General features: G+C 69.7%; 52 protein-coding genes (1 of these 52 only partly in view). 25 read left to right on the top strand and 27 right to left on the bottom strand.

From position 1 onward, the window contains the following. Together VGC13_RS14125 and VGC13_RS14120 are read left to right on the top strand one after the other, a co-directional pair. Positions 1-1,434: the 3' portion of an FAD-dependent oxidoreductase gene (locus tag VGC13_RS14125; protein ID WP_331125903.1), read on the top strand. The gene continues 90 nt to the left of window position 1, outside the view; the window shows 1,434 of its 1,524 coding nt (coding positions 91-1,524); its start codon lies beyond the left edge, outside the window; the stop codon is at positions 1,432-1,434. A 211-nt stretch (positions 1,435-1,645) separates the two neighbouring features. After that, positions 1,646-1,843 carry a hypothetical protein gene (locus tag VGC13_RS14120; protein WP_331125902.1) on the top strand — a complete coding sequence of 66 codons (198 nt, stop codon included), beginning with the start codon at positions 1,646-1,648 and terminating at the stop codon, positions 1,841-1,843. A gap of 153 nt (positions 1,844-1,996) precedes the next feature. On the opposite strand, the gene groL is transcribed toward VGC13_RS14120, so the two are convergent. From groL to VGC13_RS14080, 8 genes are all read right to left on the bottom strand, one after another. Next, positions 1,997-3,637 carry a chaperonin GroEL gene (gene groL, locus VGC13_RS14115; RefSeq protein WP_331125901.1) on the bottom strand — a complete coding sequence of 547 codons (1,641 nt, stop codon included), beginning with the start codon at positions 3,635-3,637 and terminating at the stop codon, positions 1,997-1,999. 78 nt (positions 3,638-3,715) lie between these two features. Then, complete coding sequence (gene groES / locus VGC13_RS14110) at positions 3,716-4,018, bottom strand: co-chaperone GroES (protein WP_349264212.1); 303 nt, start codon at positions 4,016-4,018, stop codon at positions 3,716-3,718. A gap of 582 nt (positions 4,019-4,600) precedes the next feature. Beyond that, positions 4,601-5,326, bottom strand: a complete 726-nt coding sequence (locus VGC13_RS14105) for a phosphatase PAP2 family protein (RefSeq protein WP_331125900.1) — start codon at positions 5,324-5,326, stop codon at positions 4,601-4,603. Further along, a complete protein-coding gene (locus tag VGC13_RS14100) occupies positions 5,319-6,452 on the bottom strand; it encodes a glycosyltransferase (RefSeq protein WP_331125899.1) in 1,134 nt (377 codons plus the stop codon). The genes VGC13_RS14105 and VGC13_RS14100 overlap by 8 nt, the downstream gene beginning before the upstream one ends. Next, positions 6,449-7,150: a lysophospholipid acyltransferase family protein gene (locus tag VGC13_RS14095; protein WP_331125898.1), complete on the bottom strand. Its 702-nt coding sequence runs from the start codon at positions 7,148-7,150 to the stop codon at positions 6,449-6,451. The genes VGC13_RS14100 and VGC13_RS14095 overlap by 4 nt, the downstream gene beginning before the upstream one ends. Continuing rightward, the gene (locus tag VGC13_RS14090; RefSeq protein ID WP_331125897.1) at positions 7,143-7,724 is read right to left on the bottom strand and encodes a hypothetical protein; all 582 of its coding nucleotides are present in this window, start codon (positions 7,722-7,724) and stop codon (positions 7,143-7,145) included. Before VGC13_RS14090 ends, VGC13_RS14095 begins: the two co-directional genes overlap by 8 nt. Further along, a complete protein-coding gene (locus tag VGC13_RS14085) occupies positions 7,721-9,637 on the bottom strand; it encodes a squalene/phytoene synthase family protein (protein ID WP_331125896.1) in 1,917 nt (638 codons plus the stop codon). The genes VGC13_RS14090 and VGC13_RS14085 overlap by 4 nt, the downstream gene beginning before the upstream one ends. After that, the gene (locus tag VGC13_RS14080) at positions 9,634-10,494 is read right to left on the bottom strand and encodes a carotenoid biosynthesis protein (protein ID WP_331125895.1); all 861 of its coding nucleotides are present in this window, start codon (positions 10,492-10,494) and stop codon (positions 9,634-9,636) included. Before VGC13_RS14080 ends, VGC13_RS14085 begins: the two co-directional genes overlap by 4 nt. Before the next feature lie 194 nt (positions 10,495-10,688). On the opposite strand from VGC13_RS14080, the gene VGC13_RS14075 reads away from it, so the two are divergent. From VGC13_RS14075 to VGC13_RS14060, 4 genes are all read left to right on the top strand, one after another. Beyond that, positions 10,689-12,206, top strand: coding sequence for a phytoene desaturase (locus VGC13_RS14075; protein WP_331125894.1), 1,518 nt, complete (start codon positions 10,689-10,691; stop codon positions 12,204-12,206). Further along, the gene (locus tag VGC13_RS14070) at positions 12,203-12,946 is read left to right on the top strand and encodes a lycopene cyclase domain-containing protein (protein WP_331125893.1); all 744 of its coding nucleotides are present in this window, start codon (positions 12,203-12,205) and stop codon (positions 12,944-12,946) included. Before VGC13_RS14075 ends, VGC13_RS14070 begins: the two co-directional genes overlap by 4 nt. Continuing rightward, positions 12,943-14,490, top strand: coding sequence for an NAD(P)/FAD-dependent oxidoreductase (locus VGC13_RS14065; protein WP_331125892.1), 1,548 nt, complete (start codon positions 12,943-12,945; stop codon positions 14,488-14,490). The genes VGC13_RS14070 and VGC13_RS14065 overlap by 4 nt, the downstream gene beginning before the upstream one ends. Before the next feature lie 608 nt (positions 14,491-15,098). Continuing rightward, complete coding sequence (locus VGC13_RS14060) at positions 15,099-15,419, top strand: hypothetical protein (RefSeq protein WP_331125891.1); 321 nt, start codon at positions 15,099-15,101, stop codon at positions 15,417-15,419. 704 nt (positions 15,420-16,123) lie between these two features. On the opposite strand, the gene rnz is transcribed toward VGC13_RS14060, so the two are convergent. From rnz to VGC13_RS14030, 6 genes are all read right to left on the bottom strand, one after another. Then, positions 16,124-17,038, bottom strand: a complete 915-nt coding sequence (gene rnz / locus VGC13_RS14055; protein WP_331125890.1) for a ribonuclease Z — start codon at positions 17,036-17,038, stop codon at positions 16,124-16,126. A 136-nt stretch (positions 17,039-17,174) separates the two neighbouring features. After that, positions 17,175-18,548: an acyclic terpene utilization AtuA family protein gene (locus VGC13_RS14050; RefSeq protein ID WP_331125889.1), complete on the bottom strand. Its 1,374-nt coding sequence runs from the start codon at positions 18,546-18,548 to the stop codon at positions 17,175-17,177. A gap of 68 nt (positions 18,549-18,616) precedes the next feature. After that, positions 18,617-19,711: a YcxB family protein gene (locus VGC13_RS14045; protein WP_331125888.1), complete on the bottom strand. Its 1,095-nt coding sequence runs from the start codon at positions 19,709-19,711 to the stop codon at positions 18,617-18,619. A gap of 118 nt (positions 19,712-19,829) precedes the next feature. Further along, complete coding sequence (locus VGC13_RS14040) at positions 19,830-20,438, bottom strand: Uma2 family endonuclease (protein WP_331125887.1); 609 nt, start codon at positions 20,436-20,438, stop codon at positions 19,830-19,832. A 170-nt stretch (positions 20,439-20,608) separates the two neighbouring features. After that, positions 20,609-21,280: a Uma2 family endonuclease gene (locus tag VGC13_RS14035; protein ID WP_331125886.1), complete on the bottom strand. Its 672-nt coding sequence runs from the start codon at positions 21,278-21,280 to the stop codon at positions 20,609-20,611. A gap of 135 nt (positions 21,281-21,415) precedes the next feature. Further along, positions 21,416-23,068, bottom strand: a complete 1,653-nt coding sequence (locus tag VGC13_RS14030; RefSeq protein ID WP_331125885.1) for an acyl-CoA carboxylase subunit beta — start codon at positions 23,066-23,068, stop codon at positions 21,416-21,418. A 326-nt stretch (positions 23,069-23,394) separates the two neighbouring features. On the opposite strand from VGC13_RS14030, the gene VGC13_RS14025 reads away from it, so the two are divergent. Next, positions 23,395-26,415, top strand: a complete 3,021-nt coding sequence (locus tag VGC13_RS14025; RefSeq protein WP_331125884.1) for an SEFIR domain-containing protein — start codon at positions 23,395-23,397, stop codon at positions 26,413-26,415. Between the two features lie 128 nt (positions 26,416-26,543). Here VGC13_RS14025 and VGC13_RS14020 read toward each other — a convergent pair whose 3' ends face one another. The 7 genes from VGC13_RS14020 to VGC13_RS13990 all read right to left on the bottom strand — a co-directional run bounded on the left by VGC13_RS14020 (position 26,544) and on the right by VGC13_RS13990 (position 34,483). Beyond that, positions 26,544-26,972 carry a cobalamin B12-binding domain-containing protein gene (locus VGC13_RS14020; protein ID WP_331125883.1) on the bottom strand — a complete coding sequence of 143 codons (429 nt, stop codon included), beginning with the start codon at positions 26,970-26,972 and terminating at the stop codon, positions 26,544-26,546. Positions 26,973-27,490: 518 nt separating this feature from the next. Beyond that, a complete protein-coding gene (locus VGC13_RS14015) occupies positions 27,491-28,912 on the bottom strand; it encodes an amidohydrolase family protein (protein WP_331125882.1) in 1,422 nt (473 codons plus the stop codon). A 520-nt stretch (positions 28,913-29,432) separates the two neighbouring features. Beyond that, the gene (locus tag VGC13_RS14010; protein ID WP_331125881.1) at positions 29,433-29,801 is read right to left on the bottom strand and encodes a hypothetical protein; all 369 of its coding nucleotides are present in this window, start codon (positions 29,799-29,801) and stop codon (positions 29,433-29,435) included. A 200-nt stretch (positions 29,802-30,001) separates the two neighbouring features. Next, positions 30,002-31,351: an amidohydrolase family protein gene (locus VGC13_RS14005; protein WP_331125880.1), complete on the bottom strand. Its 1,350-nt coding sequence runs from the start codon at positions 31,349-31,351 to the stop codon at positions 30,002-30,004. Between the two features lie 493 nt (positions 31,352-31,844). Then, positions 31,845-32,750, bottom strand: coding sequence for a diacylglycerol/lipid kinase family protein (locus VGC13_RS14000; protein ID WP_331125879.1), 906 nt, complete (start codon positions 32,748-32,750; stop codon positions 31,845-31,847). Positions 32,751-33,053: 303 nt separating this feature from the next. After that, positions 33,054-33,806 carry a class I SAM-dependent methyltransferase gene (locus VGC13_RS13995; protein WP_331125878.1) on the bottom strand — a complete coding sequence of 251 codons (753 nt, stop codon included), beginning with the start codon at positions 33,804-33,806 and terminating at the stop codon, positions 33,054-33,056. Further along, the gene (locus tag VGC13_RS13990) at positions 33,803-34,483 is read right to left on the bottom strand and encodes an HAD-IA family hydrolase (protein WP_331125877.1); all 681 of its coding nucleotides are present in this window, start codon (positions 34,481-34,483) and stop codon (positions 33,803-33,805) included. The genes VGC13_RS13995 and VGC13_RS13990 overlap by 4 nt, the downstream gene beginning before the upstream one ends. 167 nt (positions 34,484-34,650) lie before the next feature. On the opposite strand from VGC13_RS13990, the gene VGC13_RS13985 reads away from it, so the two are divergent. Next, entirely contained in the window at positions 34,651-36,114 is a 1,464-nt protein-coding gene (locus VGC13_RS13985) for an erythromycin esterase family protein (RefSeq protein ID WP_331125876.1), read from the top strand. Here the strand turns inward: VGC13_RS13985 and VGC13_RS13980 are convergent. Beyond that, positions 36,053-36,715 (bottom strand): hypothetical protein, encoded by a 663-nt coding sequence (locus VGC13_RS13980; RefSeq protein ID WP_331125875.1) that lies wholly within the window; start codon positions 36,713-36,715, stop codon positions 36,053-36,055. The two genes, VGC13_RS13985 and VGC13_RS13980, sit on opposite strands and share 62 nt — an antisense overlap. Positions 36,716-36,970: 255 nt before the next feature. On the opposite strand from VGC13_RS13980, the gene VGC13_RS13975 reads away from it, so the two are divergent. From VGC13_RS13975 to VGC13_RS13915, 14 genes are all read left to right on the top strand, one after another. Continuing rightward, entirely contained in the window at positions 36,971-37,489 is a 519-nt protein-coding gene (locus VGC13_RS13975; RefSeq protein WP_331125874.1) for a (2Fe-2S)-binding protein, read from the top strand. Between the two features lie 229 nt (positions 37,490-37,718). Beyond that, on the top strand, positions 37,719-40,112 hold the full coding sequence (locus tag VGC13_RS13970) for a xanthine dehydrogenase family protein molybdopterin-binding subunit (protein WP_331125873.1): 2,394 nt from the start codon (positions 37,719-37,721) through the stop codon (positions 40,110-40,112). Positions 40,113-40,456: 344 nt separating this feature from the next. Then, positions 40,457-40,918 (top strand): carbon monoxide dehydrogenase subunit G, encoded by a 462-nt coding sequence (locus VGC13_RS13965; RefSeq protein ID WP_331125872.1) that lies wholly within the window; start codon positions 40,457-40,459, stop codon positions 40,916-40,918. Between the two features lie 14 nt (positions 40,919-40,932). Then, entirely contained in the window at positions 40,933-41,181 is a 249-nt protein-coding gene (locus tag VGC13_RS13960) for a hypothetical protein (protein WP_331125871.1), read from the top strand. After that, the gene (locus VGC13_RS13955) at positions 41,178-42,056 is read left to right on the top strand and encodes a xanthine dehydrogenase family protein subunit M (RefSeq protein ID WP_331125870.1); all 879 of its coding nucleotides are present in this window, start codon (positions 41,178-41,180) and stop codon (positions 42,054-42,056) included. The genes VGC13_RS13960 and VGC13_RS13955 overlap by 4 nt, the downstream gene beginning before the upstream one ends. 365 nt (positions 42,057-42,421) lie before the next feature. After that, positions 42,422-43,330, top strand: coding sequence for a tetratricopeptide repeat protein (locus VGC13_RS13950; RefSeq protein WP_331125869.1), 909 nt, complete (start codon positions 42,422-42,424; stop codon positions 43,328-43,330). 92 nt (positions 43,331-43,422) lie between these two features. Beyond that, entirely contained in the window at positions 43,423-44,226 is an 804-nt protein-coding gene (locus VGC13_RS13945) for a cyclase family protein (RefSeq protein ID WP_331125868.1), read from the top strand. Positions 44,227-44,259: 33 nt separating this feature from the next. Further along, complete coding sequence (locus VGC13_RS13940; protein WP_331125867.1) at positions 44,260-44,670, top strand: hypothetical protein; 411 nt, start codon at positions 44,260-44,262, stop codon at positions 44,668-44,670. A gap of 111 nt (positions 44,671-44,781) precedes the next feature. Then, the gene (locus VGC13_RS13935; RefSeq protein ID WP_331125866.1) at positions 44,782-45,231 is read left to right on the top strand and encodes a hypothetical protein; all 450 of its coding nucleotides are present in this window, start codon (positions 44,782-44,784) and stop codon (positions 45,229-45,231) included. A 111-nt stretch (positions 45,232-45,342) separates the two neighbouring features. Beyond that, the gene (locus tag VGC13_RS33650; protein WP_414682995.1) at positions 45,343-45,597 is read left to right on the top strand and encodes a DUF4241 domain-containing protein; all 255 of its coding nucleotides are present in this window, start codon (positions 45,343-45,345) and stop codon (positions 45,595-45,597) included. Positions 45,598-45,687: 90 nt separating this feature from the next. Beyond that, a complete protein-coding gene (locus VGC13_RS13930; RefSeq protein WP_331125865.1) occupies positions 45,688-45,882 on the top strand; it encodes a hypothetical protein in 195 nt (64 codons plus the stop codon). 33 nt (positions 45,883-45,915) lie between these two features. After that, the gene (locus VGC13_RS13925; RefSeq protein ID WP_331125864.1) at positions 45,916-46,236 is read left to right on the top strand and encodes a hypothetical protein; all 321 of its coding nucleotides are present in this window, start codon (positions 45,916-45,918) and stop codon (positions 46,234-46,236) included. A 211-nt stretch (positions 46,237-46,447) separates the two neighbouring features. Beyond that, positions 46,448-47,650 carry an ABC transporter substrate-binding protein gene (locus VGC13_RS13920; protein ID WP_331125863.1) on the top strand — a complete coding sequence of 401 codons (1,203 nt, stop codon included), beginning with the start codon at positions 46,448-46,450 and terminating at the stop codon, positions 47,648-47,650. A 137-nt stretch (positions 47,651-47,787) separates the two neighbouring features. Next, complete coding sequence (locus VGC13_RS13915) at positions 47,788-48,672, top strand: hypothetical protein (RefSeq protein ID WP_331125862.1); 885 nt, start codon at positions 47,788-47,790, stop codon at positions 48,670-48,672. A gap of 265 nt (positions 48,673-48,937) precedes the next feature. Here the strand turns inward: VGC13_RS13915 and VGC13_RS13910 are convergent, their stop codons facing one another. Beyond that, positions 48,938-50,359: an amidohydrolase family protein gene (locus tag VGC13_RS13910; RefSeq protein ID WP_331125861.1), complete on the bottom strand. Its 1,422-nt coding sequence runs from the start codon at positions 50,357-50,359 to the stop codon at positions 48,938-48,940. Positions 50,360-50,364: 5 nt separating this feature from the next. On the opposite strand from VGC13_RS13910, the gene VGC13_RS33645 reads away from it, so the two are divergent. Then, a complete protein-coding gene (locus tag VGC13_RS33645) occupies positions 50,365-50,844 on the top strand; it encodes a GNAT family N-acetyltransferase (RefSeq protein ID WP_414682994.1) in 480 nt (159 codons plus the stop codon). Positions 50,845-50,924: 80 nt separating this feature from the next. Here the strand turns inward: VGC13_RS33645 and VGC13_RS13905 are convergent, their stop codons facing one another. The 4 genes from VGC13_RS13905 to VGC13_RS13890 all read right to left on the bottom strand — a co-directional run bounded on the left by VGC13_RS13905 (position 50,925) and on the right by VGC13_RS13890 (position 53,675). Continuing rightward, positions 50,925-51,587, bottom strand: a complete 663-nt coding sequence (locus tag VGC13_RS13905) for a DsbA family protein (RefSeq protein WP_331125860.1) — start codon at positions 51,585-51,587, stop codon at positions 50,925-50,927. A gap of 9 nt (positions 51,588-51,596) precedes the next feature. Continuing rightward, positions 51,597-52,118: a hypothetical protein gene (locus tag VGC13_RS13900; RefSeq protein ID WP_331125859.1), complete on the bottom strand. Its 522-nt coding sequence runs from the start codon at positions 52,116-52,118 to the stop codon at positions 51,597-51,599. Positions 52,119-52,824: 706 nt separating this feature from the next. After that, on the bottom strand, positions 52,825-53,022 hold the full coding sequence (locus VGC13_RS13895) for a hypothetical protein (RefSeq protein WP_331125858.1): 198 nt from the start codon (positions 53,020-53,022) through the stop codon (positions 52,825-52,827). Between the two features lie 341 nt (positions 53,023-53,363). Next, positions 53,364-53,675: a hypothetical protein gene (locus tag VGC13_RS13890; RefSeq protein WP_331125857.1), complete on the bottom strand. Its 312-nt coding sequence runs from the start codon at positions 53,673-53,675 to the stop codon at positions 53,364-53,366. Positions 53,676-53,910: 235 nt separating this feature from the next. Here VGC13_RS13890 and VGC13_RS13885 point away from each other — a divergent pair, with 235 nt between their 5' ends. Together VGC13_RS13885 and VGC13_RS13880 are read left to right on the top strand one after the other, a co-directional pair. Beyond that, entirely contained in the window at positions 53,911-54,945 is a 1,035-nt protein-coding gene (locus tag VGC13_RS13885) for a sensor domain-containing diguanylate cyclase (RefSeq protein ID WP_331125856.1), read from the top strand. Positions 54,946-55,372: 427 nt separating this feature from the next. Further along, positions 55,373-56,626, top strand: a complete 1,254-nt coding sequence (locus VGC13_RS13880) for a GAF domain-containing sensor histidine kinase (protein ID WP_331125855.1) — start codon at positions 55,373-55,375, stop codon at positions 56,624-56,626. Positions 56,627-56,973 lie beyond the last annotated feature (347 nt).

Below are 56,973 nucleotides of genomic sequence, written 5' to 3'. Positions count from 1 at the left end.
GAGTCGGCACCGGAGATCCTGCAGGGCTCACCCCGCGCCAGCTTCGTCAACCACGGCGACGGCTTTGAGTACTACAAGCCGGGACACAGGCGCACCGGGGAGCATTGCATCGACGGCACGTTCACCAAGGGCCTCATCTATCCGCTGGAGGCGTTCCGGACTCCCGTGTGCGACCAGGCACACCCGATCCGGTTCCTGGTGGCGAAAGGCTCGGTGGGCCACAACGGGCTGACGCTGGAGGCCTTCGCCCAGAACGCCGAGCACATGCGTGCCCATTTTACCCGGCAGTTCGAAACGGTGCGCGCAGCGACCGGCTGGACCGAGGAGGAGACGGAGCGGCGCTTCCTCAGAGGTCCGGCTTCGTTTGGACGAAGGCTGGAGGCGAGGGAACTGACTGACGTGCCGCATGTGGCGGGGGGATATGCCGGCTCGAGCTTCGGCATCAACATGCCGCATTATCACGCCTTCCTGAAAGCGGCCCTGCGCCGGACCGGGGTCCCGTGCCACCTTGCCTCGGACGTAGAAGGCATCGAGCGGGACGGCAGCCGGTACCGGCTGATCGTGGCTGGGCGGGAGATCCGGGCTCGGCACGTGCTCCTTACGTCGGGACACCACGTCCCGCGGCTTTCAGCCGGGCTCCGGGGCGCCGCGGTGACCCCGCCCCAGGCGGGTACGTACTTCCTGAACAGCATTACCTTTCTGCGGCTGCCGGCGTCAGGCGACGAGGAGCGGCTGCGCGCGGCGCGGCGCATCAACTTTACGCTCCAGCAGGACCACGGCTCGATGTTCGCCTGCGTGGTGCCGCCCACGTCCACGGAGGACGGGTTCGCCGCCACCTACTATCCTTCCGCCGGGGGGAGCCAGCTGTACTCGCACGCGTACGACCCCGACCGGCCGGTGCCACCGCCCCCCGAGTGGGACCAGATGATCGCGGAAGGCCTCCCCCCCGACCATCCGAACGTGCGCGGCACCGTAGCGCAGGCCTTTCGGCTCTACCCGTTCCTCCGCGGATACGCGGAGGTCCAGCGGACCGTCTGTGACTCAGTTTTCAACGCGTCGACCCCCACCAGCAACCAGGGTGGCGACCGGCGCGTCCGCGAGATCCCCGCGGGGAGCATCGTGAGCGACGATGGCCAGGTCACCGCCTGGACCTCACCCAAGTGGACCAACGCGGAACTCGTAGCCCTGATGGCGGCGGACCACGTCTGCGCCCAGCTACGCGGGCACGGACTGGCAAAAGATCGGGGGACGCGTTTCGGCCCTACGGCACTGGACGTGGCCGAGATCGCGCGTGATCTCCACTTTTTCGACGTCCAGATGCGGGTTGAAGACGCGATCGACTACGCGCGGCGGCAGGGCGTCCCCGAAAAAATCGTCGATCACTCGCTCCCGTACTTTGAGGGCCACGGCACCGTCGGAATGAGGCGTTCATAGCTCTTGCGCGATGGACGACAACTATGAAGAAGACCGGCGGAGAGCGCGAAGCCCTCCGCCGGTTCTTTCATCCACCGAACCGAAGGAATTGGCGTTCTGCTCAATCATCTCTCATCTCTCTGCTCACCTGTCTCGTACGAGGCACACGGCACGGGACTGGCTTCAGGATTCCGCCGTCCAATCTCTTGTTCACCCCTGCCGGAAACCCACGATGAAGAAGCTTCGGCTGAATGTCGAGCAGTTGACGGTGGACTCGTTCTCCACGAACGGCGACACGGGCGACCGTGGTACCATAGCCGCGCACGAGGCGACCCCAGGTTGCACCATCGAGTTTTCCTGCTGGAACTGCAGCCTCGGGGACACGGCCTGTGATCTGACCATGCACTGCTCGAACGTTCCGGTCTGCTGACGGCGAGCGGGGCTCGAAAACGCGGTACGGACCGCGGAACTTTCATGCACCCGCGCCCGTGCTTGCAGAGCGAAAAAGGACCGGCGGAGAGCCTGAGGCCCTCCGCCGGTTCCGTTCATCCACCAAATCCGTTCAGCCTTGCGGCCGACGGGCTCAGTACATGTCGCCCATGCCGCCGCCGCCGCCGGGCATGGCGGGGGCGTTGCCCTTGGGCTCCGGCTTCTCCGTGACCACCGCCTCGGTGGTCAGCAGCAGGCCGGCGATGGAGCTGGCGTTCTGCAGCGCGGTGCGCGTGACCTTGGTGGGGTCGATGACGCCGGCGGCAACCAGGTCCTCGTACTCGTCGGTGCGCGCGTTGTAGCCGTAGTTCTTGTCGTTGGACTCGCGCACCTTCTGCACGACGATCGAACCCTCGACACCCGCGTTGATGCTGATCTGGCGGATGGGCTCCTCCAGGGCGCGCTCGATGATGCGGACGCCGATCTGCTCGTCCGAATCGTCCAGCGTAAGGCCCTTGAGGGCCTGCTGGGCGCGCAGCAGCGCCACGCCGCCGCCGGGAACGATGCCCTCTTCCACCGCCGCGCGGGTGGCGTGCAGGGCGTCCTCCACACGGGCCTTCTTCTCCTTCATGGCCGTCTCGGTGGCGGCGCCCACGTGGATCACGGCCACGCCGCCGGCCAGCTTGGCCAGCCGCTCCTGCAGCTTCTCGCGGTCGTAGTCGCTGGTGGTCTTGTCGATGGCGGCGCGGATCTCCTTGATGCGCCCCTCGATGCCGGTATGCTCGCCGGCGCCGTCCACGATCGTCGTGTTGTCCTTGTCGATGACGATGCGCTTGGCGCGGCCCAGGTCGCTGACCACGGCGTTCTCGAGCTTGAAGCCGATCTCCTCGGAGATCACCTTGCCGCCGGTGAGCACCGCGATGTCCTCGAGCATGGCCTTGCGGCGGTCACCGAAGCCGGGGGCCTTGACGGCCGACACCCGCAGGGTGCCGCGCAGCTTGTTCACCACCAGCGTGGCCAGGGCCTCGCCCTCCACGTCCTCGGCGATGATCAGCAGCGGACGGCCCATCTGCGCCACCTTCTCCAGGATGGGCAGAAGGTCCTTCATGGTGCTGATCTTCTTGTCGTGGATCAGGATCAGCGCGTCGTCGAGGACCGCTTCCATGCGGTCCGGATCGGTAACGAAGTACGGCGAGCTGTAGCCGCGGTCGAACTGCATGCCCTCGACCGTCTCGAGCGTGGTCTCGAGGCCCTTGGCCTCCTCGACCGTGATCACGCCGTCCTTGCCCACCTTCTCCATGGCCTCGGCGATGAGGTTGCCGATCTCCTCGTCGCTGTTGGCGGAGATGGTGCCCACCTGGGCGATCTCCTTCTTGCCGGCCGTCGGCACCGAGAGGCCCTTGAGCTCCTCGATCACCCGCTCCACGGCCTTGTCGATGCCGCGCTTGAGCGCCATGGGGTTGGCGCCGGCGGTCACGTTCTTCAGGCCCTCGCGGAAGATGGCCTGCGCCAGCACGGTCGCGGTGGTGGTGCCGTCACCGGCCAGGTCGCTCGTCTTGGTCGCGACCTCCTTGACCATCTGCGCGCCCATGTTCTCGATCGCGTCCTCCAGCTCGACTTCCTTGGCCACCGTCACACCGTCCTTGGTGATCAGGGGCGAGCCGAACTTGCGGTCGATCACGACGTTGCGGCCCTTGGGGCCCAGCGTCACCTTCACGGCCTCGGCCAGCTTGTCCACGCCCTTCTTGAGCGCGGCGCGGGCGTCGGTGTTGAACGTCAGCTCCTTGGCAGCCATCGTTCGATGCCTCCGTCTATCTCAGGGTTTCAGAATATCAGCGGTCCGGACCGGCGTGCTACGGACGGATCGGCTTTCTCAGCCGACCACGGCCAGCACGTCGGACTCGCGCAGGATCAGGTACTGCTCGTTCTCGACGGTGACTTCGGTGCCGCTGTACTTTCCGTACAGCACCTTGTCACCCACCTTCAGCTCCATGTCGACCCGCTTGCCGTCCTCGATGCGGCCCGGTCCCACGGCCATCACCTCGCCCTGCTGGGGCTTTTCCTTGGCGGTGTCCGGGATGTAAAGGCCGCCCCGCATCTGCTCGCTCTCCTCGAGCGCCTTGACGACGACGCGGTCCGCGAGCGGCTTGACCTTGATATCGGTCGCGGTGGGCATCTGGTGACCTCCCTGCGTAATGGGTTGTGATGGGGTTGAAAACCGTACGTCAACCTCCCCTGCTTGTTAGCACTCGCTGCCGAGGAGTGCTAACGCTCCGACAACATAACCGCCGGAGCCTCGCTGTCAAGCAGAGGCGGGGGGAGGCTGTCTGCCGCGCGGGAATGCAGGGGGCGTACCTTACCGGCCGTGCCGGAGTGGCGCAGCAGCTTGCCAGGATGGCGCAGCGCAGGCCGGATTTGCAGAGGGGGATGGGGGGTGGTGGATGCTTCGACGGAGAACGAACTGCGTCCGAGAGGCGCCCCCTCTCCCGGCCTCTCTCCCAAACTGCGGGGGAGAGGTGACGCGCTTCGACAGGCATCGGTCTGCGCCGGCCGGGTGCCCCTCCCCCGGCCCCTCCCCGTTCGTTCCTCACGGAGAGGGGAGAATTCGATCGCGCTTCCGAGAGATATCCGAAGGGCACCCACTCGTCCCACACCACCCCTCCCCCGCAGTTTGGGGGAGGGGTCGACGGCCGTTGCGAGGAACGAGCAAAAAGGCCCGTCGGGGGAGAGGGCGCGTCACCAGACGCAGGGTCGGCACTCAGCCGGATTCCGCGCGGCGGAGGGCAATCAACAGAACCGCCAGCCAGGCGGCGCCCAGCACGGCGCCCGCGGCGATGTCGGTGGGCCAGTGCGCGCCCAGGCGCAGGCGCGCGACCACAACGGCCGCCACGCCGGCGGCGGCGATGAGCCAGGCGAGCAGCGCCTCAGAGCGTTTTGGCGTGGTGCTGGACCACAGGTAGGCCAGGATGCCGAACGCCACCACGGCCTGCACCACGTGGCCGGATGGAAAGCTGTGCAGCCCGCCCGGCGTGGCGATCCCCCGCTCCACCTCCACCGGCCGGTCGCGGGCCCACAGCACCCAGCCGGTCACGAACGGCACGTACGCGGCGGTGAACCCCACCAGCAGCGTCAGCGCGCGGAGCGCGAGCCCCTGCCACGCCGCCAGCGCGGCAAAGACCAGCACCGCCAGCCACAGCACCAGCCCGTTGCCACCGGCGTCCATCCAGATGGCGGTGTTGAACGAAAGCGGCGCCGCGTCCACGAAGGCCCGCAGGGCGCCCCGCTCCCAGTCCAGCGTGCCCGCCGCCTGCAGCCGCTGTCCGACGACGATGAACGCCAGCGTCAGCGCCAGCACCCCCGCCATGCCGATGGCGAGCGTCCGCCACCACCGGCGCAGCACGGGCGCGGGAAGCGCGCGGTAGCCGCGGTTCAACCGCCGGATGCACTCGCGCAGCAGCCGGACCGACACCCACCCTTCAGCCATCCGCCCCCGGCGCCGGGACCCGGGTGGGCACCGCCCGCCCCCGCCACGTCACCCGCCCCCGCTGGTGCCCGATCCACGACTCCATCGCGAGCCCCGCCGCCAGCAGCGCACCCACGGGGTGCAGCAGCACGGCGCGCGCATCCTGCCGGACGAGCAGCGCCGCGGCGACCCGCAGCGCCGCCAGCAGCGCCAGCGGCACCATCGCCGCCACCGTCCCCCGCAGGGCGCCGGCGAAGGGGTAGATCCAGGCGAGCGCGAGCAGCACCATCCCCAGCGCGAACGGGGCGCGGCGGCCGCCCAGCAGGGGGTACAGGTTCTTCCGGAAGCCCTCGCGCATCCCCGCCGCGCTGTCGTACATCCGCACCGCCAGCAGCGACACGGCAATGCAGACGACCAGGCAGTGGCCGCGCGCCTTGACCAATCGTCCCAGCGCGACGTCTTCCAGCACCTCGCCGCGGACGGCCGCGTGCCCGCCGACGGCGTCGTACGCGGCGCGGGTAATGGCCAGCCACTGGCCGTTCGCCATCGACAGCGAGGGCGAGCGGGTGATGGGGATCAGCCGGATCGGCAGCATCGCCAGCACGGGAAGCTGCACGATGATCGGCACCACCGCCGCCTGCATCCAGCTTTCCAGCCGCTGGCGCGGGAGCGCGGTCACCGCCCCGGCGTCGTGCCGCTGCAGCGCGGCGACGGTGCGGCGAACGGCGGCGGGGCCGGCGTCCACGTCCGCGTCGCAGAACAGCAGCACGTCGCCCGCGGCGGACCAGGCGAGCTGCTGGCACGCCCAGTTCTTTCCCACCCAGCCGGGCGGCGGCTCCGTCCCCCGCAGCACGCGCAGCGGCGCGCCCACGTAGCGCGTGATCGACTCCGCCACCTCCGCCGTGCCGTCCACCGAGCGGTCGTCCAGCAGCAGCACTTCGATGCGCGGATAGTCCGTGCGCAGCAGGTGCGGCAGCGTGCGGCGCAGGTTCTCCGCCTCGTCCCGCGCGGGGACCAGGATGCTGACCAGGGGAAGCGCCGAGGGCTCGCCCGCGTTCTCCAGCCGGGGCGCGGTGGCGAGGTTGTAGAGCGCCACCGCCAGCATGGCGGCCAGGATGGCGGTGCTCAGCAGGTCGAGCGCGGTCATCGCGCCTCCGCCATCGGCGCGGCGGCGGGGAGCGTGCCCCGCGGGCCGGGCCAGTGCCGGGGCGCGTCTTCTCCGTGGCGGGCAAGGAAGGCGTGGATGGCGTCCACCTCCCGCTCCACCGCCGTTTCCAGCTCCGCGGGATCGAGCGAGGCATCCACGCGGATCGGGGGGCCGGCGGAGGCGAACACGGTGGAGCGCGTGGCGTTCAGCGGCTCCACGTGCAGGCCGATGGGAAGCACGACCAGCGGCGCCAGCGCCCGGGCGAACAGGTGGATGCCGGGGCGAAAGGCCAGCGGGCGCTTGAAGGAGGGCCAGATGCGGCCCTGCGGAAAGAAGCAGATGGTGGCGTCCGGCCGCTCGTCCAGCAGGCGCCGCAGCTGGCGGATGCACCCGCGCAGCGACGCCGGCGAGGCGGGATCCAGCCCCACCACGCCCAGCCGGCGAAAGAAGGGCCGGCGCGCCAGCTCCGACTCCAGCATCACCGTGTGAAAGGGCGCGGCGGGACGGAGCGCGCGCTGCACCTCGCGCAGGGTGAACGGGTCCCACCAGCTCACGTGGTTGGCGGCCAGCAGCAGCGGGACGGAGCGCGGCGGCTGCACGGGAAACCCGGCGACCAGCGTCCGCACGCGCGCGTCGCGCCACGGGCGAAAGAACGCCTCGAAGCCGCGCACCGCCAGCGGCGACCAGCGGCTATCCACCGGCCCGCGCGGCCTGCAGCGACGCCTCCAGCGCGCCGCGCTGCTCCGGCGAGGGACGCCCCTTCTCGAGCACGAAGCGGGTGATGGCCGCGTACAGCTCCGCCGGATACCGCGTGCGGACGATGGGGAGCAGCCCCGCCAGCGCGGCGAAGTCGTCGCGGACGGACCAGGTGCGGCCGAAGAGGCCCGGCAGGTAGTAGCAGCTCATCAGCCGCAGGTAGCGCGCTTCCGCGTCGCCCGGGTGCGCGGCGATGACGGAGTCCATCACCGCCAGGCCGGCCCGCGTGTGGCGCAGCCGGTCCGGCGGCCAGATGCCGTGCTTGGCGCGCAGCGTGGTGAACGCGCCGGAATACGCCGTGAGCGTGGCGTCCAGGCCGGCGTCGCGGGTGGCGGCACGCATGCGCTCCACCTCCGCCAGCCCGCGGGCGATGGCGCGCTCGGACCGAACCGCCTCCAGGTACAGCTGCCGCACCTGCTCCAGCCCGGAGCGGGGCGCCGCGGCAAGCGGCTGGGCGTCGGCGGGGGTCGCGAAGAGCAGGGCCAGCATGGTGATCGCAATCCGTACGCGGATCATGCGCCCGCGAGCCGCACCGGTGCGGCCTCGCGCGGCTCGCCGTCCGGAGTGAAGGCGGCGGCGGGGGCGCGCTGCAGCATCCACAGGTCCCACAGCGCGCGCGTGGCCAGCAGGGCCTTGGCGCTTCCCGACGTGACCGCGCGGCGGCGCAGGTTGTCGTAGCCGGCGCGGCGCAGGGGCGCGTGGATGCCGCGGTACACGTACGCCGCCACCGCCACCGGCCGCCGGAACGCCGCCGGCAGGTCGCGGATGCCGGCGAAGGCGCCGTGGTACGAGGCCTCGGCGCTGCGCAGAAGCTCCTCCACCATACAGCGGTAGACGGGGTCCGTCGCGCCACCCCGGCACATGCGGCCGAGCGAATCCTCCGTCACCCCGTGGCGCGCCATCACGTCCGCCGGCAGGTACAGCCGCCCCGCGCGCCAGTCCTCGCCCACGTCGCGCAGGATGTTGGTGAGCTGCATGGCGTGCCCCATCTCCCCCGCCTTCGCCAGCACGCGCGGCGCGTGCACGCCGGCCAGCTCCGTGATCCACATCCCCACCACGGACGCGACCCGGTGCGTGTAGACGCGCAGCTCCGCCATCGACGCGTAGCGCTGCATCCGCAGGTCCATCCGCATCCCCTCCGCCAGCTCCGCCGCGTAGGTGAAGGGCACCCCGGCCGCGGCCATCTCCCCCATCGCGCGGTCCAGCAGCTCCAGGCCGGTGGACGTGCCCCCGTACGCGCGGCGGGAGAGATCGACCCACTCGTCCAGCATCTCCTCCGCGTCCGCCTCCGCGCCGGGCCGGTCCACCAGGTCGTCCGTCACCCGGCAGAAGGCGTAGACGCGCGCCACCCGCTCCCACTCGCCCGGCGGAAAGAAGCGCGAGGCGAAGCGGAACGAGCGGCTGTTGGCGGCAAAGTAGCTGCCCCAGTCCGCCGCCGCGGGAACGCGCGCACGCAGGGCGGCGGACGCGGGGCGCGCCGGCACGACCACGGGCCGCCGCGCCGCCTCCTCGCGCGCCACCGTCTGCCGCGCGGAGTCGATCCACTGCTCCACCAGCGCGGGAAGGATGCCGTCCCCCGGCAGCGTGGCGCGCAGCTCGGTGCAGAGGGCCTCCGCCTCCGCCTCCAGCCGCGCCAGGCACCGGCGCAGCGGCGTATCCCCGTCGTCCGCGGCCGCGTGCAGCCGCGCGGCGAAGGCGGCCGGCTCCGCGCCGAAGGCGGCGTCCGGCAGCTCGTCCAGCAGCCAGGTCCAGCGGCCCTGCGCGTAGTCGCCCAGCGCGGGCTTGCCGGTTTCGGCGGCGGGGCAGTAGTCCAGCACGTCGTCCAGCATCTGGTACAGCAGCCCCATCCGCCGGCCCAGCTCGAAGCAGCGCCCCACCTCCGCGCCCCCCCGCAGCGCCGCGGGAAGCGCGACGGCGCACCCCATCAGCTCCCCCGCCTTGCCCAGCGCGATCTCGCGGTACTCCTCCCACGTAAGCCGCCGCCCCGCCGCGCGCCCCTGCGCCATCTCGCCGGCGACCGTCCGCTCGACCGCGCGCGCGAAGAGGGAGGCGAACTCCAGGCTCCCCGTGAACGCGGCCAGGCGGTAGGCGGAGGTCAGCAGGTGGTCGCCCAGCACCAGCGCCGGGCCGATCCCCCGCTCCGCCGCCACCGTGGGCACGCCGCGGCGGGTGGAGGCCTGGTCCACGATGTCGTCGTGCACCAGCGACGCCTCGTGCGCCATCTGCACGGCCAGCGCGCCGCACCAGAACCCATCGTCCACCGTGCCGCCGGAGGCGCGCGCGGCGCCGTACGCCAGCAGCGGGCGCAGCAGCTGCCCGTCGCACTTCGGCCGGGGCATTCCCGCCACGGCGGCGCGCTCCGCCGCGGCCAGCAGCCCCGCGCGCACCTCGCCCAGCGCGTCGGCCGGCACCGTCCGCGCCCCGCTCACGCGCGCACCTCCACCAGCCGGGCGCCGCGGACGCGCCCCGCCAGCAGGCGCGCCACGCCGTACGCCGCCGCCAGCGCCGCGACGGTGGCCGCCACGGCGCCCCACAGGCCGGCGGCGGCGCTCATCCCCAGCGGCAGCGCCAGGTTGGCCAGGTAGAACGCGCCCAGCCAGCGGTGCGGCAGGTCGCGGATCCACGACTCCGCCCGCAGCGCCGCCAGCGCGCCCATCAGCAGCAGGCCCGTGACGTACCAGCCCAGCAGGTTCAGCAGCGGCATCCCGTAGTACGGCCCCGCCTCGCCCCACACCCAGTATTTCGTCGCGTGGCTCATCGCCGGGTCCAGCGCCAGGTCCCAGCTGGCCAGCAGCAGCGACGCCAGCAGCACCCGCCGCCCCGCCGCGTCCGGCCCGGGAAGCGCCCGCAGCGCCAGCGCGTACGACGGCAGCGCCATGAAGAACCAGCTGAGCGGAATCACCAGCGGCACCAGGCCGAACCACTTGATCCCCAGGAGCGGCGTGTAGGCGTACTCGCCGAAGGGAATGCCCAGGCTGGTGCCCAGCAGCTCCGACGTCAGGCTGATGCCGTAGAGCGCCGCGAACGCCGCCAGCCAGCGGGCGCCGGCGTGGCGCACCAGGAACAGCGCCAGCACGGCGCCGGCGATCAGCACGTGCCCCACGGCAAAGAAGCGGAAGGCGATGCCGTACAGCCCGGCCACCTGGGGAACGCGCGCCAGCAGCTGCGGATGCAGGCCAAAGCTGGCGTATCCGGCGATCGTAAAGGCGGTAAAGGCGCACAGCACCCAGAGCGCGGCGCGCGTCCAGCGGTCCGGTGTGGCGGTGGATGGAGACGAACGTGGCATCGTGTCCTGCGGCTGAAAAAAGGCCTGAGCACCGCGCGGCGGGATTCGTGCGGCACACGTTCCCCGGAAGCACCGCAATTAGAATACCTGTTTGCACAACGCTTGCACAAGGTTTGCACATGCGGTACGATCACGTCCGCAATCTCGTGGCCGTGGCGGGAACAGAGTTGAACAGAGTTATCGTGGAGATCCGGGTGAAGGCACCTCGCGCGGTGGTGATCGGAAGCGGGTTCGGCGGGCTGGCGGCCGCCGTGCGGCTGCGGGTGATGGGGTACGAGGTGCAGGTGCTGGAGGCGCTGGACCAGCCCGGCGGCCGCGCACGCGTCTTTCGCCGCGACGGCTACACCTTCGACGCGGGGCCCACCGTCATCACCGCCCCCTATCTATTGGAAGAATTGTTCGGGCTGGCCGGGCGGCGGATGGACGACTACGTGCGGCTGGTGCCGGTGGATCCGTTCTACCGCATCCTCTATCCCGACGGAAGCAGCTTCGACTACGTGCAGGACGAGGAGCGGCTGCTGGCCCAGATCGCCGCCATCAGCCCGCGCGACGTGGAGGGATACCGAAAGCTGGCCGCGCACTCCGAGCGCATCTTCGAGGTGGGGTACACGCAGCTGGCCGACCAGCCGTTCGACCGCGCGACCACGATGATGCGCGTGATCCCGCAGATGCTGCGGCTGGAGAGCCACCGCACCGTCTACGGCCTGGTGGCCAAGTACATCAAGGACGAAAAGCTGCGGCAGGCCTTCACCTTCGAGCCCCTGCTCGTCGGCGGCAACCCGTTCACCACCACCTCCATCTACCTGCTGATCCACTGGCTGGAGCGCAAGTGGGGCGTCCACTTTGCCATGGGCGGCACGGGGCAGATCGTCCGCGGCCTGGTCGCCCTGCTGGAGGAGATGGGGGTGGAGGTGCGGCTGAACACGCCCGTGGAGGAGATCGAGGTCACCAGTGGCCGCGCCTCCGGCGTGCGGACGGCGGACGGCACGCGCATCCGCGCCGACGTGGTGGTGAGCAACGCGGACCCGTCGTACGTCTACACGCGGATGATCGCGCCGGCGCACCGCAGGCGGAACACGGACCGCGCGGTGGCCCGCAAGCGCCAGTCGATGAGCCTGTTCGTGGCCTACTTCGGCAGCACGAAGCAGTTTCCGCAGGTCGCCCACCACACCATCGTGCTGGGCAACCGCTACCGCGGGCTGCTGGACGACATCTTTCGCCGCAAGCGGCTGGCGGACGACTTCTCGCTCTACCTGCACGCGCCCACGCGCACGGACGCCTCGCTGGCGCCGCCGGGGCACGAGGCGCTGTACGTGCTCTCGCCCGTGCCCAACAACCGCAGCGGCATCGACTGGAAGCGGCAGGCGGAGCCGTACTTCGACCGCGTGCTCGCGGAGCTGGACCGGCGGATCCTTCCCGGCATCAGCCAGACCGTCACCACGCCGTCGTTCCTTACGCCGGACGAGTTCCAGCACGACCTGCGCTCCGTGGACGGCGCCGCGTTCGGCCCGGAGCCGCGGCTGACGCAGTCGGCGTACTTCCGCTATCACAACCGCTCGGACGACGTACCGGGGCTGTACTTCGTGGGCGCGGGAACGCACCCGGGCGGCGGCGTGCCGGGCGTGCTCAGCTCCGCGAAGGTGCTGGAGCGCATCGTCCCCCGCCCCGCGCACGGGGCGCCGCTCCCCAGCATGGCGGGCGCGGGCCGATGACGTACCTGCAGTTTCACCTGGTCTTCATCCTGCCGCCGCTGATCCTTCTGGCGCTTGCGTCGCGCGGCCACCTGCGCCGGCTGGGCTCGCGGGCGCTGCTGGCGCTGCCGGGCGTCATCCTGCTGGCGCTGGTCTACACCACGCCGTGGGACAGCGAGCTCATCCGCCGCGGCGTGTGGAGCTACGGCCCGGAGCGCGTGGTGGGGACCATCGGGCTGATCCCCATCGAAGAGTACATGTTCTTCATCCTGCAGCCGCTGCTCACCGGCTTCTGGTTCTATCGCCTGGCGCCGCCGGTCTCGGAGGATGTACCCCCCGCGACGGCCGGATTTCGCTGGGGCGGCACGGCCGTGTACGGGGCGCTGACGCTGCTGGGCGTGTGGCTGCTGGGACGGCAGGAGGGGACGTACCTGGGGATGATCCTGGCGTGGGCGGCGCCGGTGCTGGCCGCGCAGTGGGCGCTGGGCGCCGGGCGCATCGCCGCGGCGCCCCGGGCGTACCTGCTGGGGATCGGCATGCCGACGCTGTACCTGTGGGTGGCGGACGCCATCGCCATCCACCTGGGCATCTGGCGCATCTCCGAAGCGCACACGCTGGGGATCAAGTTCGGCTCGCTGCCGCTGGAGGAGGCGACGTTCTTCCTGGCGACCAACGTCATGGTGGTGCAGGGGCTTACGCTCTTCCTCTACCCCTTTCGCAAGCCGGCCGCGCAGCCGTCGCCCGTGGCGTCCGCGCAATGAGGCGCGGCACGGACTGCGACGTCGCCATCGTGGGCGCGGGGCACAACGCGCTGATCTCCGCCGCCTATCTGGCTCAGGCCGGCTACCGCGTGCGCGTCTTCGAGCGGCGGCACATCGCCGGCGGCGCGGTGTCGACGGAGGAGATCGTCCCCGGCTACCAGTTCGACCTGGGCGGCAGCGCGCACATCCTCATCCGCCTGACCCCCGTGCTGCGGGAGCTGGAGCTGGAGAAGTTCGGGCTGGAGTACCTGGAGCTAGATCCGCTCTTCTTTGCGCCGTACCAGGACGGGACCGCGCTGTTCATCCACCGCGACGAAGACCGCACCATCCACGGCCTGGAGACGCTTTTCCCCGGCGAGGGCGAGGCGTACCGGCGCTTCCTGGCGGACTGGCGGCCGTTCGCCCGGGCGGTGAAGGAGGCGTTCCTGAGCGTGCCCAGCCCGTGGGAGCTGGGCAAGAAGTTCGTGGGCGGCAAGGCGGTGCAGGGGGACTGGAAGCGGGCGCTGCGCACCATCCTGACCCCGTACGGCGAGGTGGTGGACCGTTACTTCAAGGAGGAAAAGGTCAAGGCGCCGCTGGTGTGGATGGCCGCGCAGAGCGGCCCGCCGCCGCACGAGCCGCTGACCGCGCCGTTTCTGCTCTGGCAGCCGCTCTACCACGAGGGCGGCATCGCGCGGCCGCGCGGCGGAAGCGGAATGCTGACGCAGGCGCTGGCGCGGCACGTCCAGGCGCACGGCGGGCAGGTGCACCTGGGCGCGCCGGTGGAGCGCATCGTGGTGGAAAACGGCCGCGCGATCGGCGTGGAAACGCGGGAGGGGGCGTGCACGGCGCGGGCGGTGCTGAGCGGCGCGCACGTGCTGGAGACGCTGGGCCGGCTGCTGCCCCCGGCGCACCGCCCGCCGGGGACGGACGCCATCCGCGTGGGCAACGGCTTTGGCGCGGTGCTGCGGCTGGCGCTGCGCGAGCCCGTGTCGTACGCCGCGTCGCCCGGCCGCGAGGCGCGCGTGGGGCTGCAGTTGCTCTGCCGCGACCGCCAGCAGATCGCGGACGCGTACGCCGACTTCCTGCGCGGCGAACCCGCGAAGGACCCGCCGATCGTGGCGATGACCTTCAGCGCGGTGGACGACTCGCTGGCGCCGCCGGGCGGCGAGGTGCTGTGGCTGTGGGCGCAGTACTATCCGTACGAGCTCTCCGGCGGCCGCAGCTGGGACGACATCGGCGACGCGGTGGCCGACAACATCCTCGACACCTTCGAGAAGTACGCGCCGGGGACGCGCGACAAGGTGGTCGGCCGCCTCTTTCAGCATCCGCTTGCGCTGGAGCGCGACCTGGGGCTGCCGCGCGGCAACGTGATGCACATCGAGATGAGCCTGGACCAGATGTTCGGGCTGCGGCCGATGGCGGGGATGGCCGGCTACCGGTCGCACCTGAAGGGCCTGTACCTTACCGGCGCCAGCACGCACCCCGGCGGCGGCATCATGGGCGCCTCGGGCCGAAACGCGGCGCGGGTGCTGCTGCGGGATCTGGAGAAGCGAAGGGTGTAGGGGGGGAGCCCGGTGAGGATGAGCGGATGAATCCGCTGCTGGGAAAGCGACAAGCCCCGTCTCGGCTCGCTACGCTCGCCGAACGGGGCTTCACCTGCTCGATGCGGAAGGGCCGGCCCGCCGGGAAGCCCGGGCGCGCACCGCATCGTCCGTCTTCTCCAGATCCGACAGCCCGCGAAGGCGGACTTCGTGTGGTTGTTGCAGCGAATTCATTCGCCCTTGCGGCCTCGGCATCCTCGGAACCCGCACGAACGAGCCACCACAGATGAGCGGATGAATCCGCTGCTGGGAAAGCGATAAGCCCCGTCTCGGCTCGCTGCGCTCGCCGAACGGGGCTTCACCTGCTCGGGTGCGGAAGGGCCGGCCCGCCCGGAAGCCCGGGCGCGCACCGCACCGTCCGTGTTCTCCAGATCCGACAGCCCGCGAAGGCGGACTTCGTGTGGTTGTTGCAGCGAATTCATTCGCCCGTGCAGCCTGGCATCCGCAGAAAACCCACGGGAACGCGCCTCTACGGCGCCTTGCGTATTCCGCCAGAATGCGCTTCCTTTCCCGTCCCCACCATCGCTGGCCGGCGAACGGCCCACCTACGTGCACCGGACGAGAAGACCATGAACAAGCTGCGCCTGGAGCTGGACGATCTCCGCGTCGACACCTTCTCCACCTCCGAAGCCGCGAGCGGCGAGAGCGGAACGGTGCGCGCCCATGGCGGCGGCGGCGTGGGCCCCAGCTACGACCAGCCCTGCGAGCCCATCGACACCGACTACACGATGGCGTGCCCCGTGTACACCGACGTCGGCTCGACCTGCGCCGGCAGCTGCTACGGATCGTGCTATGCCAGCTGCTACGGAAGCTGCGCGAACACGTGCTATACGTGCTGGCAGCAGACCTGCGCGAACGCATCGTGCGATCCCTGCTACCCCATCGAGTAGCGCGAACCCCCGGCTCCACGAAACGCAGCGTCCGCGGAGATTCTCCGCGGACGCTGTTTTCTTTCTCGGAGTGTGTTTAAGAATCCCTGCGCTCGCGCGGGTCTGTCATTTCGAAGGAGGCGCCACACCGCACCATCGGCTCGCACGAAATCCGGCGCGCCGACTGAGAAATCTACTGTCTGCTGCTGGTGGCCCGCCGCACCGCTCCGGCACTGGCCCTGTCCGCCCGTGTCGTAGCCGCGAAGCAGGCACGGGCTACCGCGTCTGCCCTCCAGCAATCCGACAGTAGATTCCTCGGCCCTGCAGCCTCTGGTGTGAAAGCAGGCTACGGCGTGGCCGGGCCTCGGAATGACAGCGCTAATAGATCTGCCTGGATGCGCAGCGTCGGATTCTTAAACACGCTCTCAGGAGTTCCTGACGCTAGCGCCTGACTTCCTGAGGGAGCGCACACGAAGGAACCGGAAGGAACACAATCGATTCCGCGCGACCGAAGGATCTACGCTCGGACACAACGGGGCCAGATCCCGAGTTGCGATCCAGCCCATTCGTACTGCCGGCCAGATCCTTCGGTCGGCGCCAAGCTGTTTCGTGGCAGCGGGTCAGGCGCGGGCGCCTCCCTCAGGAAGTCAAAGCGACTCCGCTGTTCGTAAAGCACTTTCAGGGGTTCGATCCTCACCACGCGTCACCCGGCACCACTCCGGCTCTCAGCCGTCGCGGTACGGCACCTCGATCACCAGCCCGTCGTGCGCGGTGATGGCGTCGGGATACACCGCGCGGGCCTCGCGCTCCAGCAGGCGCGGGTCGTCGGCGTAGCGCGGAGAAAAGTGCGTGAGCGCCAGCCGAAGCACCCCCGCCTCGCGCGCCACCTCGGCGGCCTCGCGGGCGGTGGAGTGGCCGGTCTGCTGGGCGCGGTCGGCCTCGTCCTGCGCAAAGGTGGCCTCGTGGATCAGCAGGTCCGCCGCGCGGGAATGCTCGATCGTCGCCTTCGAGGGCCGCGTATCGCCCGTGTACACCACGCGCCGCCCCGGCCGCTCCGGCCCCACCAGGTCCTCCGCGCGAAAGACGCGGCCGTCCACCTCCACCGCCTCGCCGTGGTGCAGCCTGCCCCACAGCGGCCCCTCGGGAATCCCCATCTCGCGCGCCTTGGACGCGTCGAAGCGCCCCAGCCGCGGGTGCTCCACCACCGCGTAGCCCAGGGAAAGCCCACCGCGGTGCTGCGTGCGGAACGCCACCACGTCGTACAGGCCGCGCTTTACCGCGTCGCCCGGCGCCAGCTCGCGGATGCGCACCTCGAAGGGGACGCGCTCCACCCCCAGCTCCACCGCCTGCCGCAGCGTGTCGGTGGTGCCGCGCGGCGTCCACAGGTCGATGGGCTCTTCGCGCGCCTGCAGCCCCAGCGTGCGCAGCAGCCCGATGACGCCCAGGAAGTGGTCGGCGTGCAGGTGCGTAAAGAAGATGTCGCTGAACGAGAACCCCGTCCCGTAGCGCATCATCTGCCGCTGCGTCCCCTCGCCGCAGTCGAACATCATCACGTCGCCTTCGCGCTGGATGATGAGCGACGAGACGTTGCGGCCCACCGTGGGGCGCGCGGCGGCGGTGCCGAGGAAGGTTATGCGCATCCGGCAGCCTCCCTGGCAGAGAAGTGCGTGAGTGCGTGAGTGCGCGAGTGCGGTAGAGACCACTCTCGCACGTTCGCACTCTCGCACTTTCGCACTTCACTCCCGCACTGACGCACTACCGCACTCACGCACTCCCTCATGCAGTCGTGACCTCGACCCTCAGCCCCGGCTCGATCTCGGTCTTGGGGATCAGCGCCGGCCAGTACGCCATGATCTCCTGCACCGCCGGGCGCCCGCCCGCAAAGCCGGTCACCGACGGGGGGCCGGCCAGCACCAGCGGCGCAATCTCCTTGGTAAAGCGCTCCACGGCGGCGCGGTCCTGCCCGCGCACGCCCCAGCGCACCGTCACCTCGGGCAGGTCCGGCGGCGGCGGGCCGGCCAGGGGGCCGTGCGTGGCGTTCCACCCCACGTACTCCGTCAGCACCTCGTCGAACTTCAGCCCCATGCGGTCCATCCGCTCGCGCAGCACCCGGTCGGCCATCTGTGCCTTCTCCACCGCGTCGGGCCAGCTGTACACCAGCGTTCCCGTGGCCTTGTAGCCGTCGGAGTAGGCGATGCTCACCTTGAGCAGCGGCGTGGCCGGGCCGCCGCGCACGCCGTGCACGCGCACCCGGTCGGCGCCCGCCTCGGCCAGCCGGATGCTGGTGAAGTCGGCCACCACGTCGGGCGTGATGTAGCTGTGCGGATCGCCCATCTCGTACACCAGCTGCTCCTTGACGCTGGCCAGGCTCACCCGGCCGCCCGTGCCGTCGTGCTTGGTGACGATGAACGAGCCGTCCGGCGACGCCTCGATGATGGGATAGCCCACGTCCGCCAGCCCCGGGATGTTGCGCCAGTCCACCAGGTGGTTGCCGCCGGAGGCCTGCGCGCCGCACTCGTTGATGTGCCCCGCCACCACGCCCGCCGCGATGCGGTCGTGGTCGTCCACGCTCCAGCCGAACTCGTGGATCATGGGCGCGTACGTCAGCGCCGTGTCCGTCGACCGGCCGGTGATCACCACGTGCGCGTCCTGCCGAAGCGCCTCCACGATGGGCCGCGCGCCGATGTACGCGTTGGCGCTCTGTACGCGGTCGAGCACCGTGGACAGCGGCTCGCCCGTCTCCATGTTCCTGAGCTCCACCCCGCGCGCCAGCAGGTCGGGAAGGCGCTCCAGGATGTCGTCGCCGCTGATCATCGCCACCCGCGCGCGGCCGCCGAGCCCGACTTTGCGCGCCTCTTCCAGCACCGCGTCGCGGCAGCCGGCCGGGTTCACGCCGCCCGCGTTGGCGATCACGCGGATTCCGCGCTCCACCACGGCGGGGAGGATGTCGCCCATCAGCGGCACGAAGTCGCGCGCGTACCCCGCCTGCGGGTTGCGGCTGCGCTGCTTCTGCATGATCGACATGGTGACCTCGGCCAGGTAGTCGAGCATCAGGTAGTCGATGGGGCCGCCCTCCACCTGCTGCTTCGGGGCGTCCAGCTGGTCTCCCCAGAAGCCCTGGCCACTGGCGATGCGGATGGTCTGTTTCATCGGGTCGATGAGGGTCGATTTTGAAGCGCGCCGCGTGGGCGCGTGGATGTTTGTGCCGAGAAATTCCGTCAGCCCAGCGCCGCGCGGTCGCCCGCGTGCCGGCGGATGACGCGGCGTGCCTCGTCCGCCGCGCCACCCAGCAGGCGCAGCGGCAGATAGTGCGCCGTGTTCCGGTCGATCCAGAACAGCAGCACGCCGCCCGCCCGCTGCACCCTGCGGATCGCGGGCCACGCCGTGGTGACGCTGTTTCCGCCGCCCGCCAGCGTGAGCCCCGCGTCGTCCACCGTCATCCGCACGGGGACCACGCGGCCGTGGGTCAGCCCCCGCCGCAGCAGCGTCATGATCACGCCCAGCGCGGGGATCACCACCAGCGCCGCCGTCGCGCCGCCGATAGGCAGGTACAGGTTGTCGCGCACACCCTGAGGCCCCAGCGACCAGCGGAAAAGCGCCAGCAGCACCAGCGGCGCGCCGATGAAGTAGCCGGTGAGCTGCCTCCCCTGCCGCGACCGGAACCACACCTGCTGCTGGGCGGCCAATTCTTCCCACAGCGTCGGCGCGACGTCGACGGTGACCGCCGGTCCGCCCGGCGCCTCCCTCGGGGAAGCCGGCGGCGCGCCCGCCTGCGCCGCATCAGGCTTCGCCGCGGCCCCGCGGCCGCGGGCGATCAGCGCGCGCGCTTCGTCCAGCACGCCCGTTTCGCGCAGCACCCGCAGCGGCACGAAGAAGCCGCCCGCGTCGTCCAGGTCGAAGACGATGAACTCGTCCGTCTCCGTCGCCGCGCGCACCGCCGCCCAGGCGACGGTGTTGGCGCCGCGCGCGTCCGACGTGCGCACCCCGTGCTCCGACAGCGTCACCCGGGCCGGTCCGCCCGCCGCGCGGCGCATCCGCCGCACGTGCAGGATGTTGGGCAGCGGAGACAGGAACAGCGCGACGACGATGCCCAGCAGCACCCAGTCCGCAACGCCGAGCGAACCGTCGTCCGTGTACAGAAGCACCAGCCCCAGCGCAAGGCCGATGACCGCGCCCACGCGCTGCTGCGTGCGGACCTGGCGCCCGCGCCCGTGCCCCTGCGCCGCCCGCTGCGCCCGCAGGTGCTCCGCGAACGTGGGGTTCAGCTCGAAGCTCAGCTCCCGCGGCGGCGCGGGCGACAGGGGCATGGTCATCGACGGCGGGGTGTGCGCGAGCCGGATCATCGTCCCAAAAACAATCCGGAGGCCGCCCATGCAGCCTCCGGAGAGTCATATATCACCCGCCCCGCCGCGGCGGCAACCCGGGAAGGGATCAGGCTGGCCCCAGCACCTCTTCCACGCGTACTTCGCGCCCGCGCAGCGCGGGCGAATGGAAGGCCGCACCGCGGGGGTACTCGGCCACATTGCGGTAGTCGCCCGAGCCAGGCTCCAGGTGAACCACGACCACCTGCTTGGGCAAGTCGAGCACCCAGTATTCGGCGATCCCGGCCTGCGCATAATCCAGGCGCTTGTTCTTGCGATCGAAGTCGACCGTAGAATCCCCCACTTCCACGACCAGCAGGCACGCGGATGGTGACGGAAGCTCGCCGCTGCGCCGGGCATTGTGGGGGAACAGCGTAAGATCCGGATGGGGTTGGGATGCGGGAAGCTGAACCGGCATCTGGATGGATATCCGCACCTCGGGTCCTACGATCGGGCGCAGATAATCTTCGAGGGCGAAAACCGCTTCCATGTGACGAGGACCAATTGGAGTCATCTGGATGATCTCTCCGTCGATCAACTCCACCCGTTCGTCGGGTGCGATGATGCCGGCCTCGCCCATCCGCTGGAACTCCTCGACCGTGAAGCGCCGCTTCTGCGGCTCCGCTTCTGTCGTGAGATCCATCTCGATCTCGTTCTCCATCTCGATCGCGGTGCTCATCTGCGGCTCCTTGCTACCTCGCGACTACACGATCGACATGCAACGATAGGGCCCGACAAAGCGAACGGAGTGAACCCTAATCGCGCGGACCGGACACGTCAAGACTGTATCTTTTGGCGCCACCTGCGTGCACCTGCAAGGGACAAAGCGGGTCCGGACCGGGCGTATTCTCACCGCGGTTTCAGCACGTCATCCACAGCCACTTCCAGGCCGCCCAGTCCAGGCGAAGCCCACGACTCCCCGAAGCCGTATACGCGCACGTCCACGTACTGACCGGCGACGGGGCTCTGATGGACGGAAACCGTGTCGCGCGTCAGGTCCACCAGCCAGTACTCCGGAATGCCGGCGTGCGCGTAACGGCCGGCCTTTACGTGCCGGTCATACCGGAGCGAAGTGTCCGAGACTTCGATTACCACGAGTGCATCCTCATGCGTCGGATGCGCGTGCTCGTACTCGTCCTCACTGAGACGAAGGATCATCAGGTCCGGCATGGGCCGGTACTCGTCAGGAAGAAAGAGAGAGCCGTGGGAAAGCACGCTCGCGCCACGGACGCGTGGGTACAACAGACGCATCAGGCGAGCGACGCACGCGAAGTGCCGGGTCCCCTCCGGGGTCATTTCGATGATTTCCCCATCGATGAGTTCGACCCGCTCGTTCTCGGCAAGGACACCGATCTTACCAAGGCGATAGTAGTCGTCGCTCGAGAACCGGAAGGGAGCACCGGCCCGGAACGGAACGCCTTCGATCAGATTGGTCTCCGCCCGCGGGATGATGCCGGCGTCGGCCATGCGAGCCAGCTGCTGCTCGGTGAACCGGTACGGCTGGGCGAATTGAACGGCCATGCGTCCCTTCCTTCGATCGTGACCACGGAATGTTCGACAACAACGCATCTGGACGAAGAAGCGGACGGCATCAACTCTAATGCCGTCCGCTCCCCGCCGTCAATCTTGTCCAGTTCACGCCACCGGACGGATGCTTTACACGTGCGGCGGCAGGACGAAGGCGCCCAGGTGCGGGCCGGGGTTGTTGAGCGAGGTGCGCAGCGCCAGCGCCAGCGCGGCGCGCGTCTCGTCCGGCTGCACGATGGCGTCCACGAAACCGCGCGCGGCGGCGTAGCGGGCATCCAGCTGCTTGTCGTAGTCGGCGCGCACGGCCGCCATCTTGGCCTTCATCTCCTCGTCCGGCTGCTTGCCTTCCTTCTTGAGCGCCTCCAGCTGAGGGCCGAACAGGGCCGCCACGGCGCTGTCGCCCTCCATCACCCCCATGCGCCCCGTGGGCCAGGTGAAGATGAAGTCGGGGTCGAAGCCCTGGCCCGCCATGGCGTAGTACCCCGCGCCCGATGCGTGGTTGATCGTCAGCACGATCTTGGGCACGCCGGCCGTCGCCATGGCCTCCACGAAGCGGGCGCCGGCGCGGATGATCCCCGAGTGCTCGGCCTGCGACCCCACCATGAAGCCGCTGACGTCCTGCACGAACAGGATGGGCGTGCCGTGGCGGCTCAGCGTCTCGATGAAGAACGCCACCTTGTCCGCCGAATCGGCGTAGATGATGCCGCCGAACTTGGGCGCGCCGCCGTGCGGGTCCTTCAGCATTCCCCGCGCGTTGGCGATCACGCCCACGGGCACGCCCTGGATGCGCGCGTGGCCGCAGATCATCTCCGGCGCGTAGTCGGCCTGGAACTCGTCCAGCACGCCACCGTCCAGAATGCACCCCAGCACCTGGCGCATGTCGTACGGCTGCTTGTGGTCTTCGGGGAGCAGGTCGAACAGGTCCGCCTCGGGCCGCGCGCCCGGCCTCGTCTCGCCGATGGGCAGCGCGGACGCGGCCTCGCGGGGAAGCTGCTTCACCAGCTCGCGGATGCGCGAGATGCAGGTGCGGTCGTCCGGCGTGCGGTAGTGCGCCACGCCGCTGATGGCGTTGTGCGTCAGCGCGCCGCCGAGCGTCTCGCCGTCCACCGTCTGCCCCGTGGCGCCTTTTACCAGATTCGGCCCGCCCAGCCCCATGAACGACGTGCCCTCCACCATCAAAATCACGTCGCTCAGCGCGGGGAGGTACGCCCCGCCGGCGATGCACGGCCCCATGACGGCGGCGATCTGCGGCACCTTGAGGTAGCGCCGCATGATGCTGTTGTAATAGAAGATGCGCGACGCGCCGTACTGCCCGGGAAACACGCCGCCCTGGTACGGCAGGTTCACGCCGGCGCTGTCGACCAGGTAGATGATGGGGACACGGCAGCGCATGGCGATCTCCTGCGCGCGCAGCATCTTGGTGATGGTCTCGGGCCACCACGACCCCGCCTTGACGGTGGCGTCGTTGGCGATGACCACCACCTCGCGCCCGCACACGGTGCCGAAGCCCGTCACCACGCCGGCGCCCGGCGCCTGCCCCTCGTACTGGTCGTAGGCGACCAGCAGGCCCACTTCCTGGAAGCGGGTGCGCGGGTCCATCAGCAGGGCGATGCGCTCGCGCGCGGTCAGCTTGCCGTCGTCGTGCTGCTTCTGGATGCGCTTGGCCCCCCCGCCCTGCCGCAGCCGCGCCTCCAGTTCGCGCACCTCGCGGGCAAGCGTGCGGGCGCGCCCCTTCGCGGGCGGCGCCTCGGCTTCGGGAGTATCGATGCCGGCAGGGGTCATCCGGCCCTCGCCGGGACGGGACGGGGCATGCTCCACCGGAGCCGTTCGTTCGCTTGGGGCATTCTCTTGCGGTCGATCTCGCGGGGGCCCGAAAGCCGACCCGCCGGTTGCGTGGGAACGGCTCAACTTAGGCCGCGTCTGGGCCATGCGGCAAGCGCCCGGCGGGACAGACGGGGAGAACATGGGTGGCGCAGAGGGCGTTCATGTGAGGTCCAATTCACGCTCTCCGCAGAAAATGGTCTTTCGCGAGTACTCCAACTATCTTCCAGACGCGTACCTCCGCTGCCTGTCTCCACGCTTCATCGCACGCCATCCGACCAGCGTCCATGAGCGATAAGATTCGGATTTTCATCAGCTACAGCCATGACTCGCCGGAGCACGAGCAGCGGGTGCTCGCGCTCTCGGAACGGCTTCGCCAGGACGGCATCGACGCCCAGGTGGATCAGTACGTCAACGGTACGCCGCCCGGGGGATGGGCCCGGTGGATGCTCGATGAACTGGATGCAGCGGAGTTCGTCCTGCTGGTCTGCACCGAGACCTACCACCGTCGCTTCCGCGGACACGAGCAGCCCGGAAAGGGCAAAGGTGCGGATTGGGAAGGCGCGCTCATCACGCAGGAAGCCTACGACGCCCGCAGCCATACGCTGAAGTTCGTCCCCATCCTCTTCGATTACGCCGACGAACGCTACATCCCTGAGCCGTTGCGCTCAGTCACGCACTACACGCTGGATTCAGAGGCTGCCTACGAGCGGCTCTACGAATTCCTGCTTGGCGAGGCAGGGGTAGAGCCGCGGACCCTCGGCGACGTGCGGCGGAAGGGGCGTAGGCGCGGGGAGCCACTCTCGTTTGCCGCAGAACCCGCCGCCGGTACCCCAGACATCTCCAAAACGAAGGCGCAGCTCTTTGCGCCCTCCTCGCCACAGAAGATCGCGCCGACGCGGCTGCGGCATTCAGCGGAGAAGCTAATTGGGCGAGATGAGGAGTTGGCGCGACTAGATGCAGCGTGGGCCGATCCCGCGACACGCGTCCTCACCATTGTGGCTTTCGGTGGCGTGGGCAAGACGTCGCTGGTCGCGCACTGGGCTGCGGCGCTGGCGCAACGCGGCTACGACGGCGCCTCGTACTTCGACTGGTCGTTCTACAGCCAGGGAACGCGAGAACAGGGCGGCGCCTCGGCAGACCAGTTCATCAATCGCGCGCTGGAGTTTTTTGGCGACGCGGAGATGGCCGCCGGCGCCGTCTCGCCGTGGGACAAGGGCGCCCGGCTGGCGCAGCTTGTGGCGGAGCGGCGGGCGCTACTGGTGCTAGACGGACTGGAGCCGCTGCAGTACCCGCCCGGCCCGCTAGCCGGTGAACTGCGCGATCCCGCTGTCGCGTCTCTGCTGAAGGGGCTCGCTCAACGCAACTCCAGTTTGTGCGTGGTAACGACGCGTGAGCGCGTGAGCGACCTTGCCTCATTCCGCGCATCCACCGCGCCTGAACTGTGGCTAGAACGCCTGTCCACACTTGCCGGTATCGATCTTCTTCGCACCTTGGGCGTCAAGGGAAGCGAGAAAGAACTGAAGGCACTGGTGGATGAGGTGGAGGGACACGCGCTCACGCTGGACCTACTGGGCCGCTACCTCGTCCGTGCCCACGAGGGCGACGTCCGCCGGCGAGACCGGGTGCGATTCGAAAAGGCGGACAAGAGTATCCAGGGTGGTCACGCCTTCAAGGCAATGGCGGCGTACGAGCGATGGCTGACGGATGGAGGCGAGGAGGGCGCGCGCCAACTCGCAATCCTCCGCCTGATGGGACTGTTCGACCGTCCGTCCGACGCCGCATGCCTGGACGCGCTACGCCAACCGCCGGTCATTGCGGGACTAACGGAACCCATTGTGGACCTTACGGAGGAGGAGTGGAACTTGGCCGTGGCTGCGTTGAGCGACTGCGGCTTGGTATCGGCGTCGGACTCAGGAGATTCGGGAGCGCTCGATGCCCACCCGCTGATCCGCGAGTACTTCGCGAAGCGGCTCCGCGACCACACCCCCGCAGCGTGGCGGAAGGGACACTCACGCCTCTACGAACATCTCCGCGATAGCGTGGAGCACCGGCCGGACACACTCGATGGACTCCAGCCGCTGTACCAGGCTGTGGCGCACGGCTGCCACGCGCAACGACATCAGGAAGCGTGTGACAGGGTCTACTGGGAACGGATTCTGCGCGGCCAAGCCTATAGCATCAAGCACCTTGGAGCTTTCGCCGCTGACCTGAGCGCCGTGGCCTGCTTCTTCGATCAGCCGTGGGCCAAGATTTCTCCGCTTATAAGACGAAAATCCCGGTCTTGGCTTCTTTACGAAACCGCATTCCGCCTACGAGCGCTCGGCCGTCTCTCCGAAGCTCTCCAGCCCATGCGAGCCGCCCTGACAATGGCGGTTGAGGAGAAGCAGTGGGCGAATGGAGCGATCGGCGCCGGCAACTTGGCCGAGTTGGAACTGACCGTGGGTGACATAGGGCGAGCGGTGGTGGTTGCAGAGGAGGCTGTGCGCCACGCCGACCGCAGCGGCGACGCATTTCACCGTATGGCTCGTCGTACAGACCTTGCCAACGCTCTGCATCAGGCGGACCGCCGTGACAAGGCATGGGTGCTCTTTCACGAAGCGGAGGAAATGCAGGCGGAACGGCAGCCGCAATACCCTCTCCTGTACTCGCTGCAAGGATTCCGGTATTGCGATCTGCGTCTGAGCGAGCCGGAGCGAATTGCCTGGCGGTGTGTGCTCGGCTTGCGAGAGCCCGCCGCAGGCCAAGGTGGGGTTGAGATCGACGAGGTTGCCACCTGCCGCGATGTGGAGTACCGAGCTGTTCGGACACTGAGGGAGAACAGAACCTCAATCCTCACTATCGCGCAGGACCACCTGACCTTGGGACGCGCGTCGTTGTACCAATGCATCGTGCAATCTCGTGAGTCGGCACGCCAAGCAGTTCTGGGTACCGCGCCGCTGATTGATCCGGCCGCTGCTCAGAACCACCTGGACGCCGCCGTCGGTGGTCACCGCCGCGCAGGCCAGATCGACTATCTTTCACGGGGTCTGCTAAGTCGCGCGTGGCTGCGGTACTGGACAGGCGACTTCAATGGCGCGCGCACAGACTTGGATGAAGCGTGGGAGATCGCCGAGCGCGGGCCCATGCGGCTGCACATGGCGGACATCCACCTTTACCGGGCGCGGCTGTTCCACGCGGTAACGCCGTATCCGTGGGACAGCCCGCACGCGGACCTCGCCGCCGCGCGCAAGCTCATTGAGGAGTGCGGCTACTGGCGGCGCAAGGAAGAGTTGGAAGACGCCGAGACTGCGGCGGAAAACTGGTAGGCGGAGACGCGGAAGCAGCTAAACGAGCCGGAGCACACCGGCGCGCATCGACGAAGTGACGATGCGCGCCGATTGCTATCGCGGCGTGCTCCGGCGCTGAGATCGGGGCGGAGGGACCGCCCTGACGGTCACGATGCCACGGCCTCGCGGTCGCGGCCGTGCTCGGCGAACCAGCCGCGGATGTAGTCGACCGCCTGCACGGTGGTGGTGCCCGGGCCGAACAGCTTGCCGATGCCGCGGCTTTCCAGCGCGCGCATGTCCTCTTCGGGGATGATGCCGCCGCCGGTGATGAGGATGTGGTCGGCGCTTTCGGCCTTCAACGCCTCGTGCACCGCCGGGAACAGCGTCATGTGCGCGCCGGACAGGATGGAGAGCGCCACCACGTCCACGTCTTCCTGGATGGCGGCGTTGACGATCATCTCCGGCGTCTGGTGCAGGCCGGTGTAAATGACCTCCATGCCGGCGTCGCGCAGCGCGGCGGCAACCACCTTGGCGCCGCGGTCGTGGCCGTCCAGCCCCGGCTTGGCCACCAGCACCCGGATCTTCCGTTCAGGCATATGATGAATCTGGCGTGCGTTCGTGTGCGGGTTCCCGCCTGCCACCCGAACCGGGCGCAGACCGCGCAACATAAGGCGGGTTGCGAGCCTGCGGCAAGCAAGCGTTGCAGCCCGCGTGCCGCTTCGGCGCGTAGTCTCCAGGTTCGTGCCGCACGGCACGCGGGAGCGAGTGAGCTCGCCGCAACAACGGCGGAAAGCCCCGCAAACGGCGCGGGGCTTCACGTTGGGATGCTTTGCTGCCGTCTCGGCGGGCGGAAGCGGCGGCCACCGTCCGCGGGAGCGGACTTCGTGAATTCCCAGGTCGCGGTTTATGCCCATTGCGGATCTGACTTCGGTGGTCGCCGTGTTGCGGACGCGCAGGTGCTTGGGACGCCGCAGAGGCCAGGCCGCCGAGTCCGCGAAGGCGGACTTCGCGACTTTCCAGCGGCGAATTCATTCGCTCCAGCGGGCGGACGGCTCGTTACCGGATTGGAATCGCAACGAGCATCAACCGCCACGACTCGGGCTCGCCCGGCGCATCACGGCAGCGAGGCACGGATGCGAGCGGCGGATTCGTCGATCATCCGCGCCAGCTCGGGGGCGGGGTGCCAGCGGCCGGCGCGCATCACGCCGGCGATGCGTTGCGTGTTGCGGATGTCGGCCAGCGGATCGGCATCCAGCAGCACCAGGTCGGCGCGCTTGCCGGGCTCGACCGTGCCGCTTTCCGCAAGCGTGCCCAGCCACTCGGCGGGGTTGCGCGTGGCGGCCTCCAGCGCGGCGTACGGCGGCAGGCCGGCCTCGACCAGGCTCTGCAGCTCGCGGTGCAGGCTCCAGCCGTACACCAGGAACAGCTCGGGCGAGTCGCTGCCGGCCAGGATGCGGCCGCCGGCCTGGTGAATGGCGCGCACGATCCGGTTGCGCGCCTCCACGTACCGCGCCCGCCGCGCCGCCGACGGCGGGTTGCGCCAGTAGTAGTCGCGCCCCGCCACCATCTGCCGGCGCAGCGAGTCCGGGAGCACCGCGTAGTCCAGCCGCGCCTGGATCACCGAATCCGGCTGCCCCGTGCCGAACGCCAGCTTGAAGAACGTCAGCGTGGGCGTACTCCACACCCCCGCGGCGGCGGTGGCGCGGCCCAGCGAGTCCAGCTTCGCGTCATCCAGCCAGTCCACGCTCTCCCAGTTGGCCGCGCGATAGATGAAGTAGTCGCTCACGGAGCCCGTCATCGGCGCGCCGTCGCGCAGGGCGGCTTCGAAGTACATCGCCAGGTGCTCGATCTGCTGCCCGGCGGCCAATGCGCGCGCCAGTCCCACCTGCGGGTCCACGTGCCCGATCACCTTGATGCCGCGCCGCGCCGCCTCGTCCACGATGGCCTCGTAGACGGGAAGCGAGATGAACAGCGTGAGCTTGATGAAGTCGTACCCCTGGTCCGCCACCTGGCGCACCGCGGCGCGCGCCTCCTCCGGCGTGGCCACCACCACGCCGTTGAAGTGCGGCTCACCGTACCGCCGCCCGGCGAACTGCGGGCTGGCGAGAAAGAGTGTCGGCCCGGGGATCTCGCCGCTGGCGACGCGCGCCCGCAGCGGGAGCTGCTCCGGCGTGCCGATCATCAGCCGCGCCGTGGTGACACCGTTGGCCAGCATGATCCGCAGCTCGTCCGCCGCCACCGAGTCCGGCACCGGGCCGTCGCTGAACAGGTGCGCGTGCATGTCGGTCAGCCCGGGAATCAGCCACTTCCCCGCCCCGTCCACCCGCCGCGCATCCGCCGGCACCGGCACGCTCGCCGCCGGCCCCACCGCCACGATGCGCCCGCCGCGCACCAGCACCGTCTGGTCCGCCAGCACGCGTTCGCGGTCCATGGGGATCACGGACACGTTGGTGATCGCCACCGCCTCCTGCGCCGCGGCCGGCGTGCGAGCCAGGGTGAGAAGGGCGCCGATCAGGATCCCGGTGGCGAATCGCATTCGCGTTTCCTGCGGATGGAGAGACGGGTCGCGCCATCGGTCCGACGGCGCGTGGATGCGGAAACGCTACCGCGGGGTGTGGATCCGCGGAACGCGTACGGTGTGGATTCCGGGATGATGGGACGAGGCGTGCAGGCGCGTGACGAATGGCGTGGGGCCGGGAGCGCGGTGCTAAGGGATTCGCACGCAGCAACGGAAAAGCGGCGCGCAGTTCGTGCGCGCCGCCCATCATCCGTCAGAGGGTGTTCAAGATCAGCCTGGCCGCGTTGACTTCCCGAGGGAGGCGCCGCGCCTGACCCGCAGCTACGAAGAAGCCTGGCGCCGACCGAAGGATCTAGCCGGCAGTACGAATGGGCTGGATCGCAACTCGGAATCTGGCCCCGTCGTGCCCGAGAGTAGATCCTTCGGTCGCGCGCAACCGATCGTGTACCTTCCGGGCTTTCCGTGTGCGCTCCCTCAGGAAGTCAGGCGCTTGCGTCCGGAACTCGGAACTTGAACACACTCTCATCACCGCGGCGAATCAGTCCGCCGCGCTGCGGCAGATGTGCGTCCCCGTCCCCGTCGCGGTCGCCGACTGGCTGTCCGTGACCGTGGCGGTGACCTGCAGGGTCCAGCCGACGGTGCAGTTGCCCGAGACGTAGGGACCCGAGCCGCTGGCGGTGAACGGGCCGTACCAGTAGCCCAGCCGGTGCTGCGTCCAGCTGAGCGCATAGCTCACGTAGGTGCCGCTTCCGCCGCTTACGTCCACGTAGCACCCGAACGTGCCTCCGCCGTTGTTGTTGCAGTACACCCCGTTGACAGTGAGCGTCGTCTCCGCCCGGGTCGCGCGGCCAAAGCCCGCCAGCGCGAGAACGGCGGCAACGGGAAAAAGATACCGGGTGCGGCGCATCGTAGCCTCCAACGAAACAGGTGAGTCGTGTGGGAGGATGACGATACAACGCCCGCGTTTATCCGTCAAATAACGTCGGGAAAGATACAAAAACCTGCACGCATCCACTCCGGCGTCGCGCCGCGTGAAGAGCGGGGCGGCATCCGCGATGCCGCCCCGCACTCACGCACTCACGCACTTACGCACTTACGCACCCGCCGTCACCGTGGATTCCGCGCGGCGATGGCCTCCAGGCGCGTCCGGATCTCGTCCGCCGGAATCCAGCGGCCGCGCGCCATCACGCCGGCGATGCGCTGCAGGTTGGCGACGTCGGCCAGGGGGTCGGCATCCAGCAGCAGCAGGTCGGCGCGGCGGCCCACGGCGATGGTGCCGAACGCGTCGTTGCGCTGAAAGTACTCGCCCACGTTGCGCGTGCCGGTGGCCAGGATGTCGTACGGCGTCATTCCCGCGGCGCGCATGCGGGGAAACTCGCGGTGAAGCGAAAAGCCGGGAACGCTGAACTGCTGCGGCGCGTCCGTGCCCATCAGGATGCGCGCGCCGCCGCGGTGCAGCGCCGCCAGCGCCTGCTGGCGTGCCTCGATCAGCCGCCGGTTCGCAGCGGGATCACTGAACTCGGCGGAGGCGCGGCGCTGGTTATATGCGTTCACCCACGACTGCACGGACTGCCGCGACACGTAGCGAAGCTCGGGATACGCCAGCAGCGAGTCCAGCGGCAGGGTGGTGAACAGCACCTCCCACAGCGCCATGGTGGGCACCACCGCCGCGCCCGCCGCGCGCGTGGCCCGCACCGCCGAGTCCAGCTTCGCCGGGTCGATGCGGCCCTGCGCGTCGGCCGCGTACTCCACGTAGCCGTCCACGTGGTCAAAGGTCTCCTGCCCCATGGCGATGGCGTGCATCAGCCCCACGTCCTCGGGCACGTGGCCGCCAAAGCGCAGGCCTTCCTGCGCGGCCGTGCGCGCCATGGCGTCGAACTCCGCGCGGTTCAGGCCGGGGTGCACCTTCAGCAGGTCCCACCCCTGCGCGCGCTGCTCGCGCACCATCCGCACGGCGTCGTCCGGGCTGTTGACGGAGTTGCCGTTGAAGCTGGGGCCGGCCAGGTACAGCGTGGGCCCCAGCAGCTCGCCGCGGCTGGTGCGGCGGCGTAGCTCCAGCTGCCCCTCGGCGCCCAGCATTCCCCGCACGGTGGTGATGCCGCTGGCCAGGTACAGGAACAGCACGTCCTCGGTCTGCTGCGCCGGCGCGCTGGGTGGGGGTACGTGGCCGTGCATCTCGGCCAGCCCGGGCGTAAGGTACTTGCCGCGTGCGTCGATGCGCCGCGCTCCGTTGGGGACGGCCACGGACCCGCTGGGCCCCACCGCCACGATGCGGTCGCCCCGCACCACCACGGTGTGGCCGGGGAGCGCGCGCTCGTCGGTCATGGGGATGACGGTCACGTTCTCGAACGCCGTCACCTCGTCCGCGCCGATCTGCGCGCATGCGGTGGAGGGGACGGCGGCGCCCAGCAGCAGCGCGGCGGCGAAGACGATGCGGGAGAGCGGGGCGAGCTTCATCGGCGAACCCTGGGGACAGGTGGATGCTTGGAGATGGGTGGAAGCGAAAAATTTAGCAGCCATACTGCATCGGATCGGGCCGATGCGCCAGAGACGTGGGACGAGACGTGTGGGATCGGGAATGGATTGGTGATGGCAGGGATCGGCCTGCGCCGGCGGGAGCCCTCACCCGCTCGCGCCCTCTCGCGCCAGCGAAGAGGATATAGACTTCGAACGATCCAGCGACGCCCACGCCACCCTGCCGAATCTCTCAACCCGGACAATCCGCGAAGGCGGATTTCGTGTGGTTGTTGCAGCGAATTCATTCGCCATTGCAAGCCTGGCGAGCTGCGACGGGGATCTGTCTGCGCCGGCAAGGGCCCTCACCCGCTCGCTCAGGCTCGCACCCTCTCCCGCAAGCGGGAGAGGGTATGAACGTCGCGACATCCACCGGGGCGTTTCCACGGGTAAACGCTCCGGACATGCAGCCGGGGCGGCGGATCGAGACGTCGGATCAGCCTGGTTTCGGTGCGAGGATCTGGACGGTGCCCCAGGGCTCCACGTCGAGCGGGGTGGAATCAACCACGTCGCCGTTGACGTGGGTGGGCTCGGCGCGGCCGTCCGCGGCGGCGACGGAAAAGCGGCGCGCGCGCAGCGTCTGCACGCCCGGGACGCGCAGTTGGGCGGTTCCGGGCAGCTCCACGCCCACCCAGAACGCGGCCAGGCGCGCCCGCGACGCGCCGCGGAACAGCACCAGGTCGATGAACGCGTCCGCGGGATCGGCATCGGCCACCAGCACGTGCTGCCCGGCAAAGTGCCGCGGCACCGTCGCCAGCACCTGCGTGGCGTCCAGGCTGATGGCGCGGCCGTGCTCGTCCTCCCCCCTCACGCGCAGCGTGGGAAAGTCGTAGGCGGCCCACTCCCGCACACCCCGCGCGCCGATGGCGATCATCCCCAGCGCGTCCTTGGCGCCCGCGCTCACCCGCCCCATCGCCCGCGCGTCGAAGCCCACGCCCACCCCCAGCAGCACCGCACGTCCGCCCGCGCGCCACGTGCGGAACGTCCGCCGCTGCGCCGCATCCGCGACGGTCGCGACCGCCCGGCGCCAGTTCGACGGGATGCCGCACTCCCGCGCGATCACGTTCACCGTGCCGACGGGGATGATGCCCAGCGGCACCGGAGAGTCCACCAGCGCGGCGGCGCACTGCCCCAGCGTCCCGTCTCCGCCGGCGGACCAGACGGCCTGGTGGTGCGGCGCCAGGTGCGTGCGCACCAGTTCGGTGGCGTGGTCCTGTCCGCGCGTCAGGTGCAGGTCCGCGCTCCACCCGTTGCGCGCAAGCTCGCGCACCACGTCCTGCGGCGCGGGGCGGCGCCAGCGCTGGCCGGCGGCGGGATTGTAGATGAGAAGCGATGGGCGCATGGGGGCTGGGCCCTCGCAAAGGGCTGGCCGGAGGGGAGAGGGGATAGGTTACAGGGGACAGGTTACAGGGGACAGCCTGCAGGGGATCGTTCGAAGCGCCGGGATTGTCGGGCGCACTCCGCCACGGGCTTTGTCGGGCAGCCGGGCGGCCGCCAGGATCGAGCGGAGCTGCCGCGTCAGCCTTCCAGGCGGCCGAGAGTAGATTCTTCGGCCCTGCGGCGTGAGGATCGAACAGAAGGTCCGGTGTGGCTGGGCCTCAGAATGACAGATTCCGGGACGGGCCACCCCGTTCACCCGTTCACCTCAATCCCGCCGCTCGCAGACGACGATCAAATCCTCGCTGCTGTGGATGAAGGGCGCGAACTGCCAGTCGCCCCACCAGTCGATGGGCACCAGGCCGGCCTGGCGCAGCAGGGCGTTCCACTCGGTGGCGGTGCGGATGCGCAGCTCGTGGTACTTCTCGCCCTTCTTGTCGCGCTTGCTCCAGCGCGTCCACTCGCGGCTCACCCCCTCCACCACGTCGAACTCGCGCTCCACCCACACCGTGGCGCCGCCGGCCGTCTCCCACCAGTCGCGCTCGGTAAAGCCGCCCACGATGTGGTCGCGGTGCATGGTTTCCATCACGAACACCCCGCCGGGCTTCAGCGCGTCGCGGGCGCCGCGCAGCACGCGCAGGTCCTCCTCGTCCGAAAGGAAATAGCCGAGTGACGAGTACAGCGAGAGCACGGCGTCGAAGCGCCCCGTCCACGGGATCTCGCGCATGTCGGCCCGGACGAAGTCGACCGCCACCTTCGCGGCCTCCGCCCGCTTCTGTGCGCGGGCCAGCAGCGTCTCGGACCAGTCCAGGCCGGTGACCTTGAGGCCGCTGCGGGCCAGCTCCACCGAGTGCCGGCCCCAGCCGCAGGCCAGGTCCAGCACCTCGGCGTCCGGCGGCAGCGGCACCATCTCGCGCAGCCCCTGGATCTCGCGCTCGGTGCGCTCCGGCGTCAGGAAGTCGCGGTAGATGTCGACGAACGTCTCGTCGAAGTAGCCGTCCCACCAGCCGCGGTTGGTCACGGCAGCACGTCCAGCAGGTCGTGGATGCCGCGGATGCGCTCGCAGTCCTTGTCGTCCCACTTCCACAGCGGGTCGATGAGGATGGGGCGCATCCCGGCCTGGCGGGCGCCCACCACGTCGATCTCGTAGATGTCGCCCACGTACACGGCCTCCGCCGGCGCGACGCCCATCCGCTCCAGCGCCAGGTGAAAGATACGCGGATCGGGCTTCTCCACGCCCACCACGCCCGAGTCGACGACGAGCTCGAAGTGCGGACGCAGCCCCACCATCTCCAGCAGCCCCTCCACCCGCCCGTCCGCGTTGCTGATGACGCCCAGCCGGTAGCCGCGGCGGCGCAGCTCGTCCAGCGTCTCGGCGGTGCGGTCGCGGACGGCGCTCCACAGGTTGCTCTCGGCGTGGCGCGCGAACAGGCGCTGCGACAGCGGGGCGAACGCGTCCCGCGCCACGCCCACCCGCGTGAAGATCTCGGCGAAGAAGATGCGGGCGCGGGACGCGTCGTCGCCGCCGTTGCCGCCGCGCACCAGCTCGTCCATCAGCAGCTTGGCGCCGTACTCGGCCTCCATCAGCTGCTCCATGCTGGTCTCCACCCCGTGCTCGCGCAGCAGCTGCACGATGAACGGGTGGTCCAGCCACACCAGCGTGTTTCCGGCGTCGAAGAGAACCGCCTTCGGCGTCATGCGTGCGTCCTGTCCACTGAAGAAGCCGCCCGCGGGCGCGCGTCGCCCGGGCGAACACACAACGTACGCGGGCGCGGCGCCCCGCGCACCGGTGCCGCGTCACAAGCGCACGGGAACACGCGTTGTGCAGCATCGCCGCGTCTCCTCCCTCGCCGGAAAGGCATCCCATGCACCGCGCCGTTTGCCCCTTGCTGGCCGCCTGCGTGCTCCTGGCCGCGTGCGACTCCCCCGCCGGGAGCCGCCCCGTCCCCACGACGCCGCTGGAGTGGGTGGAGCAGAACGCGCACCTCGTGCGCTCCATCTCCGTGGCCGACCAGAACTTCCGCGACCTGGAGCCGCTGCGCGACGCCATCAGCGACGCGCGGGTGGTGATGCTGGGCGAGCAGTCGCACGGCGACGGCGCCACCTTTCTGGCCAAGGCGCGGCTGATCGCGTTTCTGCACCGGGAGATGGGGTTCGACGTGCTGGCCTGGGAGAGCGGCATCTACGACATGGACCGCAGCTGGGCGCAGACCGTGGCCGGCGCGGACGTGCACGCGGCCGGCCGGCGCGGCCTGTACGGCGTGTGGGGCGGAAGCACGGAGGTGCGCCCCACGCTGGCCTATGCGGCCGGCACGCTGGGCACCGGGCGCCCGCTGGAGATCGCCGGCTTCGACGTGCCCCTTACCGGGGCCGTCGCGCGCGACTCGCTGGCCGTGCACCTGGCCCAGCTCGCCCGCGGCATCGGCTCGCCGGTGGTGAACGACCCCGCGTGGGCGCCGGCGATGGCGACGCTGCGCGACGTGGCCACCGGGCGCGGCAGGATCGACAAGCCGTCCACGCAGGAGCAGGAGACGCTGCTGCGCATCCTCTCCACGCTGCGGACGCACGCCTCCGCGGCCGGCGACCGGCGGTCGCTGTGGTGGGCGCAGGTCCTGGAGAACCTGGGCGCCGCCGCGCGGATGGCCTGGACGGGGCCGGAGGAGGGCGGGGCCTCGCTGCCGGTCGACATCATCCGCGAGGACCAGATGTCGCGGAACCTGCTGTGGCTGGCGAACGAGCACTACCGCGGGCGCAAGGTCATCGTCTGGGCCGCCACCACCCACATCGCCCGCAACCTGCCGGCGCTGGCCTCCCTGGACGGCCGGGTGCAGGGGAGCCCCGGGCTGCGGCGCCTGGGCGAGCAGGTGCATGCCGCGATCGGCGACGACATGTACGCCCTGGGCTTTACGGCCGCGCGGGGAAGCTGGGGACGCCACGCTGCCGCAGCCGCTGGCCGCGCCGGTGCCGGAATCGCTGGAGGCGCACCTGGACCAGCTGGGGATGGAGTACGCCTTCATGGACTTCCGCGACGCCGGCCCGGGCGGGGAGTGGCTGCGCGACGCGGTGGCGCGGCCGTTCCACTACACCTACCTGCGCGGCGACTGGCCCCGGGTGCTGGACGGGATGTTCTACACCCGCGAGATGACCCCCAACACCCTGACCGACCGATAGCCGCCGGCCGCTCCGCGCGGCGGCGGGCCGGGACCGGAAAAGACGAGGCCGGAGGACGCACGTCCTCCGGCCTCGCCCGTGTTCCGTCCGCGGCGTCTACGGAAGCGGCCGCCAGATATCCGGCGAGGGCTCGGTGCCGTTGGAGTACCGCAGGATGAACATCAGGAACTCGTCCTCCGTCATCCCCGAATCCGGGTCCGGCGCAAACTCCGCGCTTGCGGCCTGGAGCATGGGCACCATGTCCCAGCGCCAGGCGCCGTCCTCGCGAAGAAAATGGATGTCTTCTCCCGCCAGCCGCAGGATGGCCAGGTCGCCTTCGCCATAGATCTCGCCCTGCGACGCCACGTCGTCGCCCAGGTCGCCCGACACCCAGCCGCTGTCGATGGTGTAGGCGAACGCCGAGTCGGCGACCATCGCGCGCAGCTCGTCCGCCGGTACGCGATGGCGGTACATCAGCACCATCACGCGATCCATCAGCGGCATGGCGCGCACCGCCCCCTCCGGCGCATAGACGGCCAGGTCGCGCATACGGGCGTAGTAGCCGCGCGTGTCGCGGGTTACCAGCCGCGAGGTGGCGGCCCCGTCCCGCCGGCTGGCGGCCTGCTGGTACTCGCGCACGACGGCGCGGATGGCCTCGGCGTCCGCGCCCGCGAGCGGCGGATACGGCGGGTCCTGGCCGGGTTGCGCGGCGGCGGGCGCGCCGTGCGCCAGGCACAGCACGGCGGCGGCGGAAAGCAGGAAGCGGAAGGTGAATGCCATCGATGGACCTGCGGGAGCGGGGGATCGAGGCGGCGGACGCCGCAGCCCCAACATGCCGCCCCCGCCACGCCCGCGCAACGAAAATTTCGGGACGCGCGTCCGCATCCCCCGCACGCGCGCACTTGCGAGCCCGCCGCGCGCATCCTATCTGTTTGTTTGCAGGCCTCATCTCCCCATGAACGGCGCCGCACCCGCCTCACCGCGGCGGCCGCGGGGGATTCTTATCGCAACTCACCCCGGCGGGAGCGGCACCCCTTGGCGCAGCCCGTGGACGTTTCCCTTTCCGTAAACGGCGCCCCGCACCGGCGCGCGGTGGAGCCGCGCCTGCTGCTGAGCGACTTTCTTCGCGGCGAGCTGGGCCTCACGGGCACGCACGTGGGGTGCGAGCACGGCGTCTGCGGCGCGTGCACCGTGCTGATGGACGGCGAGGCGGTGCGCTCGTGCCTGGTGTTCGCCGTGCAGGCGGACGGCGCCGCGCTGGTCACGGTCGAGGGGCTGGACTCCGCGGGCACGCTGCATCCGCTGCAGGAGGCGTTCAGGGATGCGCACGGCCTGCAGTGCGGCTTCTGCACGCCGGGGATCCTGATGTCGATGATCCCCTTTCTCCGCGACAACCCGCGCCCCGACGAGCCGCAGATCCGCGAGGCGCTGTCCGGAAACCTGTGCCGCTGCACCGGCTACCAGAACATCGTCGAGGCCGTCGCGCTGGCGGCGGAGAGGATGGGGGGCGTGGACGCGGGCGATGCGACGGGGGCCGCCAACGCCACGGGCTAAAGCCCGCGGCTGGAAGGGCCACAAGCCCCGCCCTGGGCTCGCGGAGCTCGCCCGGCGGGGCTTCAACCCCATGGGCGCTCCGCGCACGGACGAACGCTCCAGGCCCGTCCGCGAAGGCGGACATCGCGTTTTCCAGCCGCGATCTCAATCGCCATGACACGGGCCCCGGCCACGACGCACTAACGCACTAACGCACTAACGCACTAACGCACTTTCGCACTCCCATCCCGTGAGCAAGTCGTACGTCGGCACATCGCCCGTCAGGAACGAGGACAAGCGGCTGCTCACCGGGCAGGCGCTGTTCGTGGACGACGTGCAGCTTCCGGGAATGCTGCACGCGGCGTTCGTGCGCAGCGACCACGCGCACGCCCTTATCCGCGGCATCGACGTCTCCGCGGCGCTGGCGCGCGAGGGCGTCGTCGCGGTCATCACCGCCGAGGACCTGGGCGACTACTGGCAGCCGGGGCCGCTGCTGGTCCCGCCGCCGCCCATCGACGGCATCGTCTTCAACCAGGCGTCGCAGGTGCCGCTGGCAAAGGACCGCGTGCGCCACGTGGGCGAGCCGGTGGTGATGGTGGTCGCCGAAAGCCGCTACGTCGCCGAGGACGCGCTGACGGACGTGGTGGTCGACTACGAGCCGCTGGACCCGGTCGTCGATCTCGAGCGCGCGCTGGCGGACGACGCACCCGTCATCCACCCCCAGCTGGGCACCAACCTGGCCGCGCACGTCGTCCAGCGGCACGGCGACTACGACGCGGCGAAGACGGATGCGCACCTGGTCATCAACCGGCGCTTTCACTACGACCGCGGCGCGGCGGCCGCCATGGAGAACCGCTGCGTGGCCGCCCGCTGGGACCCGCGCGCCGAAGAGCTGACCATCTGGGACACCACGCAGGCCCCCATCCCCATCCGCAACGGACTGGCGCGGATGCTGGGGCTGCTGGAGTCGCGCGTTCGCGTGGTGGCGCCGTTCGTGGGCGGCGGGTTCGGGCCCAAGATCATGATGTTCTACCCGGAAGAAGTGCTGATCCCCTGGATCACCCTGCGGCTGGGGCGGCCCGTAAAGTGGACGGAGGACCGGCAGGAGAACTTCTTCGCCACCACGCAGGAGCGCTCGCAGATCCACGACGCCGAGATCGCCTTCGCGGCGGACGGAAAGATCCTGGGCATCCGCGACTTCTTCTTTCACGACACGGGCGCGTACGATCCGTACGGCCTTACCGTGCCCATCAACAGCCAGTGCACGCTGCTGGGCCCGTACGACGTGCCCGCGTACCACAGCGAGTTCCGCGCGGTCTTCACCAACCGCACGACGGTGACGCCGGTGCGGGGCGCGGGGCGGCAGCACGGGGTGTTCGTGATGGAGCGGCTGCTGGACATCGCCGCGCGCGAGCTGGGGCTGGACCCGTCCGAGATCCGCCGCCGCAACTACCTGCGCAAGGACGAGTTTCCGCACACCTTCCAGATCCTGTTCCAGGACTTCGCCCCGCTCTACTACGACAGCGGCAACTACGCCCCCGCGCTCGAGGCGGCGCTGGACATCGTGGGCCGCGACACCTTTCGCGCCGAGCAGGCGCAGGCGCGCGCGGAGGGCCGGCACATCGGCCTGGGCGTCGTCAGCTACGTGGAGGGGACGGGGATCGGGCCGTACGAGGGCGCGCGCGTCACCATCGAGCCCAGCGGCCAGGTGCGCGTGGCGACCGGGCTGGGAACGCAGGGCCAGGGGCACTACACCGCGTTCGCGCAGATCGTGGCCGACGTGCTGGACGTGGATGTGGAGCGGGTGCACGTGGTGACGGGCGACACGCGCGAGTTTGGCTGGGGAACGGGGACGTTCGCCAGCCGCGGCGCGGTGGTGGCGGGAAGCGCGTGCCACGAGGCGGCGCAGGCGGTGCGCAAGAAGGTGATCGAGACCGGCGCGCGCGTCCTGGGCGCCCAGCCCGACCAGGTGGAGCTGGCGGACGGCGCCGTGCGCGTGCGGGACGAACCGTCGCGGATGATGGGGCTGGGGGAGCTGGCGGGGCACGCCAACCCCATGCGCGGCGCGGTGGTGCCGGGAACGGAGCCGGGGCTGGAGGCCACCGCCTACTTTGGCCCGGACCACGGCAGCACGGCCAGCGGCGTGCACGCGATGGTGGTCGAGGTGGATGCCGAGACGGCGATGGTGAAGATCCTTCGCTACATCGTGGTGCACGACTGCGGCAAGCTGATCAACCCGGTGATCGTGGCGGGCCAGGTGCAGGGCGGCGTGGCGCACGGCATCGGCAACGCCTTTTACGAGCAGCTGATCTACGACGAGAGCGGGCAGCTGCAGAACGCCAGCTTCATGGACTACCTGCTCCCCACGGCGATGGACGTGCCCAGGGTGGAGATGGCGCACCGCGAGACCGCCGCGCCGCTGAACCCGCTGGGCCTCAAGGGCGTGGGCGAGGCCGGCTGCATTCCCACGGGCGCCTGCTTCGCGCAGGCCGTGGAGGACGCGCTGCCGCACCTGGCGCTGGAGATCCGCGAGATCCCCCTGAGCCCCAGCCGCCTGTGGGAGCTTCTGCGCGACGCCGAGCCGGCCACGCGCGCCCCCCACGCGGACCTGGGCGGCCGCGCGGAGGCGGTGGCGGCGGATTGAGGAGCGGACCGCAGGGGCTGGAGGGGCGAATGAATTCGCTGCAACAACTACACGAAATCCGCCTTCGCGGATTGGCTGAATCCAGAGGTTCGGCGGAGTGTGGGGGGCGTCGCCGGGATCGACATCCAACCTCCCCCAGCCGTTTTAGGGGAGGTGGGCGAGTCATGCGAGCCCGGAGGGGGCGCCAGCGGACGCAGCCCGGACCGTCCGGAGCGCGATCGAATTCTCCCCTCTCCGTGCGGAACGAACGGAGAGGGGCCGGGGGAGGGGCACCCCGCCGACGCAAACCGATGCCGTTCGCCTTCGCACTCACGCACTCACGCACTCACGCACTCCAGGCACCCATGATCGTCGACGGCGAGCACACGTTTCCCGGCCCGCGCCAGGCCGTGTGGGACCTGCTGCAGGACCCCGAGGTGCTGGCCAAGGCCATGCCCGGTGCGCGCAAGCTGCACCTGACCGGCGACGGCACCTACGAGGGCGTCATCCGCATCGGCGTAGGGCCCGTCACGGCGGCGGAGTGGTCGCTGAACGTGGCAATCAAGGACCCGGTGCCGCCCCAGAGCTACACCATGCAGGTGGACAGCAAGGGCGCCCTGGGCTTTACCCGAGGCAACGCGACGGTGAACCTGGACGAGGTGGAGGGCGGTACGCGGATGCGCTACCACGCGGACCTTTCCATCGGCGGCAAGGTGGCCGGCGTGGGCCAGCGGCTGCTGGACCAGGTGGCCAAGATGCTCACCAAGCAGGGGCTGGACGCGCTCAACAAGGAGCTGGAAGCGCGGCTGGCGGCGGGCCCTTCCTGAACCGGCGGATCCACATGCGAACTGCTCTCGGGCTGATCTTTTTCCTCGGTGCCCTCGTCCTGCTGGTCGTGGAGCTCATCGTGCTGGCCGATCCCGGGGGGCTGACGCCCTCGAGCGGTGTGGGATCGTTCGCTGCGCCCTGGTATGTGCACGCCGGCTGGTTCATGGTGATCGGCGCGATGGGCTGGATGGCGATGCGACTGCTGCGCGACGGGCTGGGCCGGCTGGTGCGGGGGCGCGGCTTTACGCCCGCGGCCCGATGAAGCCCGCCCCGTTCGAGTACCACCGTCCGGACAGCGTCGAAGAGGCGCTGGCGCTGCTGGCGGAGCACGGCTACGATGCCAAGCTGCTGGCCGGCGGCCAGAGCCTGGTGCCGGCGATGAACTTTCGCATGGCCACGCCGGCCGTGCTCATCGACCTCAACCGCATCCCCGGGCTGGACGACATCGCGCGGGCGGACGACGGGCTGCGCATCGGCGCGATGGCGCGGCAGCGGGCGGCGGAGCGCAGCGACCTGGTGGCCGCGCACGCGCCGCTGCTGGCCGAGACGCTGCCGTACGTGGCCCACGCGCAGATCCGCAATCGCGGCACCATCGGCGGCAGCATTGCGCACGCGGACCCGGCGGCCGAGATGCCCGCGGTGATGCTGGCGCTGGACGCGCGCTTTCACCTGCGCGGGCCCGGCGGCACGCGCGTGGTGGCGGCGGGCGACTTCTTTACCGGCCTGTTCGGCACGGCGCTGGATGCGGAGGAGATGCTGGTGGAGGTGGAGATCCCCTCCGCCGCGCCGCGCACCGGCTGGGCCTTCGACGAGGTGTCGCGGCGCCACGGCGACTACGCGCTGGCCGGCCTGGCCGCCGTGGTGCAGGTGGATGAAGCCGGCCGCTGCACCGCCGCGCGCATCTCGCTGCTGAGCGTGGGCGACGGCCCGGTGCTCGCCGCCCAAGCCGCCGCCGCGCTCGTGGGCCAAGCGCCGACGGAGGATGCCATCCGCGCCGCCGCCGAGGCCGCCGCCCAGCGCGACGTGGATCCGCCCGGCGACATCCACGCCACCCCCGCCTACCGCCGCCAGCTGGTGGAGGTGCTGGTTCGCCGCGTGCTCCCGCGCGCGTTTGCGCGGGCCGTGGCCGCGGCGTAGGCGGAAGGCGCGCCGCGCCCCCTCCCGGTCACGCACCACGCGCCACCCTCCCCCGACCCCGGGAGAGGGTTGAGGTGAGGGCTGGCACCCGGGCGGCAAGGAAGTGCCGCACGAGCGGCGGGCGCCCCCCTCCCCTGCCCTCCCCCGCAAACTGCGCGGGGGAGGGTGACGCGGGCCTCAGGCTGCCGGAGCGAGATCGAATTCTCCCCTCTCCGCGAGGAACGAGCGGGGAGGGGTCGGGGGAGGGGCACCCCGGCGGACGCAGCTCGATGCCTGCCGAAGCGAGTTGCGGGCTCTAATGGTGGGATTGATGGCGTCCGGCCTGCGATTCCGCGGGCTTGAACCGGTCAACGCAGGTAAAATCAATGAGCTCGAATTTGGATGGAGCGCCGGACGAAGTGCTGGAGCGCCTGTACACGGGGGCGATGACCGCCGCGGAGGGCGGACGGCTGGAAGAAGCGGTGGAGATGCTGGATCAGGTGATGGAGCTCAATCCCAACTTCCCCGACGCCTGGTGGAATCTGGGAACGTTACGCGCCATGTTGAACCAGCACAGTCCTGCGCTTTCGGCGTGGGACCTCTACCGCTGCATGGTGCCGGACGACTGGCGCGCCCGGCCCAAGATCATCCAGTCGTGCCAGGCGCTGGGCGACACGGCCCGGCGCGACCGGGAGCGGAATGAGCTGCTGGCGCTGCGGCGGGCCGGCGCCGATCCGGAGCTGGCGGCAGAGCCGCACTACTGCCGCGAGCAGTTCCGCGTGGGCGACCAACCTGTGGTGGCGTACGAGGTATTCGAGCCCGCGGGCCCGCAGCGCGTCTTCTACACCTTCCTGGTGGGGCAGCCGGACGGGATGATGAGCGGGCACTACTCGCTGGGCAGCTACGACTTCACGACGAACTTTGCGCGACATCGAGGGAGGCTCGGCCCGGACGAACGGTACTACCACCTGGACTGGTACTCCGGGCCTCTGCATGCCACCTACGGCTTCTACACCTTTCTCCCAAGCTACGAACAGGTGCGCGCCCACGTGGTCGCCGCCCTAACCGGCGCCACTCGGCCGGCGAGCTACAGCGTATGGCCGGACACGGGAGACCGGCCGGACACCGGGCACTCCGAACCCTCTTCCCCCGCCCCGCCCGCGCCTCCGCCCCCCTCCGCGTCGGCCGACGAGCGCGCGGCCCGGGATCCCGGCGGCGCGCCCGCGGGCGCGGTGGAACGCCTCTCCTCGTGGGCGTCGCGCCTGCTGGGCCGGCGCGACGACCGCGCGAACTGAAACTTGCGGTACGCACGGACCTGCTCATCGCCGTCCGCGGCCCCGGCCGCCGCGGAACAACCCCATCTACCTGAACGCCTTCCGGAGATCCGATGAAAGTGTACGACCTGTCGCAGCCGCTGAACGAGCAGGCGCCCTTCTGGCCGTACTACCCGCCGTTCGAGGTAAAGTACATCAAGCGCAAGGCGGAGCACGGCGTAAACGCGCAGTACATCCAGACGTCCAACCACATGGGCACGCACCTGGACGCGCCGCGGCACTTCGTCACCAAGGGGATGACCATCGACCAGATCCCCATGGAGTGGCTGTGCGGGCCGGGCGTGATCGTGAACCTGAGCGACGAGATGGACGAGCTGGGCGTCTACACGCCGGAGATGATCGAGTCGCGCGTGGAGGTAAAGAAGGGCGACATCGTGCTGCTGCACACCGGCTGGCACCGCTACGCGCAGTGGGGCGACGACGCCGACGAGGAGAAGTACATCCACATGCACCCCGGCGCGCACCCCGACATGGTGCCGTGGCTGCTCGAAAAGGAAATCCACATCTGGGGCGTGGACGTGGTGAGCACCGACCACCCCATGGACCTGCCCATCGGCCGCTTTCTGGGCAAGGGAATGCACGGCCACTGCGACCGCGTGCGCGCCAAGGCCGAGGCCAAGTTCGGCGGCCCCGAGGCCGTGGCCAAGCTGTTCCCCGACGAGGACTACCAGCTGACGCACAACAAGCTGTTCGACAAGAACTGCATGCACATCGAAAACCTGGGCGGCGACATCAGCCACCCCGCCCTGCAGAACCGCCGCCTGATCATCGGCTGCTTCCCCTGGAAGTTCCAAGGCGGCGAGGCCGCCTTCGCGCGCGTCGTCGCCTTCGACGGCGAGTGGCCCAAAGAGATCTAAAGAAGCCGGACGACCGGCCGAGGATGGAGGGCGATGTACTATCCTGATCTTGGGACGGAATGCCAGGTGGATCAGGGACCACATGTTCGCGCGGTCGGTTGGCTCAGCGAGGATCACCCGTTTCCCACAGGTCCGCCCGACTCCGTTTTCGTCGAGGCGCTGCGCGAACAGGTGGCCCAGGCCTGGCAGCCCGTAGCCGCGGGCGGAAGCCACGTCTGTGAATACTGTGAACACGTATGGGGAAGCGACAACGTGTGGATCCCCGGCGGCGATGTCGTGTTCGTGGCGCCGGCGCTGATCACGCACTACGTAGAAGCGCACAGCTACGCGCCGCCCGATGCATTCGTCCGCGCGGTGCAGGCGTGCCCGCCACAGGGTTCGCGTGAGTATTTTGCGCTGATGCGCCGGTTCCCGGGATGGTGGGCCCACACCCTCCCGGCCTGACACCACCTCCCTTCCGCGACCGGCGCGCACATCGAGACGCCGGGGTGGCGCCATGACCAGGCGCCCGCGCCAGCGGCTGACGACCGTGAAGTGATCAACCACACGCTTGTGATGACGAAACGCACACGCACTCCGCAGGAGAAAAAGGAGCTCAGCTACGCCCGGGACGGCCGCAACCTGCGCGCGGAGTCGCGGGCCAGGGCGCACAAGGCCATCTCGCGGCGCAAGGCCAAGGCGAACCGCGCGTTCCGCCGCGGGGAGAAGCTCGCCACGTCCGCCGCGACGGCGCCCGACGTGGACGACGTGTTCGTCGCGCGGATCAGCCGCCGCTCGTGGCAGAAGATCCCGGACGTGTCGCTGGGCACGTACGTGGCGCGGCTGCTGGACAGGCGCGAACAACGGGGGATGAGCCCCGTCCACAAGCAGAGCCGCACGCTCGCCGCCGGCATGCGGCGCGACCGCCGGGAGATCGACCTGTGGCTGGGCGGCCTTTACCACAGCCGGACGTCCGCGGCCTCGCGCATCCGCGCCGCCGCCGACGCGGCCGAATCCGGCGCCTGACGGCCCGCGCGCAATCGATCCGCACCCACCGCACGCCGGCCGCCATCCACCCGCGCCTGACGTCCCACGGAGACGCGCGGCGTGGGACGGGCAACACCTTTGCGGAATCCAATGATCGACCTGAGTGCCGCGTTCACGGAGGGAAACGACGGAGGACGGCGCGAGCGTCAGCCTCTCCCTCCATTCGCCGGGCGACCTGGTGCTGCCCCCGGGCGCATGGTGGCATGCGATCCGCTCCCGGCCGAGGAAGACCCGCCGTACACGCGCGGCGTGCCGCCCGGCCGCTACCCCGTGCTGGTGAACGTCGCCCGGATCGATGTTCTGCGGCGCGTGCATCTTCCTCACGGGAATGCTGCGCACACCTGACAACGAACCTCGCGCCAGCCGCTGGACTCCGAAGGTGAGTGACCCGGCAGGGGGAACCCACGTTCCACCTACCCTCGACCAAGAAGCGCGATGAAGATGTACGTCATCACCACCGGCGTGATCTTTGGCCTGCTCACGATCGCCCACGTCCTGCGGATCGTGGGGGAGGACGCGCGGCTGGCCAGGGACCCCGCGTACATGGCCATCACCGCCGCGTCGGCGGCGATGTGCATCTGGGCGTTCTACGTAGTCCGGCGGGCGAGGCCGGTGCCTACCCGATCGTAGCGGAATGATGAAGCGAGAGCTGACACCGCAGGAATGAAAGAGCGTGTCCAGACCCACGTACCCGGTCCGTTCCGCCGCGCGGTGACCGGGATCATCGTGCGCGAAGGCAGGTTCTACTGGAGCGGCTTCGCGAGCTTCTGGAGAATCGCCGTGATCGTGTTCGTCCTGAAGCTCCTGCTCAAGGTGATCTTTGCGCTTCCCGGCGGGCTCGCCGGGGCGGAGATCCCGGTCGCGGCGATGGCGCTCACTTCGCTCTTGATGGCGGGAGTGCTGACGGCCCTCACCAGCGGACAGCGGAGCCGCTTCAACGCGGCCGCCCCGCCGGTCCCCGCGACCACCGGCGCTACCCGCTGAGACCGCGCTGCACCGGCGCACCTTCCGGGCGGCGAGCCGGTAGCAGGAGACCGGCGCGCGTAGACATCCTCCGCCTGTGCGCGCCGGCCTCCTTTCGATATCTTGTGGCTGCGCAGCTCTACTCCGCGGCGGCATCCCCCTCCCAGCAAGGAAATCTCCGGTGGAATTGAAGAAGCACGTACGCCCCTCCCTCGCCCGACGGATGGGTGGGATGGCGGCGATGGCGATTGCGCTGGCGGGGGCCGGCGGCTGCGAAGGCACCACCGCTCTCGATTCGGACGAGGTGGTGATCGGCGGCATCTTTTCGCTCACGGGCAACTGGATGTCGCTGGGCGTAACCAGCAAAGCGGCCATGGAACTGGCGGTGGAAGACGCCAACGCCTACGCCGCGGGCCGCGGAATCACCTTTCGCGCGGACGTGCGGGATACCAAGCTGGACCCGGCGATGGCTCTGGCGGCCGTGCAGTCGCTGCAGGCGGACGGCGTGCGGCTGATCATCGGGCCGCAGAGCAGCGCGGAGCTGGCCGCCATCAAGCCGTACGTGGACGGCAACGAGCTGATCGTGGTAAGCCAGAGCAGCACGGCGGGCTCGCTGGCCGTCGCCGGCGACCGCATCTTCCGCTTTACCGCGGCGGACAGCCTGGAGGGCGTGGCGTCGGCGGCGCTGATGTGGGAGGACGGCATCCGCACTGTGATCCCCATCTGGCGGGCGGACGCGGGGAACCAGGGGCTGCACACGGCCACGCGGCGCGGCTTTGCCGCCGAGGGCGGCACCGTCACGGCCGGCGTGGAGTACGGCGCCGCCACGACGAGCTTCGCCACGACCGTGGCCACGCTGGGCACGCAGGTGCGGCAGGCGCTCGCCACCCGCCCCGCCGCCCAGGTGGCCGTGTACCTGGCCGGCTTCGACGAGGTGGCCGACGTGTTCGCGGCGGCCGCGGCCGACTCGGTGCTGGCCTCGGTGCGCTGGTACGGCGCCGACGGCATCGCGCAGAGCGGCGCGCTGCTGGGCCGCCCCGCGGCGGTGGCGTTCGCCGAGCGGGTGGGCTTTCCGTCGGCGCTGTTCGGGCTGGACTTTTCGGCGCGGCAGAACTGGCAGCCGGTGGCCACGCGCATTCAGCAGCGCGCGGGAAGCGCGCCCGACGCCTTTGCGCTGGCGGTGTACGACGCCACGCGGGTGGCCGCGCTGGCGTACCTGGCCGCGGGAGACGACGTGGCGCTGGACTCGCTGGCGTCACGCTTCGTGCAGACGGCGGCCACCTACCACGGCACCACGGGGTGGGCCACGCTGAACGCCGCAGGCGACCGGCAGTTCGCCGACTTCGACTTCTGGGCCATCCGCCCCTCGGGCTCCACGCACGCCTGGACGCGCGTGGGCGGCTACGACACGCGCTCCGGCACCCTCAGCCGGTAAGCGGGCAGGAACGCGGTGGGGAAGCACGTCGGCCGGACGTGCCTTCCCTCCCGCCGCTCCCTGCGGAAACGATCGGCGCCGCGCCCTCGTAGTATCCCCCGCACAACGGCTCGACGCCGGATCAACAGCACGGATTCATGCACCTGCTTCCGCTCATCCTCCTCCTCGTCATCCTTGCCGCCGCCGTCGGCGGCGGCGCGTACCTGTTCGGCAAGCACGAGGCGCAGCAGCTGTTGCGTATCCGCGAAGCGGACGGGCAGGTGGGCTGGGATGAGAAGTGGGCCGCCCGCCGCCGCCAGCTCCCCTCTGCCAAACCCCACGCCCACCGCTCCCGGGGCGCGTCCAGGGCCCGCAAGGCACCTCCTCCGCCCATCCGCCATACGCAGCCGGCGCGGCTTCCCGACTGGATGTACCACGTCATCGCGAAGATCATCCTGGTGCTATTCTTTACGGTGATGCTGCTGATCGGCGTGGTGGTGCCCGGCGCGGCGTCCCTCACGCTGTTCCACAGCGCCGATCTGCTGACGCAGTATCCCCTTACGGCGGAAAGCCTGTTGCTGACGGCGCGCTACGCATTCTATGCCGCCGCGGTCCTGGTGACGCTGGGGATGCTGGGCCTGGGGCGCTACGGCATGTTCCTGACGTACTTCCTGATGGGGCTGTTCGGGTGCTCGTTCATCGCGGCGCTGCTCTTTTCCAGCATCGTCATCCTCCCCGCGGATCTGGTGCTTTCTTCCCTCTGGGGGATTGACGCCATGACCCACTGGCGGCCGTTCGTGCACCTGGCGTTCGCCGCGCTGGGCGTGGTGTGGGCGTGGTCCATCTGCTACGACGCGCGCCGCGACCTGCTGTACGACGGTCCGTCCAGCGGCGGGTACGGCGGCTACCAGTTCCGCGGCAGCCCGGGCACCGCGGCAATGACGGGGGGAAGCCTGTTCTCGGACCTGTTCGGCGGCGATTCCAACGGAGCGGGCGGATCGTGGTCCAGCGACTCCGACGGCGGCGACGGCGGCGGGGAATGATCTGCACCCCGTGGATCGGCAGCGTTGCGAGCGTGCTCCCTTGTTGATTCACGATCCCGAAAATAATGGGCCTCACACTAGACCCGGAAAAACAACACCTCCAGGGTACAGAGGAACAGAGTCAAACAGAGGAAGCATGATCTCGCTGCCTCTGTCTGACTCTGTTTCTCTGTACGATTATTCTTTTCAGGATCTGGTACAAGTCGGATCCGCATCCCTCTACTGGCTCTGCTTGAGATACGTCTTTTGCGGATCCGCATCCGCTTCAGTACACCCCCACCTTGCCCCGCGCGAACTCGCGCAGGCGCGCGGAGTCGTAGCCTACGCCGTCACGAAAGACGAGGGTGACGCCGTAGACCTGGGAGGGATCGGCGACGGGATCGCCGCGGATCACCACCAGGTCCGCGGCTTTTCCTTGCGCCACGGAGCCGATGCGCCCGTCCTCGCCCAGGACGCGCGCGCCGTTCAGGGTGATGACCTGCACCGCCTGCTCCGGCGTAAAGCCGGCCTCCACCAGCAGCTCGTAGTTGCGCAGGTTGCCAAAGCCGGGCAAAAAGCCCGTGCCCCACGGGTCCGAGCCCGCGGCCAGCAGCCCGCCCTCGGCCACGAACATCCGCTCCCACGCCATCATCTTCGCCAGCAGCCGCTCGGGAACGTTGAACGCGGCGACGGCCAGCTGCGCGTGGTTCTCCTCCACCTCGGCGCGGGCCTCCGGAGCCAGCATGGCCAGGACGGCCGAATCCAGCCGCGCCCGGCCGGGGACGAACGACTCGTACACGCCCAGCGTGCTGACCACCGGCGTACCGCTGGCGGCGATGCGGCGAACGCTTTCGCGCACGGCCGGGCTGGCCACGTCCACGTCCGCCTGGTCGCGCTGGTTGCCGCGCGGGCACACGTCGGGCTGCTTGCCCGGCACGTACTCGCTGGCCGTGATGAAGCCGTGCTGCAGCGCGTCGATCCCCATCCGCGCCGCCTCGCCAAAGGTGACCGCGCACAGGTGGCCGGTCACGCGCAGCCCCCGCGCGTGCGCCGCGTCGATCGTCCAGCGCAGCACGTCGCGCGGGCCGCTCATCACCTTGAACCAGGTGGCGCCCCGCCCCGCCCACTCGTCCACGAAGCGCCGCGCCTCTTCGGGCGAGTCCACGCCGCGAAACGGGCCCGTGCGCCGCGTGCCGGCCACGATGTACGGCCCGGCGATGTGCAGCCGCGGCCCGGGGATCTCGCCCGCATCGATCCCGCGCTTCAGCTCCACCTCCTGCTCGGGAAGCTGGCTTCCCGCCGTCATCGCCGTGGTCACGCCGAACGCCAGGTACAGGTACGCGCTGGCGTTCATCGGCACCGTGCGCCGCAGCCCGCCGAAGTAGGTGTGCTCGTGCAGCGAAACCAGGCCCGGGATCACGGTGTGACCGGTCAGGTCCAGCACCTGCGCACCGGAGGGCACGGGCGTGGTGGCGCGGGGGCCCACGGCGTCGATGCGCCCGCCCCGCACGATGATCGTCTGGTCCTCGCGCGCGGGCGCGCCGGTGCCGTCCACCAGCCGCACGTGCGTCAGCGCCACAACGGGCGCGTCCACGGCGACGAACGGGCGGACGGCGGGGGTGACCGACGGCCGGGGCTGGGCGAAGGCCGGCGCGGCCAGCAGCAGCGCCAGCAGGGCGAGCGGCGGCCGGCGAAGGGCGTTCAGCATGTGCGGTGCGTGCGTGGGATGGAGGATGGGATGCGGCGCCGAAGTATGCATCGCCCGGTGCCGTCAGACCAGATCGGCCCGAAAAGCCACGAGGGCGCAAACAACGGACTTCAGCCGGCGCTCGTCACGGGTGGGGAGATCGCGGGGATGATCGGGCACATCGGGGTCGACTGGACGCACCATTCGACGGCGCTAGGCTACTGGCTGGCGGAAAGCACCAGGGGCGCGGGTTCATGACGATGGCGTGCCGCGCCTACGTCGACCACGCGTTCGGCAAGCTGGGGCTGAACCGGATAGAGATCCGCGCGGACACGGAGAACCGCCGCAGCCGCGCCGTCCCGAGCGGCTGGGCTTTCGGCTGGAGGGCTTGGTGCGCGAGGCGGAGTGGCTGCACGACCGCTTCGTGGACCACGCCGTCTACAGTCTGCCCGCCCGCGGTGGCAGGGATCCATGCCGACCGCTGGATAGCTCCGGAGTCTCGCTGAACATCGGCGAGTCACTCCGATCTGCTCCGTCGCTGGAGCAGGCCTCGATTGCATACCACAATGGGGTGCAGCGTTCGAAGCTATTGGATGTCCTGCGCCGCTTCCCGAACCCATTCGGCCAGCATGGGGATGGATGTCGTGCCGCTGACCATCCGCTCCCGAAAGATGAAAGTGGGCGTACCAGAAACGCTCAAACCCTGTCCCAATGCCATGTCGGACGCGATTCGTGCGCGTGGGCGTTCCGCCTGTACGCACTTCTCGAACGCGGTGAGGTCCTTCACCCCAACTTCTTCCGCGTACCTGCGCCACGGCTTGGCGCCGATGGAATCCTGGTGCTGAAACAGCGCGTCGTGGTAGGCACCGAAACGATCCTGCTCACCTGCACATTCGGCGGCAATTGCGGCGGGAAGTGCGTGCGCGTGGATGTCGGTCAGAGGAAAGTGCCGGTACACCAGAGCCACGATATCTGGATGCTCCGCCCGGATTGCCTCCAATGCGATCCGACTTTGCGCGCAGGAAGGGCATTGGAAGTCGGAGAACTCCACGATCTTCAGCGGGGCGTCCGGCGAACCAATGATTGAGCCTGTGGCAGCCACCTCTTTCCAGTTTGCCACCGAGTCGACGGCGATGACCGGCGACGTGGATTTCGAGCCTCCGAATTCCCTGCGCACAAGCAGCCCGGTCACAATTACCGCGCAGACTACAAGCACGCCGGTAAGGGCGTTCGATAAGAAGTTCTTCATCGCGCGACCTCAGTTCAGGCCCACCACCGAGTAAACCCGAATCTGCGGAACGTCCGCATCATCAGTCGCTACCGCATAGGCTTTCCGTCCTCGAATCAATCGCAGGTCCACGTTAGCCGGGAGCGCCGCTGAGCAGATCGGTGTGCCCGTTTCGTTGAACGCGGTCCAACGGGTCGGCTGCCTATCCGGTGCCAGCAACCCGAGCCAGATCCGGCCCTCGTCATCGACGACGAAGTTCCGAAACGCAGGCCAGCGTTCTGGAAGAGACTTCCGCAGGGCTCGCCCGAATACTTTGTCCATGTCTTCCGTTGCCGCGGCGATGTCGCGGTTCGTAATACCCGGCCCGGCGAATGGAAGAGAGAACCCGCCGACCTGCTGCCCGTCCAGGGAATGAATGGCAATGGCGATGGAGTCTCCCCAGCCATAATAGATCTTACCATTGGGCCCAAGCCGGACCAGTGCAGGTCGTGCGAAGGGGTCGCTGGTGACGCTGACGGCACGCCCGTTACGTACGATCAGCGGCTGCAGCACCGGCACAACCAGTACCGAGTCCTGACGTGTACGGCCGTCCCACTCCAGAAGCCGGACCGCTTGGGTGCGATTGTGATCGTCAGCCGCGCTCGCTCCCGCCACGTACGGCTTTCGATGTATGGCAAAGAGCGCTCTCTGCCCCGGTAGCTGCTCTACCCAGTTCGGTGGAGTGCCCGTAGAGGTAGATGCGAGGTTCCGGTCGTACGCAATCTTCCCCGAGTCGGGCGCAAAGACGCTGAGGCGGTAAAGCTCTAGGTCATAGACGAGAAGACTATCTCCGGGCAGGACCTGCACAGTACGGACGTATCTGAATTCGCCAGGCCCTCGTCCCGGCCTGCCGACCGTGCGCAAAGGTCGTGCATCTGGAGAGAGGACCGCTACGCCACCCTGCAGCGGGTCGGCCACGTAGATTCGGCCGCGGGAGTCAACGTCCAAGCCTTCCACGCGGCTCAACGTCAGATCAGGGTCGCTGGATGCGACGGAGGTGAAACTGCATGAGGGGGCAGCAACAGACTGCCACGCCAGCCCCGCAGCCGGTGCCGCGTTCGTATCTCTGCACGCTCCCGCGCCCAACAGAATGGCGACGATGGCAGCCGCGCAGTTCGGAGTCCGATGCATCTGGGGAGCACTAGGTAAAGGGGGAGGGACAAGGACCACCGGCCCGGTTGCCAGGAGGCAACCGGGCCCGTTGGTCATCCGCGTTGGCTCACGAGCACGAGCACTCGCCTCCGGAGCTCGAGCAGATGTTCCCCTCGACCACGGCGCCGTCGGCCGAGGTGCACCTCGCCATCACCGTGTCACCGCCCCCCGGCGCAAGCGACTGGGCGTTGCCGGTGGTGGCGAGCACGCTGCCGCCGAGCGCGATGATGGCCAGGGCTCCGAGGTTGATCAGCTTCTTGTTCATAACGCCTCCCGAATGGGGGTGAATATTTGACGGAAAGCGTCTCTTTCCGACATGAAACCATGAAGCAACCACCGTGCCCAGTTTCCAATTTGATGTCTTCAAAAGTGCGAATAAAGAAGTAATGAGTCTTCTACAGAACGGTCCGAATCAGCGCAAACATATGGTACATGCCTGCCTACGAATGTTTCTCCTGCGAAAGATTAAGGCCGTAAACTTACCTTATAAAAACATGAGTTAATCGCTGAGGCAAGGCATGCAGCGCGCTTGGAAGAGGCACTCAGGGGGGCAGATGTCGCAGTGAATGGGGCTGAGCCGCCTCAGTCGGGCAAAGCCATGATTTGTCAACATCTACCTGTAACACAAAGGCCAAAAAGGATCTCAGTGTCCCTCCTCAGACATTGTGAAATTCGGCCACGTTGTGGCGGGCCCACGGCGTCGATGCGCCCGCCGCGCACGATGATCGTCTGATCGTCGCGGGCGGGCGCGCCGGTGCCGTCCACCACCCGCACGCGTGTCAGCGCCACCACGGGCGCGTCCACGGCGACGAAGGGGCGGACGGCGGGGGTGACCGCCGGCCGGGACTGGGCGAAGGCCGGGACGGCCAGCAGCAGCGCCAGCAGGGCGAGCGGCGGCCGGCGAAGGAATTTCAGCATGTGCGATGCGTGACGTGGAATGCGGAGGATGGGATGCGGCGCCGAAGTATGCATCGCCGGGTGCCAGGGGTCCAGCGTGCGGTGGACCGGCGCGGCCCGTGGATCATCCTCCGCCCGATTGGGGCCGTGCGACAACGGGCGGACCTGTCCGTCAAACAGCCTGTGACCCGGCGCATGCGCCCGGCCCGGGACAACACAGTGGCGAACTTCACATCTTTTGCGTACATTTATGATCATGCCCTCCCGTCACTCCGCTTCCGAGCCTACTTCCGACCAGCTGCTCGCGATCATCCGCACCCAGACGGAGATCGCGAAGCTCGGGCTGGACCTCGAAGGCGTAATGGGGCTGGTGGCCCGCGAGGCCCAGGCGCTGACGCGGGCCTCCGGCGCCGTGGTGGAGCTGGCGGAGGGTGACGACATGGTGTACCGCGCCGTGTCGGGGATCGCCGCCAACCAGCTGGGGCTGCGCCTGAGCCGCGCCACCAGCCTTTCGGGGATGAGCGTCGCCACGGGCGCCCCGCTGCGCTGCGACGATTCCGAAGACGACCCGCGCGTGGACCGACAGGCGTGCCGGCGCGTGGGGCTGCGGTCCATGGTGGTGGTGCCGCTGGCGTACGACGACGCGCCCGTGGGCGTGCTGAAGGTGCTGGGCGCCCGCCCCGGCGCGTTTGGCGACGCGGACGTAAAGGTGCTGGAGCTGATGTCGGAGCTGATCGGCGCCGCCATGTTCCACGCCGTCCACTACGGCGCCGACGAGCTGTTCCGGCTGGCCACGCACGACAGCCTTACGGGAATCGCCAACCGCGCGCTGTTCTTCGACCGGCTGCGGCACTCCCTGGCCCGGGCGCGGCGCGAGGACTATCCCCTGGGCGTGCTGGTGCTCGACATGGACGGCCTGAAGCGCATCAACGACCAGCACGGGCACCGCGCGGGCGACGCGGCGCTGCGCGAGCTGGCGGCGCGGCTGGCGGGGGTCCTGCGCCAGTCCGACACGGTGGCGCGGCTGGGCGGCGACGAGTTCGGCGTGGTGCTTTCGCGGGTGGAGGACCGGGAGGGCGCCTGGGTGGCGGCGGACCGGCTGTCCACGGAGCTGGACCAGCCCCTGGTCTTCGAAGGCACGCCGCTCGCGCTGGGCGCCAGCGTCGGCGTGGCGGTGTTTCCCGACGACGGCGAGCAGCCGGACCTGCTGGTGGAGGTGGCGGACCAGGCGATGTACGCCATCAAGCGCCAGCGCACCCTCGCCCGGGAGCGCGTCTCCGCCGGCCGCTGACCCGGGACGGTGGTGCATCAAAGCAGCGCGCGGGAGGCCGTCCGGCTTCCCGCGCGTTTTCCGTGCATCCCCAGCGTCCCTTCAACGGCCAGGTCCAGCAAAAAGGTTTTCTCACGCAGAGGACACAGAGGCCACAGAGGACGTCATATCACTCCGCCTCCGCGCCCACCGCCCCGTGACCCCGTCCACGGGTTGCTGATCCGATCCTCCCGCCCCTCCGCCTTTTCGGTCCCCCGGCGCCTCGCCGGACCCGCGGCCGGCAGCCACGCGTGCGGCACGTGGAACGACGCGCATCACACCGTGACACGGCGCGTCTAGGCGAAAGCGAAGAAAGGCAATATGTTGGGACACACATTACACAATCCCGCGCCAAGGCCGTCGCGGGCCGCTCCATGTTGATCCCTTCATCCGGAAGTGGCGACCCACCATGACCCTCGCGCCGCCTCGTCCCGCCCAGCGTGAAGCCGCCGCCGCGCCCGCGGCGCTCACCGATCCGGACGTCGCGGCCGTCGCGCGGATCAGCGCGGTGCCCACCATCCTCAAGGTGATCTCCGAGACCACCGGCCTGCGCCTGGCGCTGGTGGCGCGGGTGACGGACGATTCGTGGACGGCGTGCGCCACGCTGGACCGTCTGGGGCTCGGGCTGAATGCCGGCGACAGGCTGGACGTCGCCACCACGCTGTGCCGCGAGGTGCGGCGCACGCACGAGCCCGTCATCGTGGAGCACGCCAGCCAGGAGCCCGAGTACTGCGGCCACCTCGCGGCAAAGACGTACGGCTTCGAGAGCTACATCGCCACGCCCATCTTTCGCGCGGACGGCCGGTACTTCGGCAACGTGTGCGCGCTGGACCCGCTCCCCGCCCGGCTGCGCGACGGCAAAACGCTGGAGATGATCAAGCTGTTCTCCGAGCTCATCGGCCTGCAGCTTTCGCTCGAAGACCAGCACGACAGCGACCTTCAGGCGCTGCGGGACGAGCGCCGCACCGCGCAGCTGCGCGAAGAGTTCATCGCCGTGCTGGGGCACGACCTGCGCAACCCGCTCTCCTCCGTCATCACCGGCAGCGCCTTTCTGCTGGACATCAGCGACGAAGCCGGGCACCGCACCATCCTGGAGCGCATCCACAGCAGCGGCCAGCGCATGGCGCGCATGATCGACGACGTGCTGGACTTTGCGCGCGGCCGGCTGGGCGGCGGCATCGCCATCGCCCCCGAGCAGGTGCAGGACGTGGCGGAGCTGGCCGGCCGCGTGGTGGCCGAGATCGCCGGCGCGCACCCGGAGTGCACGCTGCGGGTGACGTACCGCAACGCCGGCGCGGCCCGGGTCGATGCCGGCCGCGTGGGGCAGATGATGTCGAACCTGGTGGCCAACGCGGTGCAGCACGGCCCCCGCGGCGAGCCCGTGGACGTGGCGGTAGAGGGGGACGGCGACGCCGTGCGCTTTGCCGTCACCAACCGCGGCGAGCCCATCTCCGCCGAGCTCCTCCCCCGCCTCTTTCAGCCCTACGTGCGCGGCGCTGGAAGCCTTCCCCGCGCCGGGCTGGGGCTGGGGCTGTACATCGCCAGCGAGATCGCCCGCGCCCACGGCGGCGCCATCGAGGTGTCCTCCACCGCCGAAGCCGGCACCACCTTCACCGCCGTCCTGCCGCGCTCGCCCTCACCCGCGGCCCACAAGGGCGAATGAATTCGCAGCAACAACCACACGAAGGCCGCCTTCGCGGACTGGCGGCTCTGTCGTGTGGGCACGTGCCTGCCACGTAGCGGGTTCGTCGGTGGCTGCTGGCAAGATCCTGATGGATCGGGATCGAATTCTCCCCTCTCCGTGAGGAACGAACGGGGAGGGGCCGGGGAGGGGCACCCGGCCGGTCGCAGCCCGAACCCCTTTCGCCGAGCCACTGCCTTCAGCCCCACCCCAACCTCCCCCAGCAGTTTTGGGGGAGGTGGGCGAGTAATGCGAGCCCGGAGGGGGCGCACCCGGTCGAAGCGGGATCGAATTCTCCCCCTCTCCTCGCGCAGGTTGCGAGGGGAGGG

Source organism: Longimicrobium sp., assembly GCF_036399255.1.
Classification (GTDB): Bacteria; Gemmatimonadota; Gemmatimonadetes; order Longimicrobiales; family Longimicrobiaceae; genus Longimicrobium.
Note: the sequence above shows the minus strand (reverse complement) of the source record. Positions and strands in the feature narration are given on the sequence as shown.

Bases quoted from the DNA above. Each gene is read 5' to 3' on its own strand.
- VGC13_RS14120 (WP_331125902.1), top strand. From the start codon at position 1,646: ATGAAGAAGCTTCGGCTGAATGTCGAGCAGTTGACGGTGGACTCGTTC.
- groL (WP_331125901.1), bottom strand. From the start codon at position 3,637: ATGGCTGCCAAGGAGCTGACGTTCAACACCGACGCCCGCGCCGCGCTC.
- groES (WP_349264212.1), bottom strand. From the start codon at position 4,018: ATGCCCACCGCGACCGATATCAAGGTCAAGCCGCTCGCGGACCGCGTC.
- VGC13_RS14105 (WP_331125900.1), bottom strand. From the start codon at position 5,326: ATGGCTGAAGGGTGGGTGTCGGTCCGGCTGCTGCGCGAGTGCATCCGG.
- VGC13_RS14100 (WP_331125899.1), bottom strand. From the start codon at position 6,452: ATGACCGCGCTCGACCTGCTGAGCACCGCCATCCTGGCCGCCATGCTG.
- VGC13_RS14090 (WP_331125897.1), bottom strand. From the start codon at position 7,724: ATGATCCGCGTACGGATTGCGATCACCATGCTGGCCCTGCTCTTCGCG.
- VGC13_RS14080 (WP_331125895.1), bottom strand. From the start codon at position 10,494: ATGCCACGTTCGTCTCCATCCACCGCCACACCGGACCGCTGGACGCGC.
- VGC13_RS14070 (WP_331125893.1), top strand. From the start codon at position 12,203: ATGACGTACCTGCAGTTTCACCTGGTCTTCATCCTGCCGCCGCTGATC.
- VGC13_RS14065 (WP_331125892.1), top strand. From the start codon at position 12,943: ATGAGGCGCGGCACGGACTGCGACGTCGCCATCGTGGGCGCGGGGCAC.
- VGC13_RS14060 (WP_331125891.1), top strand. From the start codon at position 15,099: ATGAACAAGCTGCGCCTGGAGCTGGACGATCTCCGCGTCGACACCTTC.
- rnz (WP_331125890.1), bottom strand. From the start codon at position 17,038: ATGCGCATAACCTTCCTCGGCACCGCCGCCGCGCGCCCCACGGTGGGC.
- VGC13_RS14050 (WP_331125889.1), bottom strand. From the start codon at position 18,548: ATGAAACAGACCATCCGCATCGCCAGTGGCCAGGGCTTCTGGGGAGAC.
- VGC13_RS14045 (WP_331125888.1), bottom strand. From the start codon at position 19,711: ATGACCATGCCCCTGTCGCCCGCGCCGCCGCGGGAGCTGAGCTTCGAG.
- VGC13_RS14040 (WP_331125887.1), bottom strand. From the start codon at position 20,438: ATGAGCACCGCGATCGAGATGGAGAACGAGATCGAGATGGATCTCACG.
- VGC13_RS14035 (WP_331125886.1), bottom strand. From the start codon at position 21,280: ATGGCCGTTCAATTCGCCCAGCCGTACCGGTTCACCGAGCAGCAGCTG.
- VGC13_RS14030 (WP_331125885.1), bottom strand. From the start codon at position 23,068: ATGACCCCTGCCGGCATCGATACTCCCGAAGCCGAGGCGCCGCCCGCG.
- VGC13_RS14025 (WP_331125884.1), top strand. From the start codon at position 23,395: ATGAGCGATAAGATTCGGATTTTCATCAGCTACAGCCATGACTCGCCG.
- VGC13_RS14020 (WP_331125883.1), bottom strand. From the start codon at position 26,972: ATGCCTGAACGGAAGATCCGGGTGCTGGTGGCCAAGCCGGGGCTGGAC.
- VGC13_RS14015 (WP_331125882.1), bottom strand. From the start codon at position 28,912: ATGCGATTCGCCACCGGGATCCTGATCGGCGCCCTTCTCACCCTGGCT.
- VGC13_RS14010 (WP_331125881.1), bottom strand. From the start codon at position 29,801: ATGCGCCGCACCCGGTATCTTTTTCCCGTTGCCGCCGTTCTCGCGCTG.
- VGC13_RS14005 (WP_331125880.1), bottom strand. From the start codon at position 31,351: ATGAAGCTCGCCCCGCTCTCCCGCATCGTCTTCGCCGCCGCGCTGCTG.
- VGC13_RS14000 (WP_331125879.1), bottom strand. From the start codon at position 32,750: ATGCGCCCATCGCTTCTCATCTACAATCCCGCCGCCGGCCAGCGCTGG.
- VGC13_RS13990 (WP_331125877.1), bottom strand. From the start codon at position 34,483: ATGACGCCGAAGGCGGTTCTCTTCGACGCCGGAAACACGCTGGTGTGG.
- VGC13_RS13985 (WP_331125876.1), top strand. From the start codon at position 34,651: ATGCACCGCGCCGTTTGCCCCTTGCTGGCCGCCTGCGTGCTCCTGGCC.
- VGC13_RS13980 (WP_331125875.1), bottom strand. From the start codon at position 36,715: ATGGCATTCACCTTCCGCTTCCTGCTTTCCGCCGCCGCCGTGCTGTGC.
- VGC13_RS13965 (WP_331125872.1), top strand. From the start codon at position 40,457: ATGATCGTCGACGGCGAGCACACGTTTCCCGGCCCGCGCCAGGCCGTG.
- VGC13_RS13960 (WP_331125871.1), top strand. From the start codon at position 40,933: ATGCGAACTGCTCTCGGGCTGATCTTTTTCCTCGGTGCCCTCGTCCTG.
- VGC13_RS13955 (WP_331125870.1), top strand. From the start codon at position 41,178: ATGAAGCCCGCCCCGTTCGAGTACCACCGTCCGGACAGCGTCGAAGAG.
- VGC13_RS13950 (WP_331125869.1), top strand. From the start codon at position 42,422: ATGAGCTCGAATTTGGATGGAGCGCCGGACGAAGTGCTGGAGCGCCTG.
- VGC13_RS13945 (WP_331125868.1), top strand. From the start codon at position 43,423: ATGAAAGTGTACGACCTGTCGCAGCCGCTGAACGAGCAGGCGCCCTTC.
- VGC13_RS13940 (WP_331125867.1), top strand. From the start codon at position 44,260: ATGTACTATCCTGATCTTGGGACGGAATGCCAGGTGGATCAGGGACCA.
- VGC13_RS13935 (WP_331125866.1), top strand. From the start codon at position 44,782: ATGACGAAACGCACACGCACTCCGCAGGAGAAAAAGGAGCTCAGCTAC.
- VGC13_RS33650 (WP_414682995.1), top strand. From the start codon at position 45,343: ATGATCGACCTGAGTGCCGCGTTCACGGAGGGAAACGACGGAGGACGG.
- VGC13_RS13930 (WP_331125865.1), top strand. From the start codon at position 45,688: ATGAAGATGTACGTCATCACCACCGGCGTGATCTTTGGCCTGCTCACG.
- VGC13_RS13925 (WP_331125864.1), top strand. From the start codon at position 45,916: ATGAAAGAGCGTGTCCAGACCCACGTACCCGGTCCGTTCCGCCGCGCG.
- VGC13_RS13920 (WP_331125863.1), top strand. From the start codon at position 46,448: ATGGCGGCGATGGCGATTGCGCTGGCGGGGGCCGGCGGCTGCGAAGGC.
- VGC13_RS13915 (WP_331125862.1), top strand. From the start codon at position 47,788: ATGCACCTGCTTCCGCTCATCCTCCTCCTCGTCATCCTTGCCGCCGCC.
- VGC13_RS13910 (WP_331125861.1), bottom strand. From the start codon at position 50,359: ATGCTGAACGCCCTTCGCCGGCCGCCGCTCGCCCTGCTGGCGCTGCTG.
- VGC13_RS13905 (WP_331125860.1), bottom strand. From the start codon at position 51,587: ATGAAGAACTTCTTATCGAACGCCCTTACCGGCGTGCTTGTAGTCTGC.
- VGC13_RS13895 (WP_331125858.1), bottom strand. From the start codon at position 53,022: ATGAACAAGAAGCTGATCAACCTCGGAGCCCTGGCCATCATCGCGCTC.
- VGC13_RS13890 (WP_331125857.1), bottom strand. From the start codon at position 53,675: ATGCTGAAATTCCTTCGCCGGCCGCCGCTCGCCCTGCTGGCGCTGCTG.
- VGC13_RS13885 (WP_331125856.1), top strand. From the start codon at position 53,911: ATGCCCTCCCGTCACTCCGCTTCCGAGCCTACTTCCGACCAGCTGCTC.
- VGC13_RS13880 (WP_331125855.1), top strand. From the start codon at position 55,373: ATGACCCTCGCGCCGCCTCGTCCCGCCCAGCGTGAAGCCGCCGCCGCG.